This window comes from Uliginosibacterium flavum (assembly GCF_040566545.1).
Classification (GTDB): Bacteria; Pseudomonadota; Gammaproteobacteria; order Burkholderiales; family Rhodocyclaceae; genus Uliginosibacterium; species Uliginosibacterium flavum.
The window spans coordinates 55,653-113,323 of the sequence record NZ_JBEWZI010000008.1 but is presented as its reverse complement, the minus strand read 5'-3'; the positions used below and the strand labels follow the sequence as shown (position 1 = coordinate 113,323).

Genomic DNA, 57,671 nt, shown 5'->3' with positions numbered 1-57,671 from the left:
AAGACGCCCTCGGGCGGCAGTGAAGTGGTGGCGCCGGTTGCCGTGGCCCCTCACGCAGCCCAGAGTGAAGCGGAGGCGCCGCTCGACAACCCGGCGATTACCGGTGAAGCGGACAGTGCCCAGGTGCGGCGTTTGCGGGATCGCGTCAATCTGGGCGAGCTCGAAAATGGGCCCAAGGTCGATTTGTTCTCGGCGCAAGGAAGCAACCCGAATCCGGTTCAGGTTGCGGCGCCCCCACCCCCTCCGCCGCCTCCAACGCAGCCCTTCGTGCTGATCGGGCGGATGTATGACCGGGATCACTGGCTGGCGTTTCTTGAGAATCAGGGCAAGACGCACGTCGTGCAAGCCGGCGAGGTAGTGGATGGATTCAGGGTTGATGCGGTAAGCGGGCAAGAAATCCGGCTGACGCAGTTGGTGGATAAATCAAAATTTGTCATCCCGATTGATGGCGAGAAGAAAGACTTTGCTCATGACTAGAATTCATTCGCTTGGGGCCGCTTTGCTGGCCACCGCCTTGCTGTGCAGCTGTTCCGATGCTGTGCGCCGAGATCTGGAGCAGGGGCGTGCGCTGTCCGCATCCGGCCGCCTGGCGGATGCGTATCAGACCCTGCAACAATCCAGTGAGGCCAATCCGGGCAATAGCAAGTTGCGCGATGCGGCGACTGAGGCGGGCGAGCGTTACGGCAATTTTCTGGCGCAGCGCGCTGAAGGGATGCTGACGGATCAGCGCTTTGATGAAGCCGCCGTCTTGTTCAGGCAACTCGCGACGGTGAAGGGCTTTGAGGCCAAGGCTCAGGATGGCCTTGCCCGTGCGGCACAAGGGCCAGTGCTCGCCAGGCCGCTGCCAGTTCCGTCGCGTGTTGTGTCGGTCCCCGCGCCCGCCCCTTTTGCGCCTGTTGTCGAAGCCAAACCGGCGCCTGCGCCTGCGCCCGCTCCGGTGCTTGTTGAAACGAAGCCTGCGCCTGCACTTGTGCCCGCGCTCGTTGAGGCCAAGCCAGAGCCCGCTCCGATGCCAGCCCCGGTGCTTGTGGAGACAAAGCCTGCGTCTGCTCCGGCTGTCGTCGAAGCCAGGCCAGCGCCCGTTGTGGCTGCCGTGGAAGTGCCGCCCGTGGTGAGCCCGGCCAGGGCTGAGCCCGTCAGGGTAATTGCCGCGAAGAAAGTGGAGCCGCCGCCGGCAAGTCCGGTGCTGAAGGAAGATCCACTGCTCAAGCGCGTAACGCTGGAATTCCGTGATGCCTCGGTGCGTTCGCTGTTTGATGCGATTACCCGTGCCTCGGGCCTCAACGTCATTTTCGACCGCGACGTTTCACAGGATCTGAAGACCACGGTTTATCTGCGTAACACGACGGTCAAGGCCGCGCTCGACAAAGTCGTGCTGACTAGCGGCTTGGCCTGGCGCACGCTCGACGAAAACACTTTGCTGGTTTATACCGACGACACTAATAAACAGCATGACTATCAGGCCTTGACGGTGCGCAGCTTTCAGCTTGCCAATGCAGACGTCAAAATGGTCGCCAATAGTTTGAAGACCGTGCTGAAGTTCCGCGATCTGGTCGTTGATGAAAAACTCAACATGATCATTGTGCGCGACACGCCTGCAGCGATTGCCATGGCCGAAAAGCTGATCGCCATGCACGACGTGGCCGAACCGGAAGTGATGCTGGAGGTGACGATTCTCGAGGTCAGCAAGGGCAAACTGCAGAATCTGGGCGTTGCCTGGCCGGGTTCGATGAGCCTGACGCCACTGGCGCGAACAGTGAGTTCGACCGCCAGCACGACCGATACAACATCGGGTACGGTGAGCAGTTCTACTGCCAACACGCTTACCCTGCGCGATCTGTGGAATCTGACGCCGGGGAGTTTGGCGATGGGGCTGGGCGCGACCACCCTGAATTTCAACGAGACCGACAACGACGTCAATATGCTGGCCAACCCGCGCATTCGTACGCGCAACAAGGAGAAGGCCAAGATCATGATCGGCGAACGCGTGCCGCAGTTGGCGTCCAACACAACGTCGACGGGCGTCGTCAGCCAGAACGTGACCTACATCGACGTAGGCATCAAGCTGGATGTCGAACCGCAGATTTATCCGGGCAATGAGGTCGGGCTGAAGATCAACCTTGAGGTCAGCTCCATCAATGGCACCGAGAAAAATGGTACGACGGTGGCGTACCGGATCGGCACGCGCAATGCCTCGACCATGCTGCGCCTGAAGGATGGCGAGAATCAGATCCTTGCCGGCCTGATTCAGGACAGTGACAAGAAGAGCGTGAGCAAGGTCCCGCTACTCGGCGATATCCCGCTCCTTGGCCGCCTGTTCCGTTCCGATACCGACGACAAGGGCAAAACCGAACTGGTGCTGTCGATCACGCCCCGCCTGATTCGCGGCAACCACTTCCTCAAGCCCGAGGCGGCTGGCTTCGATGGTGGCACCTATAGTGGCGTGCGTGGCCGGCGTGGCGAGGGTTCCGATGCTAGCTCGATCGAGCCAATGACCCAGCAGCAGCCGGTGCAGGCGCCTCAGAGTAACGGCGATCCCTTGCGTCAGGCTGGCGAAAGCGGTTCGCGCATGTTTGGTGGTTCGCGTGATTGAGTCTCGCCCGGGCCGCGCAGGTCGCGGCTTCACGCTGATCGAGATGCTGGTGGCAATGGCCATTCTGGCCTTGCTGCTGTCGCTGGTCGTGCCCCGTTATTTCGACAGCCTGGATAGGTCCAAGGACGCCGTGCTGATGGAGAACCTGAAGACCACGCGTGACGTGATCGACAAGTTCTACGGCGATCAGGGGCGTTATCCGGATTCGCTCGCCGAACTGGTCGAGAAGCGCTATCTGCGCAGCCTGCCGCTGGACCCGATTACCCAGAGCAATCGCACCTGGATCATCGTCGCGCCGGATTCGCCGATCCGTGGTCAGGTGTACGACCTGCGCAGTGGCGCCAAAGGCCAAACCAAAGACGGCCGTCCCTACGGAGCGCTATAAGGTCTGCTGAAGAGCCGCTCCGGGCGGACTTTTCTGGCATGCTTGCTTCAAGATCCTCTACCCACTTGCCTGTACAGCAAGCCTGCCTGAAGATGCCCGCTGCGCGCGGGTCTTCAAGTAGGCTTGTTTCTATAAGCTTGGTTTCAGTTTGGTTTATGAAAGCTGATCACGCCGTTTAGCGCATCCACCACCACAGTATCCTTTGGCCCGAAAAGGCCTTCCAGAATCTGTCTGGCCAGCGGATTTTCGATGTGCTCCTGAATCGCGCGCTTGAGTGGCCGTGCGCCGAAAACTGCGTCGAAGCCGGCTTTGGCCACTTCGGCAAGCGCCGCTTCGGTCACGGTCAGGCCAATCTCCAGCTTGCCCAGACGTTTCTGCAGATTGCCCAGTTGGATGCGCGCAATCGACTTGATGTGCGCCTCGCCCAGCGCGTGGAAGACCACCACTTCGTCGATGCGGTTGATGAACTCCGGCCGGAAGAAGCCTTTCACCTCGGCCATCACCGCTGACTTGATCGCCGCATACGGCTCGCCGGCCATCTGCTGGATCATCTGGCTGCCCAGATTCGAGGTCATCACGATCACCGTGTTCTTGAAGTCCACGGTGCGGCCTTGACCATCGGTCATGCGGCCTTCGTCGAGCATCTGCAGCAGCACGTTGAACACATCCGGGTGGGCTTTTTCCACCTCGTCAAACAGCAATACCGAATACGGTTTGCGCCGCACCTGCTCGGTCAGGTAGCCGCCTTCCTCGTAACCGACGTAGCCGGGCGGCGCGCCGATCATGCGGGCGACGGAATGTTTCTCCATGAACTCGCTCATGTCGATGCGGATCAGGTGCTCCTCGCTATCGAACAGGAAGCCGGCCAGAGTCTTGCACAGCTCGGTCTTGCCCACGCCCGTGGGGCCGAGGAACAGGAAGCTGCCATACGGCCGGCCCTCTTCGGACAGGCCCGCACGCGAGCGGCGGATCGCATCGCTGACCAGACGCACAGCCTCATCCTGGCCGATCACGCGCTCGTGCAACTTCTCTTCCATCTTCAAGAGTTTTTCACGCTCGCCCTGCATCATCTTGCTGACCGGAATACCGGTGGCACGCGAGACGACTTCGGCGATTTCCTCGGCACCGACCTGGGTGCGCAGCAGCTTGTTGGCCGGCCGGCTGCCTTCGGCGCCTTCTGCGGTGTGCAGTTGCGCCTCCAGCTTGGGCAGCTCGCCGTACTGCAGTTCGCTCATCTTCTGCCAGTCGCCGGCGCGGCGCGCCTCTTCCATTTGCTGGCGAATCTTGTCGATGGCTTCCTTGATGTGTTGCGAGCCAACGACGACAGATTTTTCAGCCTTCCAGATTTCTTCCAGATCGGCGTATTCGCGTTCGAGCTTTTCGATTTCCTCTTCGATCAGGTGCATGCGTTTCTTCGAGGCCTGATCCTTTTCCCGGCGCACGGCTTCGCGCTCGATCTTCAGCTGGATGATGCGGCGCTCCAGCTTGTCCATCACCTCCGGCTTGGAGTCGATTTCCATGCGGATACGTGCGGCCGCTTCGTCGATCAGGTCGATGGCCTTGTCCGGCAGGAAACGGTCGGTGATGTAGCGATGACTCAGCTCGGCGGCCGCCACGATGGCCGGGTCGGTGATGTCCACGCCGTGGTGCAGTTCGTATCTTTCCTGCAGGCCGCGCAGGATCGCGATGGTCGACTCCACCGACGGTTCATCGACCAGCACCTTCTGGAAGCGGCGCTCCAGCGCAGCATCTTTTTCGATGTATTTGCGGTATTCGTCCAGCGTGGTCGCGCCGATGCAGTGCAGCTCGCCGCGCGCCAACGCCGGTTTCAGCATGTTGCCGGCGTCCATCGCGCCTTCGGCCTTGCCCGCGCCGACCATGGTGTGCAGCTCGTCGATGAAGACGATGATCTGGCCTTCTTCCTTGGCGATGTCGTTGAGCACGGCCTTCAGACGCTCCTCGAACTCGCCGCGATACTTTGCTCCCGCCAGCAAGGCAGCCATGTCCAGCGACAGCACGCGCTTGCCCTTCAGCGTTTCCGGCACCTCGCCATTGATGATGCGCTGGGCCAGGCCTTCGACGATGGCGGTCTTGCCCACGCCGGGTTCGCCGATCAGCACCGGGTTGTTCTTGGTGCGGCGCTGCAGGATCTGGATCGCCCGGCGGATCTCGTCATCGCGCCCGATCACCGGATCCAGCTTGCCCTGACGGGCACGATCCGTCAGGTCCAGGCAGTATTTCTTCAATGATTCACGTTGTGACTCGGCATCTGCATCGCCGACGCTGGCGCCACCGCGCACGGCTTCGATGGCCGCTTCCAGCGCTTTGCGGTTGGCGCCATGCTCTTTGAAAAGCTTTCCGGTCTCGCCTTTGTCATTAGCCAGGGCGAGCAGATACATCTCGCTGGCGATGAATTGGTCGCCGCGATTCTGGGCTTCTCGGTCGGTAACGTTGAGCAGATTGGACAGGTCACGACCAATCTGCACCTCGCCAGAATGGCCCTGCACCTGGGGTTGGCGGTCGATGGCGTGGTCCAGTGCAGTCTTCAGCGCCGCTACATTCACGCCGGCGCGGGTGAGCAGTGAAACGGTGCCGCCATCCTCCTGCAGCAGCATTGCGGCGAGCAGGTGAGGCGGCTCAATGTACTGGCAGTCGTGGCCCACGGCGATGCTTTGCGCATCCGCCAAGGCTTGCTGGAATTTGGTTGTGAGCTTGTCGAGACGCATGATCTGGCTCCTGAAGGGTTCTTCTATGCAGATGGGGCTGAAATTGCGGGCTTTCAAGTCTGGCTTGAAAGTGCCGTAAGAGGTGTGAGTGACGTGTGCTTCGCTGCTGTCTGTTTTTCATGGGCAGCAGCGAGGGTCGGAAAATTCGCTTTTCTGTTGTAGCACTCCTGAGGAGAACGGTATGGCAACGAAACCCGAGCAGACAGTGGCTGATCTGCAAAAAAAGAACCTCGCATCCGCGATGAAGCTGGCACAGCTCTCGATCGAGAATTCCCAGCGAATTTTGCAGTTGCAGGTCGAAGTGGCGCGCGACATTTTTGAAGATGGCGTCAGTGGCGCCAAATCCATGGCCCAGGTCAAATCACCGCAGGATGCAATGGAGATGCGCTCGCGCTATGCCCAGCAGGCTGCCGAAAAGATGTTCGAATGCAGCCGCACCATCGCCGAAATCACCGCCGAAATGCAGGCCGAAATGAGCAAGCTGGTCAGCGATCAGCTCAACAGTGGCGGGCAGGAAATGTTCGGTGCCATGCAGGACATGCTCAAAGGCATGCCAATGAACAGCCACGCCGCCGCCGAAGCCCTGCAGCACACCTTCGACAGCGCTCGCAAGACACTGGAGCAAGTTTCCAAGGCTTCTACCGACGCCTTCGCCTCCTTCGCCCAGATGCCGGGCAAGAAGGGCTGAGCGTCGTTTTACGGTTTTTTTGCCAGAGACGCCACCCCGCGTGAGTGAGGGTGGCGTCTGGCGTTTCGCTGCGCTGGCGGGGCTGCGATCAGCAGCTTGTCGCTAAACCAGTACCCCCACCCCCGCCAGCTGTGCCACGATCTCGGCATGTAGCGGTACGCCCTGCACGAGGTTGGCATCGCGCTCGGCCCAGCCTCGCTCGCCCGGCCAGGTGAAGGGCGCGGCGACTTCGCCGAGGTAGCCGAGGTAATCCGCCACGCGCTGGGTCAGTACATCCAGTCCGCCGAAGGCTTCCGGATTCAGGGCGATGAAGAGCTTGCACGCGTCAGGGTCGAGGCCGCTGCGGTCGCCCGCGATGATTTCATTGCCGAAGGCGCCGCCAGCCAGCGCGGCAGTGAGCAGTTCCATCATCAGTGCGAGGCCCGCGCCCTTGTGCCCGCCGAAAGGCAGGACGGCACCGCCAAGAATGGCCTTGGCATCGGTGCTGGGCTTGCCCTCGGCATCCAGCCCCCAGCCTTGCGGTACTTCATGGCCTTCGCGCAGCCAGGTGCCGACCTTGCCGACGGCGGCCTGGCTCATGGCCATGTCCAATACCAGCGGCGCGTCGACTTCGGCGCGCGGAATGGCGATGGCCAGCGGATTGTTGCCGATGATCTTGCCCTTGCCGCCCCACACGGCCATGGTGGGCATGGCGTTGGTGCTGCAGATGCCGACCATGCCCTGTTTCGCGGCACGGCTCGCGTAGGCGTGGGCGCGGCCCCAATGGGTGGTGCGCAGGGCCAGACAGGCGCCGATGCCGAACTGGCGGGCGCGTGCCACCGCGTCATCCATGGCGCGGCAGGATGAGCTGCGCCCCGGGCCATTGTCGCCATCGAGCAGGCTGGTGGCGCCAAATTCGCGCTTGAAGTGAATGTTTGGCGTGGCAGTGACGCGACCGTCTTTCAGCGCGGTGAGTAGCGGCGGCAGCATGCGCACCCCGTGCGAGGGCACGCCGAGCAGATCGGCCTCGGCCATGATTTCGGCCTCCAGCGCAGCTATGTCAGTGGGCACACCAGCGGCCACAAGGGCTGCGGCGACCTTGGCGCTGAGCTGCGAAAAGGGGATGCGAAGGGCTTCGCTCATGCTGCTATCTCCAGTGGGCTTGAGGGTTTCAGGCAAAGGCTCAGTGTATACCCGCGGGATGTGCGCGCCTCTCGGGACGAATGCCTACGGGGCGCTACGTAGTCATACGGACTCAAGCACCGGGGGGCGCTGTCGTTAGATCACTTGCAGGATCTCACTTCTGTGAATTGTTCTGTTTGGGCCAGCTCTGGATTGCTGGCCTTTTCTTGTCACGCAATTTGCTGCCCTTTTTGCCAGCCATTCGAGGCTTGTACTGTCAGGGCGGGGACATAAAATCACATTTCCGGCAAACGTTTTCCGGGAGGGGCTGAGCATGAATGCTGTGTCGACGGATCTGAGCGCCCACCAGTTGCAGCTGTTGGCGATCAATGCCTTGTTCGAGCAGGCTCGGCGCGGCGTGCGGGGTGGTGAATCGTGTGCCTCGGGCTTGCAGCGGATTGTCGATCTGGGTGCGCAGGTGGCTGTTGATCCGCTCGCGGTGTCGCATCACGAGATGGACGATGCTCACGCTGCTTTGTTGTATCACGCCCTGTTGTCCTGAGCGCAACGCGCTCGGGGCACCCCGCCAGGCCACGCAAATAGCGTGGCTTTTTCATGCCTGTTCCGGGCGGCAAATTTTGCCCTGTCGGCAAATAATGCCTCTAATTCCTTTGCCAACCCCACCCGCTCTGTGTTGACTTCGTCTTGCCGTGCTTTGAGCACTGTCTGCGACTCGTCTTCGTGACCGGATGGCTTTGGCAAAGGAATAAACCAGAGGTAGGCCATGGCCGAAGAAAGTGATCTCGAAAAGACTGAACCCGCATCGCAGCGCCGGATAGATCAGGCGCGCGAGGACGGGCAGGTGCCGCAGTCGCGGGAACTGTCGACTTTTCTGGTGTTGTTCGTTGGTGTGCTGGCGATGTGGGTCAGCTCGGGCTGGCTGACGCAGCGCATGACCAGCTTGATGCGCGACGGTTTGTCCTTTGGGCATGCCCAGGCTTTCAATCAGGGCGCCATGTACGAAATGCTGACGCGCCTGAGTTCGGATGCACTGATTGCGCTTGCGCCTTTCTTTGTGGTGATGCTGATCGCCGCCGTGGCCTCGCCGATCCTGTTGGGCGGACTGGTATTTTCTTCAAAGGCCTTCACTATGGATCTGACGCGCTTGAGCCCGCTCAGCGGCATCAAGCGGATCATTTCCCTGCACGGCCTGGCGGAGCTGGTTAAAGGTTTCATGAAGTCTGCGTTGATCGGCGCGGTCGCCTTCTGGGTGCTGCGCGGCTATCGCCACGAGATTCTCGGCTTGATGAGTTCCTCGCTGGAGGTGGGCCTCGCGCAGTTCGGCCACATGTTGCTGGTGGCAAGCCTGACTGTGGTGGCCAGTCTGGCGATTGTGGCGGGAGTCGATGTGCCCTTCCAGCTTTGGCAATACTACGATCGCCTGAAGATGACCAAGCAGGATCTGAAGCAGGAAAACAAGGAGCAGGAAGGCGATCCGCAGATCAAGGGGCAGATCCGGGCGCGTCAGCGCGAGATGGCCAAGCGCCGCATGATGTCAGCCGTGCCCAAGGCGGATGTGGTGGTGACCAATCCTACCCACTATGCCGTGGCGCTCAAGTACGAAGCCGGCAACATGGGCGCCCCCACCGTGGTGGCCAAGGGTGCGGATCTGGTGGCTCAAGTGATCCGCGAACTTGCGCGTGAGCACAATGTGCCGCTGCTGGAAGCGCCCCCGCTGGCCCGCGCGCTGTTCCATCACACAAAAGAAGGCGATCAGATTCCCGCTGCGCTCTACACCGCTGTCGCCGAGGTGATGGCCTATGTGTATCAATTGAATCATTTCATGAGTCAGGGCGGTCTGCCGCCGGAAGTGCCGAGCGAATTGCCCGTGCCGGAAGCTATGGATCCGGGCGCGAAGCGCGTTGTTGAACCCGATTTGAGCTGGTAAATATCATGGCCACCAATCAGAACCTGGTCGATCTGGGAAACCTGTTCTCGCCCTCCAATATCCGCCAGTTGGCCGCGCCGATCCTGCTGCTGCTGATCTTGTCGATGATGGTGCTGCCGCTGCCAGCCTTCGTGCTGGACGTGTCCTTCACCTTCAACATTGCGCTGTCGATGATGGTGATGCTGGTGGCAATGTATACGCGCAAACCACTGGATTTCTCGGTCTTCCCGATCGTGCTGCTGGTCACCACCTTGTTGCGCCTGTCATTGAATGTGGCTTCGACGCGGGTTGTGTTACTGCACGGACATACCGGGCCTGACGCGGCGGGCAAGGTGATTGAGGCTTTCGGTCACTTCCTGGTCGGTGGCAATACGGCGGTGGGGATCGTGGTCTTCATCATCCTGACCGTGATCAACTTCGTGGTGATCACCAAGGGCGCCGGGCGTATCGCTGAGGTGGGTGCACGCTTCACCCTGGACGCCATGCCCGGCAAGCAGATGGCCATCGATGCTGATCTGAATGCCGGCTTGATTGACGACAAGACGGCCAAGCGGCGCCGCGCCGAAGTTTCACAGGAAGCGGATTTCTACGGCGCCATGGACGGTGCCTCGAAATTCGTGCGTGGCGATGCCGTCGCCGGCATCCTGATTCTGGTCATCAACATTGTTGGCGGCCTGATCGTCGGTGTGATGCAGCACAACATGGATTTTGGCCGCGCCGCCAATCTCTATGTCCTGCTTGCAATTGGCGATGGCCTGGTGGCACAGCTGCCAGCCTTGATTATCTCGGTCGCGGCCGGCATGGTCGTGTCGCGGGTTGGTGATGACGGCGATGTGGGTATGCAGTTTGTAAATCAGCTCTTCAATAATCCCACCGTAATGATCCTGACGGCCGCCATTCTGGCGGTTATGGGAATGATTCCGGGCATGCCGAATCTGGTCTTTCTGTCCTTGGCAGGTTTGCTGGGTTGGGGTGCCTGGTATATGAGCAAGAAGGCGGCTGAACCGGAGGAGACGGAGGCCGCCTTGCCAGCGGCTGCCCAAGTGGCACAGGCAGTTGAAAATCTGGAAGCGAGCTGGGCCGATGTGACGCCGGTCGACGTGCTGGGGTTGGAGGTCGGTTACCGCCTGATTCCGATGGTGGACAAAGGTCAGGATGGCGAGCTGCTCAAACGCATCCGCGGCCTGCGCAAGAAATTCGCCCAGGACATCGGCTTTCTCGGCTCACCGGTGCACATCCGTGACAATCTGGAGCTGCGTCCGAATGCCTATCGCATCACCCTGAAAGGCGTCGAAATCGGCTCGGGCGAAGCCTATCCGGGCCAGTTCATGGCCATCAATCCGGGGCGCGTGTCCGGCACTTTGCCGGGCAATCAGACCAAGGATCCGGCTTTCGGCCTGCCCGCCGTTTGGGTGGAAAACAGTCGGCGCGAACAGGCGCATGTGCTGGGTTACACCGTGGTGGACGCCAGCACGGTGGTCGCCACGCATCTGAATCACGTGATCATGAGTCACGCCGCCGATCTGCTCGGCCGGCAGGAAACGCAGGCGCTACTCGATCACATCGCCAAGGATTCGCCCAAGCTGGTCGACGATCTGGTGCCCAAGGTGTTGCCGTTGCATGTGCTGCAGCGTGTGCTGCAATATCTGCTGGAGGAAGGCATCAACATCCGCGACATGCGCAGCATTGTTGAAACCCTGGCTGAGCACGCGCCGCGTACGCAGGATCCGGTCGAACTGGCTTCGCGCGTGCGCATGGGGCTGGGCCGGGCGATCATCCAGCAGCTCTTCCCGGGCTCGGCCGAGATCGACGTGATTGCCCTCGATCCGAGCCTGGAGCGCGTGCTCTCGCAGGCCATGGCGAACAGCGGGGGCGATGGCGGCGTGATCGAACCGGGCCTGGCAGACTCCCTGCTGCGCGAAACGGCCGCTGCCGCACAGCGTCAGGAAGATCTGGGCATGCCGGCGGTGTTGCTGGTGCCGAACAATCTGCGCTGGCTGCTCGCCCGCTTCCTGCGCCGTGCCGTACCCACGCTCAAAGTCATCGCGCATTCCGAAGTGCCGGAATCACGCAATATCCGGGTGGCGGGGGTGGTAGGGGGCTGAGTGGGGCGCGAGTCGCAAGTCGCAAGTCGCAAGTCGCAAGTCGCAAGTCGCAAAAAACCGGGCCCGGCCGGCCCCCTCTCCCTGGCAGGGAGAGGGTTGGGGAGAGGGTCGGCTGCTACGCACTGGCCTGCCCGTAGACCCGCTTCTGGTATTGATCTTCAGTGTGCATGCCCGCTTAGCTAATACTGGCAATGCTCTTCAGGCATGCCACGTATAGATCAAGGTGCAGTGCGGCTCTACAGCCTTTTCTTGTCAGGAACTGATTTCGTCCCGGCTGTCTGCCAGATGCGCTTTTTCATCCCAGACACGCAAATTCCAGCGCGCGTCCTGATAGTCAATCCAGTTCAGCGTGGCATTGCCCAGCGGGAAATCGCGCGGCTCGGTCAGCGGTTTGCCGGTGACGACGCGATACATGATGTCCATGCAGCCGCCGTGGCTGACGATCAACACGTTTTTCCCGGCATGGCGCACCGCAATGGCGTGCAGGGCGTTGCTGATGCGCTGGGCGAAGCTGTCCAGCGACTCGCCGCCACCGGGTGGGGCGATGTGTGGATTACGGGTGCGGATTTCGGTGTAGAGACCGGGGAATTGCTGTTCGGATTCCTCCCGGCTCAGCCCTTGCAGGATGCCGAAGTGGCGCTCGCGCAGGGCGGGCTCGACAATCATCGGCAGCCCGCGTGCGGCGCCGATGGCGCGGGCGGTGGCGGTGGCTCGTTGCAGGTCGGAATGATGGATCGCGGCAAAGTCTTGGCCCTGCAGGGCGGCGGCCACGGCACGCGCTTGCGCCTGGCCCCGCTCGTTGAGGGCGATGTCTTCGTGGCCTTGCTGGCGATGCTGGGCATTCCAGGCAGTTTCGCCGTGGCGGACGAGGCAGATTCGGGTGATGGGCATTGAGCTGGCTAATTGATGTCTCGCAGAGGCTGCTGCGTCTGGCCGCCATGATTGCGAGTTTTCACTTATTCTACCGGGCGAGTTATTTTTGACCAATCCGGGCGCAAGCGCGGCTTGGAAAATGTCTGTTCGGGGGTGGAATGAAAGTCTTGTTGGGGGTGTCGCGCGCGATTGACGCGTTGAACGCGTGGGTTGCCAAGCTGGCAATCTGGCTGGTGCTGATCCTGGTGCTGGAAACGGCTGCCAGCGCGATCGTGCTGAAGGTGCTGGACGTGGGCTCGAATGCATTTCTGGAGATCCGCTGGTATCTGTTCTCGGCGATTTTCCTGCTCGGCGCCGGTTATGCGTTGCAGAAAAATGCGCATGTGCGCATCGATGTGCTGACCAGTCGCTTCAGCCGCCGCACGCAGGCGGGGATCGATATTTTCGGCACCCTGTTTTTCCTCTTCCCGGTGTGTGCGCTGATCATCTGGCTGTCCTGGCAGGTGTTTGCGAACAACTTCGCCAGCGGCGAGGATCTGGGCAGCAGCGGCAGCCTGATTCTGTGGCCGGTACGTTTGCTGGTGCCGGCTGGCTTCGGCCTGCTGTTGCTGCAGGGGCTTTCCGAGTTGATCAAACGCATCGCCTTTCTGGCCGGGCATGGCCCTGATCCGCTGGACGCCGACAAGAAAATGTCTGCCGAAGAGGAGCTGATCCAGGAAATCCGGCGTCAGCGCGAAGCCGGCGGGGAGGGCGCGCGATGATGGCTTTCGTGATCGAAAATTTTGCGCCGCTGATGTTTGGCGCGATGGTGGTGTTCCTGCTGCTGGGCTATCCCGTGGCTTTTTCGCTGGCCGCATGTGGCCTGGTCTTCGGGCTGATCGGGATTGCCTCCGGGCAGATCCAGCCGCAATTGTTCCAGGCCTTGCCTGACCGGATTCTGGGGGTGATGAGCAATGACACCATGCTCGCCTTGCCCTTCTTTACCTTCATGGGCCTGATTCTGGAGCGCAGCGGCATGGCCGAGGAGCTGCTGGAAACCATTGGCCAGCTCTTCGGCCCGGTGCGTGGTGGTCTGGCCTTTGCGGTGGTGTTTGTCGGCGCGATGCTGGCGGCAACGACGGGCGTGGTGGCGGCTTCGGTCATCTCGATGGGCCTGATCTCGCTGCCGATCATGCTGCGCTATGGCTATAACAAACAGCTGGCGACCGGCGTGATCGCCGCGTCCGGCACGCTGGCGCAGATCATTCCACCCTCGCTGGTGTTGATCGTGCTGGCCGATCAGCTGGGCAAGCCGGTGGGCGACATGTACCGCGCGGCCTTTGTACCGGGCCTGATATTGACGGGCTTGTATGTGTCCTACGTGGCGGCTATCGCACTGTTCAGGCCAGCCTGGGCGCCGGCGATTCCGCTCGAAGCGCGGATCTTTCGCGAGGGTAACGGCCGCAGCGGCATCCTCTCCATGCTGGCTTTGTCGGCGATGGCAGGGGTGGCAACGTATATCTTCACGCAGAGCAGCTGGCCGCTGAGCCTGATCGTGACGCTCTCCAAGGGCACGGTCACCGAAGTGGCCACCGATGCGCTGGTGGTGCTGAGTCTGTGTGCCTGGATGGTTTCCGCTTTTGCCGTGGCCGGTTTGCACCGCTTGCTGAAATTGCGTCTGCTATCGCGCATGGCCGAGCAATTCACCTTTGTGCTGGTGCCACCGCTGGGTCTGATCTTCCTCGTGCTGGGGACGATTTTCCTCGGCATCGCGACGCCCACCGAAGGCGGGGCGATGGGCGCAACGGCCGCGCTGGGAATGGCGCTGATCCGCAAACGCCTGAGCCTCAGCCTGCTCAAACAGGCCATGGAATCCACCGCGCGCCTGACTTCGTTCGCGGTGTTCATTCTGCTTGGCTCGCGCGTCTTCAGTCTGGTGTTCTACGGCGTGGATGGCCACGTCTGGGTCGAACATCTGCTGACCGGCTTGCCTGGCGGGCAGCTCGGCTTCCTGATCGTGGTGAATCTGCTGGTTTTTGTGCTCGCCTTTTTCCTCGATTATTTCGAGCTGGCTTTCATCATCATTCCGCTGTTGGCGCCGGTCGCGCAGAAGCTGGGGATCGATCTGGTCTGGTTCGGCGTGTTGCTGGCGGTGAATATGCAGACATCGTTCATGCATCCGCCCTTTGGCTTTGCGCTGTTTTTCCTGCGCTCTGTGGCGCCCACGTCGGTGCGCACCTCGGAGATTTATCTGGGAGCGATTCCCTTTGTGCTGATCCAGATGCTGATGGTCGGCCTGATCATCGGTTTTCCGCAGCTGGCCAGTGTGGGCGGGAGCAAGGCGGTCGACGTGAATCAGGTGCAGATCGACATCCCGATGGAGGAGTCGCCCTCGCTGGAGCAAGCCGTGCCCGAGCCGGGCAGCAGTCAGCCAGCGCCCGCCGAATCCTCCGGCGACCCTCTGGAGGACGAAATTCAGCGTCAGCTGATGCAGGAGTCCGGCAAATAGCAGGCTTTGAGGCTATACGCACCTTTGGACATTAGGGGTATTGACAAGTATCAAAGTACTTGACGATTGACTAGCATGTGGTCACCAATAAAAAGGAGACCACAGAGATGAATGCTATCAACTCAGTTATGCAGGAATTGCGCGTGTTTCAACCGTCCGCAGAGACGGTGGCACGCGCCACGATTTCCGGCATGGCAGCGTATGAAGCGCTGTGCAAGGAAGCCGAGACCGATTACGCCGGCTACTGGGCGCGTCTGGCCCGCGAACATGTCAGCTGGAAGACACCCTTCACCCAGTCGCTGGATGAATCCGAGGCGCCGTTCTATCACTGGTTTGCCGACGGCACGCTGAACGTCTCCTACAACTGCCTGGATCGCAATCTTGAAAACGGCAATGCCGACAAGGTGGCGATCATCTTCGAGGCCGACGACGGCAAGGCCACCAAAGTTACCTATCGCGAGCTGCATACGCTGGTCTGCAAATTCGCCAATGGCTTGAAAGCGCGCGGCATCAAGAAGGGCGACCGCGTCATCATCTACATGCCGATGTCGGTCGAAGGCGTTGCCGCGATGCAGGCCTGTGCGCGCATCGGCGCGATCCACTCGGTGGTGTTCGGTGGCTTCTCGGCCAAGAGCGTGCATGAACGCATCATCGATGCCGGCGCCATCGCCGTGATCACCGCCGACGAGCAATGCCGCAGCGGCAAGAATCTGGGCCTCAAGAGCGTGATCGACGAGGCGCTGTCCATGGGCGGCTGCGAGCACGTGCATAGCCAGATCGTCTATCGCCGCACTGGCGCCGCGATCCCGATGCAGGAAGGTCGCGACATCTATCTGCACGATCTGATCGCCAACCAGCCCGCCACCTGCGAGCCGGAATGGGTCGGCGCCGAACATCCGCTGTTCCTGCTCTACACCTCCGGCTCCACCGGCAAGCCCAAGGGGGTACAGCACTCCACCGGCGGCTATCTGCTGCATGCCATCCTGACCATGAAGTGGACCTTCGACATCAAGCCCGAAGACACCTTCTGGTGCACCGCCGACATCGGCTGGGTCACCGGCCACACCTATATTGCCTACGGCCCGCTGGCTTGCGGTGCGACCCAGATCGTGTTCGAAGGCGTGCCGACCTATCCGGATGCCGGGCGTTTCTGGCAGACCATCGAGAAGCATTCGGTCAGCGTGTTCTACACCGCGCCCACCGCCATCCGCGCCCTGATCAAGGCCTCGGACGTCGACCCCAAGGTCGCCCCGAAAAACTACAAACTCGATTCCCTGCGCTTGCTTGGCTCGGTTGGCGAGCCGATCAATCCGGAAGCCTGGATGTGGTACTACGAGCAGATCGGCGGCACGCGCTGCCCCATCGTGGATACCTTCTGGCAAACCGAAACCGGCGGTCACATGATTACCCCGCTGCCGGGCGTCACGCCGCTGGTGCCGGGCTCCTGTACCTTGCCATTCCCCGGCATTGCAGCCGCCATCGTGGATGAAACCGGCAACGATGTGGAATGGGGCAAGGGCGGCTTCCTCGTCGTCAAGAAGCCCTGGCCCTCGATGATCCGCAATATCTACGGCGACCCGGATCGCTTCAGGAAGAGCTATTACCCCGAAGACCTCGGCGGGCGTCTGTATCTGGCCGGCGACGGCGCGATGCGCGATGCGACGACGGGCAACTTCACTATCATGGGTCGCATCGATGATGTGCTGAACGTCTCCGGTCACCGCATGGGCACCATGGAAATCGAATCCGCACTGGTCGCCAATCCGCTGGTCGCCGAGGCCGCCGTCGTCGGCCGGCCGGACGATCTGACCGGCGAAGCCATCTGCGCCTTCGTTGTGCTCAAGCAGACGCGCCCCACGGGCGACGCCGCCAAGGCCATGACCAAGCAATTGCAGGACTGGGTAGCAAAAGAGATCGGCCCGATTGCCAAGCCCAAGGACATCCGTTTCGGCGACAACCTGCCTAAAACGCGCTCCGGCAAGATCATGCGCCGCCTGCTGCGTTCGCTGGCCAAGGGCGAGGAAATCACCCAGGACGTCTCCACCCTGGAAAATCCCGGCATCCTGGAGCAACTCAGGCACTCCGCCTGACGTGATTCCGGCTTGATACGCGGGGCAGGGGCGAAAGTCCTTGCCCCGTTTTCATTGCCGGAATTCAGGCGTGACCGATGCATGCCTGAAGAGCCGCTCCCGGCGGGCTTCCTGGGCCTGCATGCCTGCACAGCCAGGCCAGGTGGGGCTCTTCAGCCATGAGGCGGTTCGGTATTTGATGTATTACAATGAAAACATCGTAATGCGTTGCACGAAGGAGTGGGTCATGGGAATGATGTCGATGCGTTTGCCGGATGAATTGTCCGAGCAGTTGAGTGCGCTGGCGGATGCCACGGGGCGCAGCAAATCCTTTCTGGCTGGGCAGGCGATCCGCGATTTCATCGAGCGCGAATCCTGGCAGATCAGCGAAATCACCCAAGCCGTGCGCGAAGCCGATGCAGGCGATTTCGCCAGTGACGCTGAGGTGAGTGAAATCAGTGCGAAGTGGCAAACGCATGCGGGTTAGGTGGCTGCGCAAGGCACTCCAGAATCTTGACGAGCAGGCCGGCTACATCGCGCAAGAAAGCCCGAAAGCCGCCGCCGAGATGTTTGCTTTCGTCAAAGCCCAAGTAGATGCCCTGGCAGATTTTCCGGCCGTGGGCCGGCCTGGCCGGGTGCCGGGGACGCGAGAACTGGTCATTGATCGCTATCCATTGCTGATCCCCTACCGCGTGCAGAACGAAGAAGTGCATGTGCTCCGGGTCTTTCACACCCGGCGAAAGCCGCCGAAGGCCTGGTGAACAAGAACGGGGCAAGGGCGAGAGTCCTTGCCCCGTTTTCATTTGCCGCGATTCAGGCCTCCCAGAGGCATGCCTGAAGAGCCGCGCCCGGCGAGCTTCTTCAGCTTGCATGCCTGCACAGCCAAGCCAGATGCGGTTCTCCGGATAAGGTGTCCGCTCAAGTCCGCCCTGCGCGCCTGCGCAGCGTGATGCAATTCACGTTTCTGCGCATTTATCCGGCATTCTTGATCTGGATCCGGATTAATCCTCCCGGCAAGGCATTTGTCGCCCTAGAATCCCATGCAGATACGCAACTGCAGCAACCGCTGCGCGTTGGCGATCAAGCGGCCGAAGAACGCGGAACAGCAGCACAAGGCGATAAACCATGGGAATCCTGTCTGGCCTGCTCGGCAATGCCGGCGTCGTGTCACCTGAAAAGCTCGCTGCCGACTACGGCCGCCTGCTGGTCGAAAATGAAAGCATCGAAATCGGCTTCGTCGTGCTGCGCGACACCTTCGTGTTCACCAGCAAACGCCTGATTCTCGTGGATATCCAGAACTTCACCGGCAGCAAGATCGACTACCTGTCCGTGCCCTACAGCAAGATCACCAAATTCAGCATCGAAACCGCCGGCACCTTTGAACTGGATGCCGAGCTGAAGATCTGGGTCGGCAGCGATCCCGTGCCGATCTCGAAGAAATTCAGCAGGGCGGTGAGTATTTACGATTTGCAGCAGGTGCTGGCGACGCATGTGCTGGGGTGAGGTAAAAGGCAAGAATTACCCCTGTTTTCGTTTTCGCGAAAATCCGAAGTCATAGAGGATGATGAAATGTCCTTCGCACCCTACATGAGTGAGCAAGACAAGTTGGATCGCTTTGTCAATTCGTTCGGTACGCAGTCGTTCCGAGATCAGGCAGACCGGGATTATGTTGCTGCTCGGTTAGCCTGCCGCTATGAACTATTTCCACAGTTCCTTTGGGCTTCACATCAAGCGATAGAGAAGTACCTAAAGGCAATCCTTCTCTACAACCGCGTGAAGGCTACCAAAGTCGGTCACGATTTAGCTCTCTCGCTGTCGCTCACAGAAACCCTGCCGTTCAAGATCCAACTTTCGTCTAGAAGCCGCAAGTTCATTGCTCACCTCGCGAAGGTCGGTGAGTTCCGATACATCGATATCCCTTTCCATGTCGACGGCCACATATTGGTCGACCTTGATCTGGCTGTTTGGGAGATTCGTCGCTATTGCCAAGTTCTCTATGTCTTTGGGAAGGAGCTTCCGCTTGCAGAGCAGAGACTACTTGATGCAGCGTGGTCAGACTTGGTGGATAGCGAGACTGAACCTCGGCATAAATTTCGGTTACAGAACGGACTTTTGGAGAAGTTCCTCGAGGACAGAAAGCATCCAAGTCGCTCAGCGCTGCTCTGGCATAACCCTTGTTTTGGAGTTCGAAAGCGAGCCACGGTACGGGCAAAGAATCATTTAAGTGCACAGAATCCACTTCTGTACCTCTATCCAGAGATGCTGGACGAGTTGGTGAAGTACGTTTTCATTCCAAAGAAGCTGGTTGCCGACTATCGACAGCATCTATTGGAGATAAAGACTGGAGTTAAGGTCAGGCCGTAACCTGAAACCTTCAATCGAGAGGATGTGCCCAGTCAAGTAGGGGGCGCTCCGCGCACGCAGCCACTGAAGACCCGCCACCATCCTTCCTCTACAGCTACCCTCTTCGAATAGCCTCATCAAGAAAGGATCTGCAAGCAGGCCGTCCGCACAGTCATGCTGTATGCGGCTCTCCGGATGCCTTGCTTGTCCGCCTAATTCGTTCATCAGCAGGTCCTGCGCGTAGCGGCGCACGCTGCCGCTGCGGGGCGTGCCGCGTTTGCAGTCGCCGTTTTCGTCCATCTCTCAGGCTTGGACCTTGTCGGTCAGATAAGGATTGAGGCCCTTTTGGGATCATTTCCATCCTCCAGGTGGGAGGCTTGTCTGTGATGCATTGTGAGGTCTGCGTTGTAAGGACAGGATGCGGCGTCTCATTTGAACGGATCGCAGTGAAATCGGGACTTTCGTGATGTGCTTCACGCTGTGCATCAATGAGATGCCAGGCGGGTATGTACCTAAGTACAAATCCCAGGCTGGTGGCAAAGTTGATTCCTAGGCTGGTCTGGCTGCCTGTGCAGCAGAGTTCCAAACCCAACCAAGGATAGTCACCATGAAGATACTTTTAGCCGGGGTCGCAAGCCTCTTGTTTTCTGTACCAGGCTTTGCAACGACAGTCTCACAATCGCAAGATATCACCCAGTCAGCCCAGACTTTTACGATGGGCTTTATCGGTCTTCCAGCCAATACCGGCAGTTTCGGCACCTTTACGCTGAAGGCCAGCGGAGATTTTTCTGACAACTTCGGCACAAGCGAGGGGTTTTCGCTTGATTTTGATGGACTGGGCTCGCTATTCATCAATGAAAGCGGTGTCTTGAGCAATTCGGTGTCTGGCTTGAGTTTGCTCAGTTTCAGTTCCGTCAACATTGTCGATTTCTACGACGAAACCATTACCGCAACGTTCAGCTTGGGGTCCTCATTGCTCAGCAGTATGCTTGCTGACAATCAGGCGGTATTCAATATCCAGAACGCCTCGCAAACCGACGCCTACTATGTTCAGGCATATCCTGGGACCGATCCTGACTATGTCAGCATGTCTCTGCAATACAACGTTGCAGCAGTCCCTGAACCTGCCACGACTGCCATGCTGATGGCTGGCTTGGGGATTCTCGGGATGATGGTTCGCCGCCGCACCTGATTCGTTGTAGTGTGGCTTGTGGGAGCGAATGAGGGCTAAGTTCGTTCCATCAGGCGTTCAGCAGTAAAAATGGCGTATCGATCCGGGTGCGCTATTTTTTTTGGTTAGTCATGCCCCAAGACCGGCCACCAGAAAGTGTCTACCGCTACCCTGCGCGGATAGCCTTATCCGCTAAGGCTGTGCAAGCAGGCCGTCCGCACAGCCATGCTGCATGCGGCTCTCCGGATGCCTTGCTTATCCGCCGAATTCGTTCAGCGGGGCCGACGCCGGGTCTGAGTGAAATGAAACCCTGCATTGAGGCGCGCTGCCGCTCGCTTTAGACGCATGGCTTGAACATAGCAAGATCCGGGTCGCGGATGCGCGGCTGATCCTCCATATTCCTTAAACCGTGCCGGGGCGTGTGCCTGTCAGGACGGATTTAACGCGTGAGAGGATTCGCCAAATGTCTGTTCTGTCCAATAAGGTCGCGATTATTACCGGGGCCAGTTCCGGGATCGGTTGTGCAACGGCAAAGCTGTTCGCCCGTGAAGGCGCCTGCGTGGTGCTGGCCGCGCGACGCAAGCCGGAGCTGGATGCGCTGGTGGATGAAATCACCCGCGCAGGGGGCTGTGCCGTGGCCTTGGCGGGCGACGTCCGGGAGGAGGCGTTCGCGCAAGCGCTGGTCGAACTGGCGGTTGGGCACTTCGGCGGGCTCGATATCGCCTTCAATAACGCTGGCACGGTGGGCGAGATGGGCGCTACGCCTGAGCTGCCGCTTGCGGCCTGGGAGGAGACCCTCAGGACGAATCTGAGCAGCGCTTTCCTCGGCGCGAAGTATCAGCTTCCGGCGATGCTTGAACGAAACGGCGGCTCGCTGATTTTTACGTCGACATTTGTCGGCTATACCGTAGGCCTGCCGGGCATGGCGGCTTATGCTGCAAGCAAGGCGGGGTTGATCGGCCTGACGCAGTCGCTCGCGGCGGAATTCGGGGCCAGGGGAGTCCGGGTGAATGCCCTTTTGCCGGGCGGCACGGATACGCCGCTGGGCCGGGCTTTCGCCAGCACGCCGGAGGCGCTGGCTTTTGTGCAGGGCCTGCACGCGCTGAAGCGCATGGCATCACCGGAGGAGATTGCGAAGTCGGCGCTGTACCTTGCCTCGGACGCGTCGAGTTTCACCACGGGGACGGCGCTGCTGGCGGACGGCGGGGTTTCGATCAGCCGTAGCTGATAGGCATGTTCAACAGATTCACGGAGGCCTGAATGTCTGACTATGAGCGCATCGCCGACGCAATTTCCTTCATTGCCAGCCGGGTCAATAGCCAGCCGGGTCTGGATGAAATTGCGGCGCACGTGCATTTGAGCCCCTTCCATTTTCAGCGCCTGTTCAGCCGCTGGGCAGGCGTCACGCCCAAAAGATTCCTGCAAGTGCTGACGCTGGAGCGTGCCAAGCTGCTGCTGAGCGAATCGCTGCCGCTGCTGGAGGTTTCGGACGCGTTGGGCTTGAGCAGCGGTTCGCGTCTGTACGACCATTTCGTCCATCTGGAAGCGGTTACGCCGGGGGAGTACAAGTTGGGGGGCGCGGGTTTGACGATTGAGTACGCCGCTCATGACACGCCCTTTGGCAGTGCCTTCATTGCCACGACGCCCCGAGGGATCTGCAGCTTTGAATTTCACGAGCACGCGGAAATTGACGGGCATCTGAGGGCCTTGAAACTGAAATGGCCGCATGCAGATTTTCGTGAAAATCAGGAGGGAACGCGTGCCGTGATTCAGGCCATGTTCAGCGCAGAAAAGAAGCTGGACCGCCCGGTGTCTTTACATGTTTCCGGCACAAACTTTCAGATCAGTGTATGGAAAGCCTTGTTGCAGATACCGCCGGCCCGGCTCGTAAGCTATTCGCAAGTGGCCAGCGCCATCGGTCATCCAGGTGCCGCGAGAGCCGTGGGGCAGGCGGTCGGCGCCAACCCTGTCGTCTTCCTGATTCCCTGCCATCGCGTGATTCAGCAAAGCGGAAAACTGGGTGGCTACCATTGGGGTGAAACCCGGAAGCACGCGATCCATGCGTGGGAATCGGCAAGGGATGAAGCTGCGCCGGGAGGCTGAACCTCCTGCCGACACGCCAAGCCTTTTCTGACGCTCCTTGCGGATTTCAGCAGGAAAAATGGCGCATCCAGATCGATGCGCCATTTTCATTATTGGCCATGCCCGAAGAGCCGCGTCCAGCGGACCTGTGCGGCGTGCCTGCTTGTACAGCCATGCTGCGTGCGGCTCTGCAGGCGGGCCGTGGTTGTAAAATTGCTGCTCCGGCCTGAAGTCAATATCGTGCTTGCGGCGTGGCTATGTATAATCGCCTCGGGTGTCTGCGCAGCGTAAGGCTGATTTGCAGGCAGGTTTTCGTGCTGGTCGGGCCGCCGCACGCTGAAAGAGAACCGCCGTGCACCCATATTGCGCCCGCCCGCCGCCAGCGTCGCTCGACCTGTGCTGCCATACCTCCCTACTTCTCAAAGCTTTGTTGGCTGTCTCAAGTCGCGCTTGCGCGCTGGGCGCTGACGAGTCATCTATTCAACGTCACCAAGGATCATCGGAATGCTGACCGCGCTTGTCATCGTTTTTGTCATTGCCTACGCCGCGATTGCGCTGGAACATCCCCTCAAGGTCAACAAGTCGGCCTCTGCCTTGCTGGGCGCCGGTCTGTTGTGGACCATCTACGCCATGTCTGTCAGCGATCCTCATGTGCTGAGCGAACAGCTCGGCGAATCACTGATGAGCACCGCCCAGATCGTGTTCTTCCTGATGGGGGCGATGACGATCGTGGAGGTTGTGGATGCGCACAACGGTTTCGAAGTCATTACCCGGCGGATCAAGACCACCAAGCTGTCGTCCCTGATGTGGCTTGTCGGTTTCGTCACCTTCTTTCTCAGCGCAATCCTCGACAACCTGACGACGACCATCGTCATGGTCTCGCTGATGCGCAAGCTGCTGGCGCAGAAAGAGGACCGGATTTTCTTTGCCGGGATGATTGTGATTGCCGCCAATTCAGGCGGCGCCTGGTCGCCGATTGGTGATGTCACCACCACCATGCTGTGGATTGGCGGGCAGATCACTGCGTTGGCCATCATCAAGTCGGTGTTTCTGCCGTCTCTGGTCAGCCTGATCGTGCCCCTGGCAATTACCGCGTATGCCCTGCGTGGGCGCGACGTCATCGTCAGGGATGTCGTTGAAACGGATCACGGCCTGCGCACCACCGAGTTCGAACGCAATCTCATGTTCTTCCTCGGGCTCGGCATTCTGGTGGCTGTTCCGGCCTTCAAAACGGTGACGCATCTGCCGCCATTCATGGGCGTGCTGTTCGGCCTGGGGCTGCTCTGGCTGGTGGGTGATCTGGTTCATCGCCACAAGGAAGATGAATTCAAGCAGCACCTCACGCTCGTCCACGCCCTGAGCAAGATCGATATGAGCTCGCTGGTGTTCTTCATCGGCATTCTGCTGGCCGTCGCCACGCTGGAGCACACACACATCCTGACGGCCCTGGCCCAGTGGCTGAACCAAACCGTCGGCAGGCTGGACGTCATCGTGCTGCTGATCGGCATCGCCAGCGCCATTGTGGATAACGTGCCGCTGGTGGCCGCCTCGATGGGGATGTATGACATGGCGAGCTTCCCGCCGGATCATTTCCTGTGGGAGTTCCTCGCCTATTGCGCAGGAACGGGTGGCTCCATTCTCATCATTGGCTCCGCCGCGGGCGTGGCCGCCATGGGCCTCGAAAAGATCCACTTCTTCTGGTACGTCAAGAAAATCAGCGGGCTGGCGCTGGTGGGCTATCTCGCCGGGGCCGGCGTCTATCTGTTGCAGTACCAATTGCTGCATTGACGGCTTGGCGCTGTTCTCGAGTTCGGCGGGAAGACTTATGGCTTCCTGTCGTTCAGCCTGGGGTTCTTTTCCGGTTCACCAGGTTGTTTCACCAGAGGGGGCTTCCCTCTCCCTCTGCATTGCAAAGCGAAGAGTGATTCGGGGCGGCAGCCGCCGCCCCTCTTTTTCATGAGGGGATAAATGATGACACCAACAATCAAGTATCTGATTCTCGGCGCAGTTGTTTTCGTAGTTCTCTGGCTGGGCTCACATTTGCACATCGCCCTGGCGGTGGTTGGCGGCCCGGCAATCGGAATCCTATTCGGCGCGATATACGAGCGAATTTTTCCGCATGCTTACGATTCGAAAGTGAAGGATCGCTCCGACTCCTGATAGGTCTTGGAATTTTTGATCGTTCCCGCGTTCTACGCGGGAACCTTGCTTGTGACGCTCTGCGTGGCCAGGAGGGAAGACCGGGCGTCCAGGTCCGTGCGTCAAATGCCCCAGATCCGCTATCTGCTTGTTTCCGCAGTCATCCTGCCCGGATTGCCGCATCAGGCGTGGCTATGCAAGGTGCTAGGCTGAAGAGCATTGCTGCATGCGCCTCCCCGGATACCGTTTAATCCGCAGAGTTGCATGGGGAAGGCGATTCGATGTGGCAAAAGAAGCTGCGATCCATCCAGCCGCCACTAGACAGCTGGACTTCCTCTTAACCGCAGCCATGCTCGCCCCGACTTGCGACTTGCGACTTGCGACTTGCGACTTGCGACTTGCGACTTGCGACTTGCGACTTGCGACTTGCGACTTGCTAAATCCCCGCCCCTTGGTGCAGTCAAGTTTGACCCCCGGGCTCCGTAAATGAGCTGATGGGCTGCAGTGCAGGAAGTCGATCTCCCGCGCGCGACGCCGCAGATACACACGCTTTGCGGGCAAGGGGAACTCTGATGGGCAAGAAAATCCTGGTGGTGGACGATTCTGTGTCGATCCGGCAGATGGTGAGTTTCACGCTCAAGACGGCGGGTTACGAACCGGACGAGGCTCCGGATGGGCAGGCCGCTCTGAACAAGGCCAAGGCCACGAAGTACGACATGGTCTTCACCGATCAGAACATGCCGATCATGGATGGCCTGACGCTGATCCGCTCGCTGCGCGCGATGTCCAATTACGCACGCACGCCGATCCTGATGCTCACCACCGAAGCCGGTGATGACATGAAAAACAAGGGGCGCGAGGCGGGGGCGACCGGCTGGCTGGTGAAGCCTTTTGATCCGCAGAAGCTGCTCGCGGTGGTTAGCAAGGTCCTGGTCTGAGCGCGCCGCGAGCGGGATAGGGCGCCATGTCCATCGACCTTTCGCAATTTTTCCAGACCTTCTTCGAGGAGGCGACGGATCACCTCGCCGAAATGGAACGGCTGCTGCTGCACATCGACGTGCAGGCGCCGGTGGCCGATGATCTGGATAGCGTGTTTCGCTGCGCCCACTCGATCAAGGGCGGCGCTGGCATCTTTGGTTTCAACAAGCTTTCCGAGCTGACGCATGTGCTCGAATCCCACCTCGATCTGGTGCGCTCCGGCAAGGCGCGGCTGACCGACGCCGTTTCGGATGAATTGCTGCATGCGGTGGATTATCTGCGCGAGGTGCTGCAGTCCTATCGCGATGGCAGCGAGCTGGATGAAACCCGCTTCGTCGCCATGCACGCACGGTTCCAGCGCATCGGCGCTATCGAGAGCAACGCCCCGGCGCAGCCGGTGGTGGGGGTGATCGAGGCGATTGAAGATGATTCTTTCGGTTTCTTTGAGCCGCTTGTGGCGAGCGACGTGGATGAAGGCTTCGGCCTGTTCGAGCCGCTTGAAACGGCGCCTGTGGCGAGCGACGACAATGAAGGCTTCGGTTTCTTCGAGCCGCAGTCTGCACCTGCCGCCACGAACAGCCCGTTCGATGAAGGTTTTGGCCTGTTTGAGCCCTTGCCTGTGCCATCCCCGGAGAACCGCACGCAGCCTGAACCTTCAGGCCTTGTGCCTGCACAGGCAAGCGCAGCGCCGGTCTCCAGAGAGGCTGCTGCGAAAGCCAATCCCGATGCGGCTTCCATTCGGGTCAGTGTTGAACGCGTCGATCAGCTGATCAATCTGATGGGTGAACTGGTGATTACCCAGGCCATGCTGGACGAGACCGGCAAAGGGCTGGAAGGCCCGCAGGCCGAGCGTTTGCAGCACGCCTTGGGGCTGCTGGAACGCAACACGCGGGATCTGCAGGAGGCGGTGATGTCGATCCGCATGCTGCCGATCAGTTTCGTCTTCAATCGCTTCCCGCGCGTGGTGCGCGATCTGTCGCAAAAGCTGAATAAACAAGTTGATTTGCTGATTCACGGCGAAGGCACGGAGCTGGATCGCGGGCTGATCGAAAAGCTCGTCGATCCGCTGACCCACCTGGTGCGCAACAGCATCGATCACGGCATCGAATCGCCCGAGAAACGACTCGCCGTTGGCAAGTCGGCGCGCGGCACGGTCACCCTGCGCGCCTCGCAGCAGGGCGGCAATATCGTGGTCGAAGTTAGCGACGATGGCGGCGGGCTGAACCGCGAACGCATCCTCGCCAAGGCTGCCGAAAACGGCCTGCCAGTGCATGAAGGCATGAGCGATGCGGACGTGTGGCTGCTGATTTTTGCGCCGGGATTTTCGACTGCGGCCGAGGTCACTGATGTGTCCGGTCGGGGCGTGGGCATGGATGTGGTCAAACGCAATATCGCGGATCTGGGCGGGCGCGTGGAGATTCAATCAACGCCGGGCCTGGGCTCCAACTTCATCATCCGCCTGCCGCTGACCCTGGCGATTCTGGACGGCATGTCGGTCGCCGTGGGGCAGGAAACTTTCATCATTCCGCTCACCTACATCCTTGAATCCCTGCAGCCCGCGCCCGGCGATATTCGTTGCGTGGCCGGGCAGGGTGAGGTGGTGCATGTGCGCGGTGACTACCTGCCACTGATCTCGCTCTTCGATGTGCTCGGCCTGCGTGGCGTGCATGCCGTGGACAGCAAGATTCTGGTGCTGGTGCAGGCCGGCGATCGCAAGGCGGCGCTGCGCGTCGACGATCTGCTGGGCCAGCATCAGGTGGTGATCAAGAGTCTGGAATCGAACTACCGGCGTGTGCCTGGCGTATCCGGCGCGACGGTAATGGGCGACGGGCGTGTGGCCCTGATCCTGGATGTGGCCGATCTGGTCAATGGTCGTCAGGCTGCGCAGGCGGCCTGAGTACAGCAAGCAAGGAGTCGGCATGAACGCACCCATCAGTAGCGCCACGAATGGCCCGGCCGCCGGCGCAGTGGAATATCTGAGCTTCTCGCTGGGCGCAGAGGAATATGCCGTCGATATCCTCAAGGTGCAGGAGATTCGCGGTTACGACGCGGTCACCACCATCGTCAATGCGCCGGAATTCATCAAGGGCGTGATCAACCTGCGCGGCACGATCGTGCCGATTGTGGATATGCGCATCAAGTTCGCGCTGGGCGAGGTGACATACAACGAATTTACCGTGGTGATCGTGCTCAATCTGGCTGGTGGCCGTGTGGTGGGTGTGGTCGTGGATGGCGTGTCGGAGGTGATGACTCTGCCGCCAGCGGACATCCGTGCCGTGCCGCCGATGGGGTCGGTGGTGACTACCGAATACCTCACCGGCCTGGCTGCGGTGGGGGAAAGAATGATCATCCTGATTGATATCGAAAAACTGATGAACAGCCCGGAAATGGGGCTGGTTGAAATAGCGGTTTGAGTCAGCTCGAACAAACGTCCTGAGTGCTCCAGAGAAAACACAGTCGAGGTAAGCCATGAAACTCAATATGCCGGTCACAGGCCACGAGATCCAGCTCGAAGATGACACGCTGATTGTGTCGCGCACCGATCTCAAGGGGATCATCCTCTCGGTCAATCGAGATTTTCTGCGCTACTCGGGCTTTACCGAACAGGAGTTGATCGGCAAACCGCACAACATGGTGCGTCATCCGGACATGCCCCCGGCGGCTTTCGAGGATATGTGGAACACGCTCAAGGCCGGCAAGCCCTGGGTCGGGATGGTCAAGAATCGTCACAAATCTGGCGACCACTACTGGGTTGAAGCCAATGCCACGCCGGTGATGGAGGGCGGTCAGGTCACTGGCTACCTGTCGATGCGCGTCAAGCCCTCGCGCAGCAAGGTCGAGGCGGCTGAGGAGCTTTACAAAGCCATGCGCGAAGGCCGTGCTGGTAAGGTGGCAATCCGTGAAGGGCGAGTGGTCAGCACTGGCTTGCTGGCCAAACTGAACTTGTTCCGGCGTGTGCATGAGGGGGCGAGTCTTGCCACCAAGTTTGCGCTGATCGGTGCCTTGCTGCTGGCGCCCTTGGTGTTGGCGTTGAGCTTGCTCGGCCTGCAACTCAAGGAGGGAATCGATAGCGCCAAACTGGAGCGCGAGGGCGTTGCGCTGCATGTCCAGTTACGCCAGTTGCTGCCAGAGATGCAGAAGCATCGAGGTCTGACGGGGCTGGCCAATGCCGGCAATGCCGATGCCAAACGCTCTCTGGGCTCTATCGATAGCCGCATTGCCAATCTGAGCAAGGCGCTGGACGACAATGCCAAGCGGTTCTCTGACCTGAAAGTCGATAAGGAGTGGCTGGCGATCCGCTCTGATTGGGCGAACCTGATGGCCGAGACCGGCAAACTCAGCGCCGATCAGAATTTTTCACGGCACACAGAGGTCATTGAAAAAGTTGTGCGCTTGATGAGCGAAGCGGCCGATCATTCTGGCTTGGTGCTTGACCCGGAAGGTCCCTCTTTCCACCTCATGAATGCGGCCATCGTCAATGCGCCGGAGTTGATGGAGCATCTTGCTTTCAGCCGGGGCTACGGTTCGCAGATGATTGCGCGCAACCAGCTGGACGTGGACAGCCGCTACAAGATGACCGAAATGATCGTAGGCGGAAATGCGCATCGCGAGATCATCGAATCGGCGGTAGCGCATGTGGTGGACGACCGGCCTGAGTTCGATGCCTCGCTGGGAAAGCTGGTCGCCAGCCTTGGCGATACGGCGCAGAAGTTCAGCAGTATGGCTTCACTGAAATTGCTGATCCCGGCCAAGCCCGAGATTGCCGGTCCAGAGTTTTTTGCAGCCGGTACGGTGGCCGTGGATGCCGTGTATGCCTTCTATGACAAGGCCGTGGTCGATCTGGATGGCTTGCTGGTAGAGCGTATCAACCGACTTTACACACGTGGTATTGAGGTTTTCGGCGCGGCGATCTTTGTCTTCGTGCTTGGCGTGGTCATCGCCATCTGGTTTGTGCGTAACACGTGCTCTTCCCTGCAACTGGCGATTGACAGGTTCTGGGAGGTTTCTTCCGGTAACTTCAAGGGTCAGGTGCAGGCGACCACACAAGACGAGGTTGGTCAGTTGCTGCGTGGCCTGAAATCCATGCAGACCAAGTTGGGCTTTGAGCTGAATGATTCTCGAGAAAAGACTGAAGCGGCCCTGCGCCTGAAAATCGGTCTGGACAGCGTGACCACCAATGTGATGATTGCCGACCCGGATCGCAACATCATCTACATGAACCCGTCGGTGGTGAAGATGATGCGCGACGCGCAGAGCGACATCCGCAGGGACTTGCCGCATTTCGATGCTGATCGCCTGCAGGGGCAGAAGATCGACGTGTTCCACAAGAATCCCGAGCACCAGGCCCGCCTGCTGGCAACCTTCACCAGCACTTATCAGGCCACCGCCAGGGTTGGCGGGCGCACCTTCCTGCTCACCGCCAATCCGGTGATCAACGAGCGCGGCGAGCGGCTGGGCAGCGTGGTGGAATGGATCGACCGGACCATCGAAGTGGCGGTGGAGCAGGAGGTCAATAACATCGTCTCCGCGGCAGCTGCCGGCGATTTCACCAGCCGTATCGATCTGGCTGGCAAGGATGGCTTCTTCAAGACTCTGGCTGAAGGGATCAACAAGGTGGTGGCGACTTCGGACGCCGGTCTCAAGGACATTGCCCGCGTGCTGAGCGCACTGGCCAAGGGCGATCTGACCGAGAAAATCACCGCCGACTATCAGGGCACCTTTGCTGATCTGAAGGATTACACCAACGAGACGGTGCGCAGCCTGGAGCAGATGCTGCGGCATATCCGCGAGGCCTCGGAAACCATCCATACGGCATCCGGTGAAATCGCCAGCGGCAATCTGGATCTGTCTTCGCGCACGGAAGAACAGGCGGCTTCGCTGGAAGAAACCGCCGCCAGCATGGAGGAGCTGACCTCGACGGTGAAGCAGAACGCGCAGAACGCACGGCAAGCCAACAAGCTGGCTGAAGGCGCTTCGGAAGTGGCGAGTCGTGGCGGCGATGTGGTGGGCCGGGTGGTGATGACCATGGGCGAGATCAACGAGAGCGCGCGCAAGATCGTGGACATCATCGGCGTGATCGACGGCATCGCCTTCCAGACCAACATCCTCGCGCTGAATGCGGCGGTGGAAGCCGCACGGGCTGGCGAACAGGGTCGTGGCTTCGCCGTGGTGGCGGGCGAGGTGCGCAATCTGGCGCAACGCTCGGCGGCGGCAGCCAAGGAAATCAAATCCCTGATCAGCGACTCGGTGGAGAAGGCCGAGGGCGGCAATCGCCTCGCCGAGCAGGCCGGTAAAACTATGGAGGAGGTGGTGACCTCGATCAAGCGCGTCACCGACATCATGAACGAGATCTCGGCGGCTTCACTGGAGCAGAGCAACGGCATTGAGCAGGTCGGTACGGCGGTCACCCAGATGGACGAAACCACCCAGCAGAACGCCGCGCTGGTCGAGCAGGCCGCGGCTTCGGCCGAAGCTCTGTCGGGTCAGGCGGCAAGCATGCTGCAGATCGTACGACGTTTCCGTCTGGATGATTCGAGCGCACATGATGTGAGCGGCAGCGTGGCGCTGGAAGCACCGGCAGCGGTGCGCAGTACACACGCCTTGTCCAAACCAAAGAAGCCCGCTGCGCGGATTGCCGCACCACGCAAGGTCGTGGCGCCGCCAGCAGCTAAGGCAGGTGAGGAGGATGACTGGAGTGAGTTCTGATTGCTTGTACAGGAGCGATGCCTGAAGAGCCGCGCGTGGCGGACTTCTTCAGGCATGGTGGCTGAAGAATAAGGCAGGGTGGGGGTGCAGGAGCGGCCTTGGCCGCGAATTGCAAGCATCCTTCGCGGCTAAAGCCACTCCTGCGGGGGCATCGCGTTGATGATTCACTGGTCGTCCAAAGACTGACGCAATGAGCACGAAGCCTGATCCTGATGACGCAGACAGCCCTGGTCGGGAGCGCGAATTTGCGTTCAACGAGCGGGATTTTCAGCGCGTTTGTGAATTGATCTACATCCGCGCCGGGATTTCGCTGTCCGACAGCAAACACGACCTGGTGTATGGCCGTCTGGCGCGCCGACTGCGTGCGCTGCAGGCGCATTCTTTTGCGAGCTATCTTGATCTGCTCGACGATCCGGACTCTTCCGAATGGGAGCACTTTACCAATGCCCTCACCACCAATCTGACTTCGTTTTTCCGCGAGAAGCATCATTTCGAGATGCTCGCCGAATACCTGCAGACGCATGCGGGGAAAGGTGATTTGCGTTTGTGGAGCGCGGCGGCCTCGACCGGTGAAGAGGCCTATTCGATGGCCATGACCGTTGCGCAAACCCTGCGCCGTGCGGGGGATGAGGTGCGTATTCTGGCGACCGACATTGACACGCATGTGCTCGCGAAAGGCCGCTCCGGGGTGTATCCCGTCGAGCGGGTGGAGAGTTTGTCAGAGTCCTTGTGCAAACGGTTTTTCCAGCGTGGGCGTGGCGCGCACGCCGGGCAGGTGCGCGTGGCGGAGAGCCTGCGCAACATGATCGTGTTTCGTCAGCTTAATCTGCTGGCCGAGCAGTGGCCGATGAAGCAGCGCTTTGATGTGGTGTTCTGCCGCAATGTGCTGATCTATTTCGATAAGCCGACCCAGCACGCTCTGATGCAGCACCTGGCTCGGATGATCAAACCTGGCGGCTTGTTATTCATCGGACATTCCGAAAGTCCGACGGTGGACCGCAAGGTGTATGAGCCGCTGGGGCGCACGGCTTATCGGGTGCTGGGAGGAGGAAGGCATGACTGATTTCGGCTCCGCGCCCAATCGCTATCATGATCGTCACTTCAATATGGAGGCGATCAAGATTTTACCCGGCGAGTATTACGTTACCAGCCGCAACGTCGTGATCGTCACCGTGCTCGGCTCCTGTGTGTCGGTGTGTCTGCATGACCGGCTGGCGCAGATTGGTGGCATGAATCATTTCATGCTGCCGGAGCATCGCGACAGTGGCGGGATGCTCAGTGATTCTGCGCGTTATGGCGCGTTTGCAATGGAAGTGCTGGTGAATAATCTGCTCAAGGCGGGGGCGTCACGCAGTCGTCTGGAAGCCAAGGTTTTCGGTGCGGGGCGGGTGTTGTCGGGGATTTCTCACGCCGATGTGGGCGCCCATAATGCCGCTTTTGCCCTGCATTATCTGGAGGATGAGGGAATCAAGGTGAAGGGCAGCGATTTGCTCGGTATCTATCCGCGCAAAGTGTATTTTTTCCCCACCGAAGGACGTGTGCTGGTCAAGAAGCTCAAGACCCAGCATAACGACACCATCATTCGCCGCGAACTCGAGTACGAGAGCATGCTGGAGAAGGTCAAGGTGGAAGGCAGTGTGGATCTGTTTTAAGTTCAGTGAGGGGTGAGGAGTAAAACCATGCCGGAGCCAAGCGTCGTGGCCGGATGTGTGTGTGGGTTTGTATCCTTGCATTAACGCCTCACTCCTCACTGCGAGAGCGACAGCGAAAGCTCATGGAGCACAAAGCATGATCAAAGTACTCATCGTTGACGACTCTGCCCTGGTTCGCCAGATCCTGAGTACGATCATTGCACGCGAATCCGATCTGGAAGTGGTTGGTACGGCAGTTGATCCGATCGTCGCACGTGAGATGATCAAGGCGCTCAACCCGGACGTGCTGACGCTGGATATCGAGATGCCGCGCATGGATGGGCTGGAGTTTCTCGAAAAACTCATGCGGCTGCGGCCCATGCCGGTGGTGATGATTTCCAGCCTGACCGAACGCGGCGCAGATGCGACGCTGCGTGCGCTGGAACTCGGTGCCGTGGATTTCGTGACCAAGCCCAAGCTGGGCGTGGCCGAAGGCCTGGATGAGTACGCACAGGAAATCGTGGCGAAGATCCGCACTGCGGCCAGTAGCCGGATTCTGCGCAAGTCGCCGCCGCGCGCGCCGCTGGTGGTGCCGTCCGGCATCAAGGGAGCGGGCGAGAAGCTGATCTTGCTAGGGGCTTCCACGGGCGGCACTGAAGCAATCAAGGAGTTCCTTCTCGACATGCCGCCCACCTGCCCGCCGATTCTGATCGTGCAGCACATGCCACCGGGCTTTACCGCATCCTTCGCCAAGCGTCTGGACGGGTTGTGCCGGGTGACGGTGAAAGAGGCGGTCGATGGTGAGCGCGTCTTGCCCGGGCATGTCTACATCGCACCAGGGGGCAAGCACATGGTGCTCAAGCGCAGTGGCGCTTTTTACCAGACGGCCATCAATGACGATGCGCCACTCAGTCTGCATCGCCCTTCGGTGGACAAGTTGTTTCTCTCTGCTGTGCCGAATGTCGGTGCGAATACCGTGGCGGTGCTGATGACGGGAATGGGCAAGGATGGCGCGCAAGGCATGCTCGCTCTCCGTCAGGCCAAGGTTTATACGGTGACCCAGTCCGAAGCAAGCTGTGTGGTGTATGGGATGCCGCGTGAGGCTGTGCAGATAGGTGCATCTGACTCTGTGGTGGATTTGCCGGACATCGCTGCGCACGTGCTCGCCAAGTTTGGCGTGCGCTGAAAGAATCTTGCCATGACATGCTGAAGAGCCGCGCAGAGATTGGCTTTCAGAGGTGTCTGCCCTAAGAATACCGTCAGTCGGACTTCTATGGCTAGGCGTGCTGTAGACGCATATGCGGCGAGGCTAAGCGGGCAGAGGAAATTCGAGGCCGTCGCTCAAGCCGGGATGCGCGGGGCGCGGGCCAGCCGGATCGCCAGCATGAAACTCGCCGCAATCAACAGCACCAGACTAGCGCCGAAATACAGTTCCTTGCCCTCGCTCCATGTTCCGATGGCAGGCGAGGCTAGCTTCATGATGCCGAACGCGCTCACCAGCAGACTCAGGCTCGAAACCACCAGCCCCATGACGCGCGAAGCCACGCGTGCCACGTGATCGGCACGTGCGATCAATCGCGCGATCCACAGACCATTCACGCCATCTGTCACCAGCATGCCCAGCACGAACAGCAGTGCCAGCAGCAAGGCATGCTGCCAGCCGCCGAAGCGCGTTGCGGTCAGGGCGAAGAAGGCCGCCTGCGACAGCGTATCGAAGGACAGCGCAAACAGCGCTCCGACCAGTGCGATCAGAAAGGGGTTCGAGATATGGCGCAGGCTGCCCAGCAGGCGACCTTTCAGGCCAACCGGCTGCACCACTTCGTCGGGCGCGGCGCGCAGCACGGCAAGCAGATTCAGGGTGCCGAGCGCAGCCAGAAACGCAATCGAGATCAGGGCGCCGAGCAAGTCAAACCATTCTGGAATGCGGAACTGTCCGGCAATCACCGAGGCGCTCAGCGCAATCAGCATCACCACCGCACCATGCCCCAGCGAAAACAGCGTGCCGCAAAGGCGTGCAGTGCGTGGCCGCGTGCGCAGGTTGTAACGCGTCAGGCCATCAATCGTCGCCAGATGGTCGGCATCGAAACCATGCTTCAAACCCAGCACGAAGGTCAGGAGCAGCAGTGAAAGCCAATCTGCCGGAAGCGATTGCATGCATCAATCCAGTCTGCGGGGGAAGGTTTCGCCACGCACGGCGTGGCGTACGACTATCTGCGAGCGATTGTAAGGGGTTTTGGGTGCGTGCATTTGATCTGGCGCGGGCTTGATCTCAGAGGGAATGAATTCTTCCCGGCGCAGGGGCTCAGACCGCAGGCATCTCTTTCGGATATTCCACAAAACCGTTCGTACGGCAAAAACTCAGCAGGCGGATGCCTGCAGCGTGGGCGATGCGAATGGCCAAGGCTGTGGGCGCGGAGATCGTGGCCAGCACAGGGATATTCAGGCGCGCGGCTTTTCTGACCAGCTCGTAGCTGGCGCGGCTGGTCAGGAAGATCAGTCCGTCCTGCGGCTGGATCGCCTGGGTCGCCATCCAGCCCAGCAATTTATCCAGCGCGTTGTGGCGCCCGACATCCTCGAACACCCGCAGGATTTCGCCTTCTGCCGTGCACCAGGCTGCCGCGTGGGCACAGCCGGTGGTTTGCGTGAGCGGCTGATGTCGCGGCAATTCAGCGAGGATGCGCAGGAGCGCAGCGTGATTGACGGCAATGCTTGGTGCGGCCGTCACTTTTTCCGGCTGCAGATCCAGCAGCGCCAGACTTTCGGTGCCGCACACGCCGCAGCCGGTTCGCCCGGTCAGGCTGCGGCGATGTTCCTTGAGTTTGACGAAAGCCGCTTGGGCGATGCTGAGCTGAATTTCCGCGCTATCTGCATGGAAGGTGATTTCCATGTCGTGAATGTCGCGCCGGTTTTCGATGATGCCTTCGGAGAGCGCAAAACCCAGCGCGAACTCTTCCAGATCGGTCGGTGTGGCCATCATCACGGCATGTGAGATGCCGTTGAAAACCAGCGCGACCGGACATTCTTCAGCTACCTGATCAGTGCAAGTTTTCGTGCCTTCCGGGCTGTGACGCAAGGCGCGCACGGTAGCTTGGGGATCCGGTCGATTTTCGTTTGATGAATCAGGCATTTTTGCTCAGCCTCCGGTCTGCGACATGAAACGCACGATGTGCTCTGGCGCCTGTTCGAATTCATGCTGGTGCGGCTTGAGTTCGATGGCGCTGCGGATCGCGCCTTCCAGTTCGGCATCACTGGCACCATCACGCAGCAATGGGCGCAGCTCGAAACGTTCATTCTGCCCCAGACACAGGTAGAGCGTGCCATCCACGGCCAGCCGGACACGATTGCAGGTGGCGCAGAAGTGTTGCGTGATCGGCGTGATGAAGCCGATCTGGCTGCGGCCATCGCGGGTCTGCCAGTAGCGCGCCGGGCCACCGCCAAGTTCCGATGCGCAGGGCATAAGATCGAAGCGGCTGATGAGCTGCTGGCGTACCGGGTCGAGCGGCAGGAAATGGGTCTGGCGACCGGCTTCGCCGACCGGCATGGCTTCGATCAGGCGCAGGATGAAGCCGTGTTCGATGCAGAACGCCGCCATGCGTTCGATCTCATGATCGTTCACGCCTTGCATCGCGACCATGTTGAGTTTGATCGGCGTGATGCCGGCCTCTTTCGCAGCCATGATGCCGGCGAGGATGACGCCGAGACTGTCGCGCCCGTACACGCGGGTGATGCAGTCGCGATCCAGCGAATCGAGGCTGATATTGATGCGCGCCAGCCCAGCCTCCTTCAGTGCGTGGGCATGCCGGGTCAGTTGTGTGGCGTTGGTGGACAGCGACAGGTCATGTACGCCCGGCAATAGGGCGATGTCGCTGACCAGATCGACGAGATTGCGGCGCAGCAGTGGCTCGCCTCCAGTCAGCCGGATGCGCCCGACACCCAGACGCGCAAAGGCGGCCACGACGCGGCTGATTTCGGCAAAGCTCAGCCAGTTGGCCGGTTCTGCGTAACCGTCAAAATCCTTCGGTCGACAGTAGCTGCAGCGCAGGTCGCAGCGATCCGTGACGGATACGCGCACATAGTCGATGCGGCGACCGAAGCGGTCTTGCAGGCTGGGTGTGGGGATTGGGGACTGGTGTTTCACAAGGGGCAGAAACAGGTGAGCCAACAATCGGCACCTGGCCTGAGCCGGGCGCCGATGGATGGCTTCACGATCAGGCCAGCGCCGCCTTGCGCATGTCGGCCTTCATCTTGCTGTACTCGGTCTGGACGTAGTTCTCGGCCCAGGATTGGTCCGCAATGGCTTCGACCTTCACGGCGCAGTATTTGTACTCCGGCGTCTTGGAGATCGGGTCCAGATGATCCACGGTCAGTTCGTTACAGGCGCCGATCCACCACTGGTAGGTCATGTAGACCGCCCCTTGGTTGACGCGATTATTGAGGTTGGCACGCGTGATGACCTTGCCGCGACGCGAGGACACCCAGACCAGCGACTGATCCTTGATGCCGAATTTCTTGGCGTCTTCCGGATGGACCTGCACGAAGCCCGGCTCGTCGGCCAGCGTCTGCAGCGCGCTGCAGTTGCCCGTCATCGAGCGGCAGGAGTAGTGACCGACTTCACGCACGGTGCACAGCCCCAGCGGATAGTCTGCGTCGACTTTTTCCAGCGGTGCGCGCCATTCGGCGGCGAACAGCAAGGCTTTGCCGGTCGGCGTGTCGAACTTCTTGCCTTCGTACAGCCACGGTGTGCCGGGGTGATCTTCGGTCGGGCAGGGCCACTGCACATAGCCCAGATCGGCCATTTTTTCGTAGGTGGCACCTGCGTACAGATCGCACAGGCCGCGCAACTCGTCCCAGATTTCCTGAGCGTTGTTGTACTTCATCGGATAGCCCATGGCGCGGGCCATCATGCTGTGGATTTCCCAGTCATCCTTGACGTTGTGATCGGCGGGCGGGTCAATCGCTTTGTAACAACGCTGGAAGCCACGGTCGGCGCTGGAGAAGACGTTTTCGTGCTCGCCCCATGAGGTGGCCGGGAAGATCACGTCGGCGATCATCGCGGTCTTGGTCATGAAGATGTCTTGCACGATGATGAGTTCGAGTTCGGCGAAAGCCTTGCGCACCAGGCTCAGTTCAGGCTCGGTTTGCAGCGGATCTTCACCGAAGACGTAGTTGGCCTTGATTTTGCCTTCCAGAATCTTGTGCGGCACATCGGTCAGGCCGTAACCCTTTTCCGACGGGATGCTGGCCACGCCCCAGGCCTTGGCGAATTTCTCGCGCGCGGCGGCGTCGGTCACATAGTAGTAACCCGGCAGCGTGTTCGGCAGCGTGCCCATGTCGCAGGCGCCTTGAACGTTGTTCTGGCCGCGAACCGGGCCAACGCCGACGTTCGGCTTGCCGAGGTTGCCGGTGATGGTGGCCAGGCTCGACAGGCCCTTGACCACGTCGACGGCCTGACCCCATTGCGTGACGCCCATGCCCCACAGAATCGTGGCCGTTTCGGCACCCGCGTACATGCGGATGGCCTGGCGTACCAGTTCCGGATCGAGGCCGGTGATTTCGGCGGTGTATTCCGGGGTGTACTTGGCGACCATCGCCTTGTATTCCTCGAAGCCTTCCGAGTAATTGGCAACGAATTCCTTGTCGAACAGGCCTTCCTGAATCAGCACGTTGGCAAACGCGTTGACGAGTGCCATGTTTGAGCCGTTCTTGAGCGGCAGGAAGATGTCGGCAAGGCGTGCAGTTTCGATATAGCGCGGATCGCAGACGATGATCTTGGCGCCCTTTTCCTTGGCCTTGAGGATGCGGCGGGCCACGATGGGATGCGAGTCGGCGGCGTTGTAGCCGAATACCAGAATGCACTTGGTATCTTCGATCTCGCAGATCGAATTGCTCATGGCGCCGTTGCCCAGCGTGGTCATCAGGCCGGCCACCGATGGGCCGTGGCAGACGCGGGCGCAACAGTCGATGTTGTTGGTGCCGATCACGGCGCGGGCGAATTTCTGGGCGACGTAGTTGGATTCGTTGCCGGTGCCGCGCGAGGAGCCGGTCAGCATGATCGAATCCGGACCGTATTTTTCCTTGATGGCTTTCAGGCGCGAACTGGCAAATTCGATGGCTTCATCCCAGGACACGGCTTCAAGATCGCCGCCGCGCTGGCGCCGGATCATCGGCTGTTTCAGGCGCGGGGTCAGCAGCTTGGTATCGTTCAGGAAGTCCCAGCCGTAGTAGCCCTTCAGGCACAGTTCGCCCTGATTGGTGACGCCATTGGCACCTTCTGCGCCGACGACCTTGTTGTCTTTGACCAGCAGATTGATCTTGCAGCCCGAGCCGCAGTAGGGACATACCGTGATGACTTTTTTCATGTCACAAATCCTTTCCGGATAATTCGAATTCGATTCAAAACTGCAGGTTGGTGGCGAGATTCAGGGCGGCTTGTTCCTGACGTTTGCGCAAGCTCGCGGCCATCGCTTCCTTGTCCACCAGGTGCAAAGCCTTGGTCGGGCAGGACGGAATACAGGCCGGGCCCTCGGCGCGATCACTGCACAAGTCGCACTTCTGCGCTTCGGATTTCATTTTTTGCGACACCAGCATCGAGCCGGCCTGGCCTGCGGCAGGTACGCTGACCACGGTCATCGCGCCGTAGGGGCAAGCCACCACACAGGTTTTGCAGCCGACGCAGCGTTCTTGTAACACCTGTACGCTGTCCTGGCCGTAAATAATGGCGCCGCTTGGGCAGGCACGCACACAGGGCGCGTCATCGCACTGACGGCACAGGATGGGGGTGGTGATCGTGCCTGCGCGGACGATCGTCAGGCGCGGCGAAAAATTCTGTGGCGACAGCATGTCCGCCCCCTTGCCCACAGGGTGCGCCATGGCACAGGCGATCTCGCACGTGCGACAGCCGATGCATTTGCTGGCTTCCGCGATAACAAACCGGTTCATTCATTGCCTCCTTGTGTGGATCTGGGCGGCTTCGATGCCTTACAAAATTGGCCGTCCTCTAGAACTTGCGATCTTTCGCATAAGTCGTCTGTGGCGACTAGACGAGGATCAAGCTTTGCGCACACAGCGCGATTTTTCGCTTAATAACGTCAGGTTTGTGTCTTTGAAGCTTCGGTGGTTTATTTGCTTTGACTTGCTGCAGTGCGATACAGCTCGGGATCTTGCTGACGACTGTTCATTGTTTGACGCGCATCGTCGCCAGCATGAGGCGAGGCGTGACATGCTTCGCGCTAGCATCTAGAAAGTAAGGGACTGTGCATGCATGAACTGACGCTGGCGGAACGCGCCATCGGAATCGTTGAAGCTGCCGCGCGCAAGGCCGAGGCCCGGCGCGTTACGCGGATCAGATTGTCGATTGGCGCGCTGGCGCACGTCGACCCGGATACCATGCAGTATTGCTGCGAGGTGGTGAGCCGGGACACTCTGGCCGCAGGCGCGCAGATCGAAGTCGTGCGTGCACCGGGCCTGGCCTGGTGTGCCACCTGCAGTGCGGAGGTCGCGCTGAAGCAGATTGGCGAGCCCTGTCCGCAATGCGGCGGCTACCAGCTGAACATTACGGATGGAGACCAGATGCAGGTGGTCGACATCAGCATAGAGTGAGTCAGGAGTGAAGCAATGTGCGTGACCTGTGGTTGTGGCGGCGGCAACGCCAGCATTGACGGACATGATTTGCGCTACGCGCCGCGTCAGCGCAAGGAAGCCATTGCGCCCAAAGCCGGCAGCTTCCGGCCCGTGGGTCACAGCCATGCGCCGCTGGAGGCTAATCACGCGCCGCAGATGACGGCTGAACGCGTGCTGCGCATCGAGCAGGACATCCTCTCCGGCAACGATGCGCAGGCCGAGGCGAACCGGCAGGCTTTCGCCGCGCGCGGGCTCTTTGTCCTCAATTTCGTTTCCAGTCCCGGTTCGGGCAAGACCACGCTGCTGGTCGATACCATCCAGCGCTGGGCCGGCCGCACGTCGCTGGCCGTGATCGAGGGCGACCAGCAGACGGCTAACGATGCCGAGCGCATCCGCGCCACCGGCGCGCCGGCCGTGCAGATCAATACCGGCAAGGGCTGCCATCTGGACGCGCACATGGTGGCGCAGGCTGCCGCGCAACTGACCGCGCAGGCGCAGCTGCCGCAGAACGGCCTGCTGCTGATCGAGAACGTCGGCAACCTCGTCTGCCCGGCCGCCTTCGATCTGGGCGAGGCGCACAAGGTGGTGATTCTTTCGGTGACCGAAGGCGAGGACAAGCCGCTGAAATACCCGGACATGTTCCGCGCCGCCGATCTGCTGCTGATCAGCAAGACCGATCTGCTGCCCTATCTGGATTTCGATGTTGAACTGGCGATCCGCTATGCGCGTCAGGTGCGCCCGGATTTGCCGGTGATTCAGCTCTCCTCGAAGACTGGTGCGGGTTGCGACGCATGGCAGGCATGGCTGGAGAGCGGCGTACAGCGGGCTTCTTCGAGCATGCTGGCTTGAGAGCAAGGCTGCGTCTGCGTCTTCGCGGCATCGTCCAGGGGGTCGGCTTCCGGCCCTTCGTGCATCGCCTGGCGCATGAACTCGACTTGCTCGGCTGGGTGCGCAACGATGCAGGCGGCGTGACGCTGGAAGTGCAGGGCGCCGACGCGGCCTTGGCCGTTTTCGCCGAGCGTTTGCGCCGTGATGCACCAGCGGCCGCGCGCATCGATGCTGTTGAAACGGAAACACTTGCGCCGGAAGCTGACGCGGCCGGTTTCACCATTCTTGCCAGCGAAGCCGGCGGCGCCAATCAGGCCGTGATCGGCCCGGATCTGTGCGTATGCCCGGGCTGCTTGGCCGAACTCTGCGATCCGGCCAATCGCCGCTATCGCTACGCCTTCATCAATTGCACCGACTGCGGCCCGCGCTACACCATCGCCGCCCGTTTGCCGTATGACCGCGCCCACACTAGCATGGCTAGCTTCACGCAATGCCCGGCTTGTCTCGCCGAATACACCGATCCGTTCAATCGCCGTTTCCATGCCGAACCGAATGCCTGCCCGGTCTGCGGGCCTCAACTGACGCTGCTCGACGCGAGCGGGCAGGCCATTGCCGGTGATCCGATTGCCGAGACCCTGGCGCGTATCCGGCGCGGTGAGATCGTTGGGCTGAAAGGTCTCGGCGGCTTCCACTTGGCCTGCGATGCGCGCAACGCGGCGGCGGTGGCCGAGCTGCGTCGACGCAAGGACCGTGAGGAAAAGCCGCTGGCGATCATGGTGGCGAATCGCGCTTCGCTGGCCGGGCTGGCGGAGCTTGGCCTGGAAGAAGCGACGGAGCTTGAAAGCCGCGCGCGGCCCATCGTGCTATTGAGAAAGCTTCCGGGCGCTGATGCGGCCTTGCCCGGCGTGGCGCCGGATCTCGCCTGGCTGGGCGTGATGTTGCCTTACACGCCGCTCCACTATCTGCTGTACCACGAGTCTGTTGGCCGTTCTCCGAGCGCATCGTGGCTGAATGAAGCGCAGCCGCTAGCGCTGGTTATGACCAGCGCCAATCCGCACGGCGAGCCGCTTGTCACGGATAACGCCGAGGCGCTGACTGGTCTGCAGGGCATCGCCGATGCATATCTCCTGCATGACCGGGGCATCCTGATCCGTACTGACGACAGCGTGCTGCGCCGCCAGCCGGGCAGCGGCAGCCCACAGTTCATCCGGCGCGCGCGCGGCTTCACGCCGACGGCGATTCTGCTAAGCCGCAGTGGCCCGCCAGTGCTGGCACTGGGCGGTTTCTTCAAGAATGCGCTGTGCTTCACGCGGGACGAAGAAGCCTTCCTTTCGCAGCACATCGGCGATCTGGATCGTGTCGCCAATTGCCGCGCGCTCGAAGCTGCGGTCGAGCATCTGCAAGGCTTGCTGCAGGTCCAGCCACAGGCTGTCGCCCACGATCTGCATCCGGATTTCTTCAGCACCCAGCTCGCCTTGCGTCTGGCCGAACGTTGGCAAGTGCCGGCCATCGGCGTGCAGCATCACCACGCCCACATCGCTGCCGTGCTTGCCGAACATCGCATCGCCGAACCAGTGCTGGGCCTCGCGCTCGATGGTGTCGGGCTCGGAACGGATGGCACGGCTTGGGGCGGCGAATTGCTGCGTGTCGAGGGCGCAGGCTTCGAGCGCCTCGGCCATCTGCGGCCCATCGGTTTGCCCGGTGGCGACCGTGCTGCCCGCGAACCCTGGCGCATGGGCGCGGCGGGGCTGGATTTGCTCGGGCGTGGCGACGAAATTGCCACACGCTTCTCGGCTGAGCCGGGTGCTGCGCAGCTGGCGCAGATGCTGGCGCGTGGTGTGCCGCAGACCACCAGCATAGGACGCTGGTTCGATGCCGCCGCCGGCCTGCTCGGCGTGCAGGCGCGCATGAGCTTCGAGGGGCAGGCCGCGATGCGGCTGGAAGGGCTGGCCGAGGCTTACGGCGAACTGCGCCTGAACGAGGCTTTGCATGTTTTGAGCGCGCAGCCCAGCGGCTTGATGCTGGATCTCGCTCCGTTGCTGCTGGATCTACTGAACGAGCCCGATACCGGGCGCGGCGCGGCCCTGTTTCACGCCGCCTTGATCCAGGCACTGGTCGAGTGGGTGGGCGCTGCGGCAGAATCCAGCGGAATCCGCACCGTGGCCTGTGCCGGTGGCTGTTTCCTGAATGCGATACTGGCGCGTGGCTTGCGTCGGGGGCTGGCTGAACGTGGTTTGCAGATGCTGGAGGCGCGTGCCGCGCCGCCCGGCGATGGTGGGCTGGCGCTGGGGCAGGCGTGGGTGGTCCGGCAGCAGATACGCTGAAGATCCGCGTCTGGCAGACTTCTTCAGGCATGGTGTTCTGACAATCAGGTCTGCTCTGCCTGAGCGGATAGGCAGGCTGTAGAGCAAGACTGCGTGTGGCTCTTCGGGATGTTGTGGTTCCGGATCAAAATCCGGTTTGTGGTGAATTGATAAAGGAAGCAAGCCATGTGTCTGGCCATTCCAGCAAGAGTGATTGAACTGTTTGGCGACGATCGCGCGCGCATCGAGCTGTCGGGCGTGCAGAAGGAAATCTCGCTGTCGCTGGTCGAGGACGTCGCGGTCGGCGATTACGTGATCGTCCACGTCGGCTTTGCCATCGGCAAGCTGGACCCGGAAGAGGCGGCACTGACGCTGGCGACTTTTGCTGCGATGTACGCCACGCATGGCGATGAGTTGCCGCTGACTCCGCCCCTGGCTTGAACATGAAATACATCGACGAATTTCGGAATGGGAACGTTGCGCGCGGCCTGGCTGCCGCGATTGCGGCGGAAGTGCAGCCGGGCCGCAGCTATCGCCTGATGGAGTTCTGCGGTGGCCACACCCACGCAATCTCGCGCTACGGCCTGCTTGATCTCTTGCCACCTGCCGTGCAGATGATCCATGGCCCCGGCTGCCCGGTGTGCGTGCTGCCGATCGGGCGTATCGACAGCGCCATTGATCTGGCGCGCGAGCAGGGCGTGATCCTGTGTACTTATGCCGATACGCTGCGCGTGCCGGCCTCCGGCGGTTTGTCGCTGTTGCGCGCCAAGGCGCAGGGCGCGGATGTGCGCATGGTGTATTCCTGTGACGACGCGCTGCGCATCGCACAGGACAATCCGGCGCGCGAAGTCGTTTTCTTCGCCATCGGTTTCGAAACCACCACGCCGATGACTGCCGCCATCATCAAGCAGGCGGCCGCGCTCGATCTGAAGAATTTTTCCGTGTTCTGCAACCATGTGCTCACGCCTGCAGCGATGGTGCATATCATGGAATCCGAAGGCGACCCGGCCGCCGTGGCGCTGGATGGCTTCGTCGGCCCGGCCCACGTCAGCACGGTGATCGGCTCCGGACCTTACGAAGGCTTCGCACAGCATTACAAGAAGCCGGTTGTCATTTCAGGTTTCGAACCGCTGGATGTGCTGCAGTCCGTTCTGATGCTGGTGCGCCAGATCAACGAAGGCCGTGCGCTGGTGGAAAACCAGTTCACGCGGGCAGTGACGCGCGAAGGCAACCGCAAGGCGCAGGCGCTGGTCGCCGAAGTCTTCGAGCTGCGCGAGATGTTCGACTGGCGCGGCCTCGGCGAAGTGCCGCTGAGCGCCTTGAAGATCAAAGAAGCCTTCGTAGCTTTTGATGCGGAGACGCGCTACAGCATTGCCTATCGCCAGGTGCCGGATGCGAAAGCCTGCGAATGCGCGGCAATCCTGCGCGGCCATAAGCATCCGCGCGACTGCAAGGTCTTCGGTACGGCTTGCACGCCGGATCAGCCGATTGGCGCGTGCATGGTTTCGTCGGAGGGCGCGTGTGCGGCGCACTACACCTACGGGCGCCATAAGGAAGCTTCTGCCAGCGAGGTCAAGGCATGAGCTATTCCCGCCCCATCGATTTCAAGAACGGTCGCGTCGACCTGAGCCACGGCAGCGGTGGCCGCGCCATGGCGCAGCTGATCCGCGAGCTCTTCGTTCGCCATTTCGACAACGACTATCTGCGCGCGCAGAACGATGGCGCCTGTTTCCCCTTGCCCGCTGGTGCCGGGCGCATGGTGATGGCGACTGACAGTCACGTGGTCTCGCCGCTGTTCTTTCCCGGCGGCGACATCGGCTGTCTGTCGGTGCACGGCACGGTCAATGACGTGGCGATGACGGGCGGGCAGCCGCTGTACTTGGCGGCGGGTTTCATTCTGGAAGAGGGCTTTCCGCTGGCTGACTTGCAACGCATCGTGATTTCGATGGCGGCGGCGGCGAAAGAGGCGGGCGTGCCCATCGTGACCGGCGACACCAAGGTGGTGGAGCAGGGTAAGGGCGACGGGGTGTTCATCACCACGACCGGTGTAGGCGTCGTGGCGCCGGGCATCGAGCTCGCGCCGCAGCGCATCCGCCCGGGCGACAAGTTGCTGGTCTCGGGTTATCTGGGCGATCACGGCGTGGCGATCATGTCGCTGCGCGAAAACCTGAGTTTCGAGACGGCGATCGAATCCGATACGGCGGCGCTGCATGGGCTGGTGGCGGCCATGCTGGACGCGGTGCCGGGCATCCGCAGCCTTCGCGACCCCACGCGTGGCGGGTTGGCGGCGGTGCTCAACGAATTTGCCGAAGCGGCCGGCTGCGGCATGCTGATTCATGAGAAAGCGATTCCGGTGCGCGGCGCGGTGGCGGCAGCCTGCGAGTTGCTGGGGCTCGATCCGCTCTACGTAGCGAACGAAGGCAAGCTGGTGGCGGTATGTCCGGCCGAGGATGCTGAGCGTTTGCTGGCGGTGATGCGCGCACATCCGCAGGGGCGTGACGCGGCGATCATTGGCGAGGCGATTGTGGATGCCAATGGTTTCGTGCAGATGGAGACGGTGTTTGGCGGGCGGCGGATGGTGGATTGGCTTAGCGGGGAGCAACTGCCGCGGATTTGCTGATTCCGCGCAGAAGCCGCCCTACCTTTGTAGACTTCGGCTTGCCGTACTGCTTGTACTGTCTGCGCCTCGTCTTCGCGGCAGAGCGGCTTCTGCGCGGAATTGGGTGGTGCTGCCAGACGTGATACATCATCTGCCTGAAAAGCCGCGCCCCGCCTGAGTCTGCAGCATGCCTTGCTGCAGACTCAGGCGGGGCGCGGCTCTTCGAGGGTACTGCTTAAAGCTGCGAGCCGTCTTCGACCGGGTTGATGTAGGCGAAGGGCAGGCCGACGAAGACGACGCCGCCGACAATATTGCCCAGCGTGCTGAATACCAGGTTGTAGAGGGCGTCGTTCAGGGCGAGCTGACCGTTGCCGAGCAGGGACATGGAGAAAGTGCCCATGTTGGCGATCGAGTGCTCGAAGCCCAGATACAGGAAGATGAAGACGACCAGGATCAGCACCATGATCTTGGCGATGTCGTCCTTGCAGCGCAGTGCGAGACGCACGGCCAGACACACCACCCAGTTGGCCAGGATGCCCTTGAAGAAAATCACCGAGGCCGCCTGATGTGCCTTGTGCATGGCGCCTTCATACAGCGCATGGTCGGCGGGCAGGCTGCCGAGGGTGCCGGCGCCGTAGAGCAGGCCGGCGACGATCAGGGCACCGATGAAGTTGCCCAGATAGCAAGCGATCCAAAGAACGGCGGATTGTCCCCAGCTGGTTTGTCCCTCGGCCGAGGAGACGGCGAGATACATGTTGTTGCTGGTGAACAGCTCGGCATTGGTGAATACGATGATGGTCAGGCCGACACCGAAGAAGGCCGAGGCGATGACCTTGCCGAAGCTGACGTCGTGCAGGTTCTGGATCAGTGACCAGTAGGTGAACAGCACGATGGACAGATACATGCCGGCGAGGATCGAGCGGGTCAGGTAACGGCCGGGATCGTGCTGCAGCAGGGAGAATTTGCGAACACCGCTTTCTGCGGCCTTTTCGACATAGGAACGATCAATCATTGTGATTTTCTCCGGGGGTGTTGGTACTGACGGGGGCGATTCAAGCACATGCACAGGCGCTGCTCCAGCGCAGGTGTCGGACAGGATTTGCTAATCAACGTTGCTTTGATGCGGTGCAAACCTCTGTTGCGTGATGACGATGAAGCACACAAGTTGTTTTTATCGGCGAATTTTCTGTCTTTATTAGCCAAGGTTGACGGGAACCAAATACTAGCGTGACAAGGCACGTTGTAATGCACGGCGCTTTTGTTCCGTGCCGCGCAAAAAAAGACGAATTTCTGGCACGGGAGCAGGGCGAGGTCGGCGCAGACCGGATGCCGGCAAAGCCCTATCGCACAAGGAGGAAGGCTGGATGAACCGCTTCGTGATCGCGGAACCTGCGCGTTGCAATGGCTGCAATACGTGCATGGCCGCCTGTTCCGTGGTGCACAAGGCTGCGGGTTTGCAGAGTTTTCCGCGCCTGACGGTGGTGCGGCATGGCGACAGGACTGCGCCCGTACTGTGTCGTCACTGTGACGATGCGCCGTGTGCCCAGGTTTGTCCGGTTAATGCCATTACGCAAACCGGTGATGCCGTGGTGCTCAACGAGACTCTGTGCATCGGCTGCAAATTGTGCGCAATTGTCTGTCCCTTTGGCGCGATTACACCCGCCGGCACGCCGAGCAGCGGTGTGGTGTCGATGGGGCAAAGTTATATCTCTCCGAATATGCTGACCGTGACGGAGCCTGGTGCTGCAGGTACCGACAGCTCGGCGACATTGCATCCCATTCTGGTGTCGTCGATTGGCGTGCGCAGCATTGCAGTCAAATGTGATCTGTGTGACTTCCGTGCCGAAGGGCCGGAGTGCGTGCGCGTCTGTCCGACCAGCGCCCTGTTTGCCGTGGATGATCAGACTTTGAACCAGACCAGCGATACCAAGCGTCAGCAAGCGGCCGTGGCGCTGGCTTCTCCTCTGACGTTCATCGCCCCGCAGGAGCAAAAATGAATACCACTCCACTCGGCTTCTTGTTGATTTCGGTGGCCTTGTATCTGGCGGGGGCCTTGGCATCGGTGCTGATGTCGCGGCGCGAGCAATTGGCTATCCTGATTTCAGGCGTGGCAGGGATCCTCGGCGGCGCGGCAGGGATTGCGGCGGCATTGCCGATCCTGCTGGGCGGCGCGACACAATTGTTCGCCGCCGCAGGCCCATTTCCATTTGCGCACTTCGTGTTGCGGCTCGATCCGCTGGCGGCCTTGATGGTGTTCGTGATCTCGCTGCTGGTGCTGGTGTGTTCGCTGTATTCGCTGGCCTATGTGCGCGAATACGCCGGGCGTGGTGCTTGGGCGATGGGCTTCTTCATGAATGTCTTCGTCGCCTCAATGGTGGCGCTGATGGTCGTCGATAACGCCTTCTATTTCCTGATCTTCTTCGAGATGATGTCGCTGGCCTCCTATTTCCTGGTGATCTTCGATCAGGATAAAGAGGCTGTGAGCGCAGGTTTCCTGTATTTCCTGATCGCGCATGCCGGCTCGGTGCTGATCATGGCGGCCTTCTTCCTTCTCTATGGCCGCAGTGGCAGTCTCGATTTCGAGAGTTTCCGCGCGCTGCACCTGACCGGCCCGCTGGCCTCAGTGGTGTTCCTGCTGGCCTTCTTCGGTTTCGGCGCCAAGGCCGGTATGGTGCCGCTGCACAGCTGGCTGCCACGCGCTCACCCGGCCGCGCCTTCGCATGCATCGGCGCTGATGTCGGGCGTGATGGTGAAGATTGGCGTGTTCGGGATCATCAAGGTGGGTATCGATCTGCTGGGCGCGAACACGAGCTGGTGGGGCATGCTGGTGTTGGCCATTGGCGGCATATCGGCCGTGCTGGGCGTGCTCTACGCGCTGGCTGAAAAGGATCTCAAACGCTTGCTGGCTTATTCCACCGTCGAGAACGTCGGCATTATCCTGATGGGCGTCGGTGCTGGCATGATCGGGCTGGCCACGCACAACACGGCGCTTGCGGTGGTGGGCTTGCTGGCTGGCTTCTATCATCTGCTCAATCACGCGGTTTTCAAGGGCTTGTTGTTCCTGGGCGCAGGCTCCATCCTGTATCGCACGCATACCAAGGACATGGACAAACTGGGCGGACTGGCGACGCGCATGCCCTGGACGGCAGGCGCTTTCCTGGTCGGCGCGATGGCAATCTCGGCCTTGCCGCCGCTGAATGGTTTCGTCAGCGAGTGGTTTACCTATCAGGCCTTGTTCTCGATGGGTTCTTCGGGCTCTGACGTCGCCGTGCGCATGGCCGGGCCGGTGGGCATGGTGATGCTGGCGATTACCGGTGCGCTGGCGGCGATGTGTTTCGTCAAGGCTTATGGTCTGAGTTTCTCCGGTCTGCCGCGCAGCGAGCATGCTGATCACGCGAAAGAAGCTCCGCTACCGATGGTGGCGGCCATGGCCTTGCTGGCGCTGCTGATTGTGGCGCTCGGTGTCGGTGCGCCGCTGGTGGCTCCGGTGATGGCGGGCGTGGCGAATTCTTTGATAAATGGAGTTGTGCCAGTCGTCGCACAAGGCGTCTCGGTGTTCCCCGGCAATCCGCAGCAAGCGCTGTTGTCCACGCCGCTGCTGGCCTTGCTGCTGCTCGCGATTCCGGTCTTGCCGTTGTTGCTGGTGGCCGGGCTCAAGGGCGCACGTCTGGCACGTCGGCATGGCGGCGATGCCTGGGCTTGCGGCTATGCGCAGGAACAGATCATGACGGCGTCTTCACATGGCTTTACCCAGCCGATGGGTGTGATGTTTGCGCCGCTGTATCGCCTGCGTGAAATCCTTGATCCCTCACGTGCTGCGCAGCGTTCGCTGCAATGGACGATTGATGCGGCGACGCGTCTTGAGCCGGTCTGGGATGCAAGGGTGGTCAATCGCATCGTGGATCTGGTGCAGTGGATCGGGGGCAAGGTGCAGTGGCTGCAGCATGGCGACTTCCGCATCTACTGCCTCTATGTCGTCGTGACGCTGGTCGTCCTTCTTCTCATTGCGGTCTAGGAGCCAGTCATGCCGAGTTTCGATATGTTGTTCCTCGCCATCCTGCAAGCACTGGTGCTGCTGGCCATCGCGCCGCTGATGACCGGTGTTTCGCGGATGATTCGCGCCCGCATGCATTCCCGCCGTGGTCCCGGCGTGCTGCAGGATTATCGCGACATCATCAAGCTGCTGAAGCGTCAGGACGTGGCGCCTGCGTCAGCCGGATTTGTGTTTCAGGTGACGCCTTATGTCGTGATCAGTTCCATGTTGCTGTTGGCGATGGCCTTGCCGGTATTCACGCGTCACTCGCCGGTGGGTGCGATCGCCGATCTGATTACCTTCGCGTATGTCTTTGCTCTGGCGCGGTTTTTCTTTGCGCTCTCGGGCCTGGATTCCGGCAGCTCGTTTGCCGGCATTGGCGCGAGCCGCGAGCTGACGATGGGCGTGCTGGTCGAGCCGACCATGATCCTGTCGCTGGTGGTGGTGGCGCTGGTCGAAGGCAGTACCAATCTGGGCAGTATCAGTGCTTCGATTGCCGGCGGCTATCTGCAGGCACCGATGGCGATCCTGCTGGCGCTGGCGGCGTTTGCCTTCAGTGTGTTCATCGAGATGGGCAAGCTGCCTTTCGACATGGCCGAAGCCGAGCAGGAGCTTCAGGAAGGACCGCTGACGGAGTATTCGGGGTCGTCGCTGGCGGTGCTGAAACTTGGCTTGGGCCTCAAGAAGATCGTGCTGGCGCAGTTCCTGATTGGCGTATTCCTGCCCTTCGGCATTCTGGAAACGCTGAGCGGCCTGTCGTTTCTGATGGCGGCAGTGATCCTGCCGCTGAAGCTGCTGGTCATTTTCGTGGCGGCCGGACTGATCGAGAACAGCATGGCGCGTGGGCGCTTCCTGCTGACTTCACGTGTGACCTGGATCGGCTTCGGCTTTGCCGTGCTGGCGTTTATGTTCTATCTCACGGGGCTCTGACAAGATCATGGAGAACATTGCACTCGCGATCATCCTGTTGCCCTTTGCTGGCGCGGCCATCACGGCGCTCTGCCCGCAACGGGTAGCGAAGTGGGTCGCCTTGCTGTTTGGCGCGCTGGCATCGGCTTGCGTAATCAAGCTGGCTATCGATTTCAATCAAGCCGACAAGCTGGCCAGTTCATTCGACTTGCTGTCTTACGGTAGTACGCTGCTGATGGGGCTGACTGTCGACCGGATCAGCGTGCTGGTGGCGCTTGCCGTGGTCGTGCTGGGGCTTCTGGTTCTCGTGTATTCCACGGCCTATCTCAGCTCGGGCAATCGCGAGCATCCTCACGAGGGGCGGCCGCGTTATTACGCCTTCCTGCTGTTGTTCATCGGCGCGATGGCCGGCCTGGTGTTGTCATCGACCATCGTCGGGCAATTGATATTCTTTGAAATCACAGGCGCCTGCTCCTGGGGGCTGATCGGTTATTACGAGAAACCCAAGGCGCTGAAGTCGGCCCTCAAGGCGTTGCTGATCACTCACATCGCCTCGATCGGGCTCTACTTCGCGGCGGCCTGGCTGTTCATGGAGACAGGCACCTTCGCGCTGAGCTCGCTGGCCAATCTGGGCGAGGGCGCCAAGATTGCCGTGTTCCTCGGTATTCTGGTTGCGGCTTGGGGTAAGTCGGCGCAATTGCCCTTGCACGCCTGGCTGCCTGATGCGATGGAAGCCCCGACACCGATCTCCGCGTATCTGCATGCCGCTTCGATGGTCAAGGTGGGCGTCTATATCTTCGCTCGCGCCATTTTCTCGGCCGGGACGGTACCCGAAGTGATCGGCTGGATCGGCACGATCATGGCCGTGATCACGATGATCTATGGTTTCCTGATGTATCTGCCGCAGAAAGACATGAAGCGTCTGCTGGCGTATTCGACGATGACGCAGTTGTCGCTGATTTTCATGGCCTTATCGCTGTCGATCTTTGGTTCGAAGATGGCCTTCAACGGCGGCGTCGCGCACATTTTCAATCATGCCTTTGCCAAGAGCCTGTTCTTCCTTGTGGCAGGTGCGCTCAGCTATTCCTGCGGCACCCGCATGTTGCCTTCGGTGCGTGGCTTGCTGCGTCACATGCCTTTGCTGGGAATCGGTTTCTGCATCGCGGCGCTCTCCATTACCGGGGTGCCGCCCTTCAACGGGTTTTTCAGCAAGTTCCCGATTTTTACGGCGGGCTTCCAGTTGTCCAGTGAGCATCTGCTGCTCTTGCCTTTCGTAGTGCTGGCCTTGCTGGAATCGGTGGCAAGTTTCGCCTGGTTCCTGCGCTGGTTCGGTGAAACAACTCCCGGTGAGGCGTCTGAGGCGGTGGCAAATGCCGCACCGGTTCCGCTGGCAATCCAGCTTGTGTTGAGCGTGCTGATCGTCATGTGCGTCGCCTCAAGCTTCATTGCTGCTTCCTGGCTCGGATAAGGGATTCGTCATGAATGGAACGTTGATAGTCAATTCGCTGGCGGGCTTGCTGATCGTTACCTCGCTGCTGGTGACCGGTGCCCGCAGCACGCGGCAGGCCGCCAAGTTGTATGCCTTGCAGTCCATGGTGCTGGTGCTGATTTTCCTGGCGCTGGCGGTCTCGCACGGTGCGCACGAGCTTTACTGGTGGGGTGCCTCGGCGTTCATCACCAAGGTGGTGCTGGTGCCACTGATCATGCTGCGCGCATTGGGCTCATTGCCGGAAACCGAAGACTTGCCGGGGGTGTTGAGTCCGGCCTGGCTGGTCATGGTCGCGGCGGTGATTGTGGGCTTGTCCTGCTATGCCGTTTCCTCGGTGCAGCTGGCGGTGGTGGCGCAACTCAAACCCGCGTTGGGCGTGTCGCTGGGGCACTTCATGCTCGGGCTGGTCTGCATCGTGAGTCAGCGCAACATCCTCAAGCAGATCTTCGGTTACTGCCTGATGGAGAACGGCGCGCACCTGACTCTGGCCTTGCTCGCCTACAAGGCGCCGGAGCTGGTCGAGGTCGGCATCGCGACGGATGCGGTCTTTGCGGTGCTCATCATGGTCGTGCTGGCCAGAAAAATTCACCATACGCTGCACACGCTTGACGTGAGGCAACTCACGGCCTTGAAGGGCTGACAACATGATTCCCATGGAACTTCTTTCCACTCTTCTGCTGATTCCCTTTGTGACCGCGCTGCTGGCGTTCGCCGCGCGCTGGACTGGATCCGCTGCGCGCCCTCTGGTGACTCTGATTCATGGCGTCGGGATTGCCTTGTTGCTGCTGCTCTCGCTGTTTGTCGTGGGGCAGGTGCTGACGCAAGGGTCCTTGTCGGCGCTGCACGACTGGGTCTATGTGGATGCGCTGGGGGCGGTCTTTCTGGCTTTGATCGGTATCGTCGGTTTCCTGACCGGGCTGTACTCGATTGGCTACATGAACCACGAGTTCGAGCACGGTGAGCTGGACGCCAAAAAGCTGTGTAGCTACTACGGCATTTTCAATCTGTTCATTTTCACCATGTTGCTGGCTGCGACGGCCAACAACATCATCATGATGTGGGTGGCAATTGAGGCGACGACGCTGGGCTCGGTATTTCTGGTCGGTTTCTACGGCAAGCCTTCGTCGCTGGAAGCGGCTTGGAAATACGTCATTATCTGTACGGTTGGCGTGGCTTTCGGCCTGTATGGCGTGGTGCTGGTGTACTCCAACGCGGTCAGCATTCTGCCGCAAAGCGGCGATGCGGCTTACTGGACGGTACTGCTGGCGCAGGCCAAGTCTCTTGATCCTACGCTCATGAAGCTGGCCTTCGTGTTCGTGTTGATCGGCTTCGGCACCAAGGCGGGCCTGTTCCCGATGCATGCCTGGCTGCCGGATGCTCACTCCGAAGCGCCCAGTCCGGTCAGCGCGCTGCTGTCGGCTGTGTTGCTCAACTGCGCAATGCTGATCGTGGTGCGCTTCTACATGATCGTGTCCAAAACCATTGGCCCGGCGTTTCCGCAGATGTTGCTGTTGGTGTTTGGTCTGATGTCGATCACGGTGGCGGCTTTTTTCATCATCGTGCAGCGCGACATGAAGCGTCTGCTGGCCTACTCCAGCGTCGAAAACATGGGGCTGATCGCGCTGGCGTTCGGCATCGGCGGCCCGCTCGGCGTGTTGGCTGCTCTATTCCATACGGTGAATCACAGCCTTGCCAAGGCTTTGTTGTTCTGTGGCTCGGGCAACGTGCTGCTGAAGTACGGCACGCCAAACATGGATACCGTGAAGGGCGTGCTCAAGACGGCTCCGCTGACCGGCGTGATGCTGACGGCCGGTGCTCTGGCGCTAGGCGGCGTGCCACCCTTCAATGTGTTTGTCAGCGAATTCATGGTGATTACAGCCGGCATCAAGGGCGGCCATGTGCTGCTCATGGTGGTCTTGCTGTTGCTGCTGACTGTGGTGCTGGCGGGGCTGGTGCGCATGGTGGCGAGTACGGTATTCGGCCCGGCACCTGACAACGTGAAGAAGGGCGAAGCCGGGGTGCTGACCTTGGCACCAATGGTCATCCTGTTGGCACTGATGCTGGTCATGGGGATTCGCGCGCCGGAGCCCGTTGTGAGATTGCTCGATAGTGCGGCCAAAGTGGTACTGATTGGCAGCGATGAAATGAAACCAGAAATGCCGGTCCAGGCGCTTGCGCCGGAAGCCGTGCTGCCCGCAGCGGCTAATTGATTAGCGCCATCGCAGGCGAGGAGACGACAAGAAATGTTCGTATCGGATCAATCCAGAATTGGGCGAAATTACATCGCCGGACTGAGAGAAAAGTTTCCCTCGGCGGTCATTGATGAAGAATGGCAAACCGCTGACCAGGTGACGGTCACGGTTAAACCCAATTCCCTGCCGGATGTGGTGGCGTGGCTGTATTACGATCAGGGTGGCTGGCTGTCAGTACTGTTCGGCAATGACGAACGTCCTTTGAATGGTCACTTCGCGGTCTATTACGTGCTTTCGATGGAAGGCATCGTCAAGAGCTGGGTGATCGTGAAAGTGCTGGTCGATGCCGTCGCGCAGGAGTATCCCTCGGTTACGCCGAAGGTGCCGGCGGCGGTCTGGGGCGAGCGCGAAGTGCGCGACATGTATGGCCTGCGTGCGGTCGGCTTGCCGGACGAGCGCCGCCTTGTGCTGCCGGATGACTGGCCTGAGGATTTGCATCCGCTGCGCAAGGATACGATGGCCTATAACCAGCGTCCTGCGCCGACGTCCGATACCGAGACCTACCAGTTCGTCAATGATGGTGGCGAGAGCCGCGTGGTGCCTCTGGGGCCGCTGCACATCACATCTGACGAGCCGGGCCATTTCCGTCTCTTCGTGGATGGTGAAGATATTGTCGATGCCGATTACCGCATGTTCTACGTGCACCGCGGCATGGAAAAGCTCGCCGAGACCCGCATGGGCTACGACGAAGTCACTTTCTTGGCCGACCGTGTGTGCGGCATCTGCGGCTTCACCCACAGCGTGGCCTACGCCACTTCTGTTGAAAATGCGCTTGGAATTGTCGTGCCGCCGCGCGCGCAGGCGATCCGAAGTGTTTTCCTTGAAGTCGAACGTCTGCATAGCCATCTGCTGAACATTGGGTTGGCCAGTCATTTCGTGGGCTTCGACACGGGCTTCATGCAGTTCTTCCGGATACGCGAAAAGGCCATGACCATGGCCGAATTGCTGACCGGTGCGCGCAAGACCTACGGCATGAATCTGATCGGAGGCGTGCGCCGCGACATCCTCAAGGATCAGCGTACCAAGACACTGAAACTGATTGCCGAGCTGCGTGCAGAAGTGACTCCGCTGGTCGAGATGCTGCTGGAAACCCCGAATCTGAAGCAGCGCACGCAAGGCGTCGGTCGTCTCGACCCCAAGATTGCGCGCGATTTCAGCCCGGTCGGCCCCCTGATTCGTGCCAGTGGTTTTGCCCGCGATATTCGCCGGGATCACCCCTACGCCGCCTACGCAGATCTGCCCTTCGATCTGCACGTGATGGATGGCTGTGACGTGCTCTCGCGGGTTCTGATTCGCGTGAAAGAGTTCTACGATTCGCTGAACATTATCGAGCACGTGCTGAACAACATGCCGGAAGGTCCAATTCTGGTCGAAGGTTTTGCCTATCGCCCGCACGCCTTTGCTCTGGGTTATGCCGAAGCGCCGCGCGGCGAAGACATCCACTGGAGCATGATCGGCGACAACCAGAAACTGTACCGTTGGCGCTGTCGTGCGCCGACCTATGCCAACTGGCCGCCATTGCGCTACATGCTCCGTGGTAACACGATTTCTGACGCTCCGCTGATCGTGGCTAGTATCGACCCCTGCTATTCCTGTACCGACCGCGTCACGCTGGTCGACGTGAATAAAGGGAAATCCATGACCGTTCCGTACAAGGAAATTGAAAGGTACGGTCGCGAACGCAAGAACTCGCCGCTCAAGTAAGGGGCCGATTGATGTTCAAGCTACTCAAGATCATTAGCAAGGCAGGCGAGGCAACGGAGAAGTATCCGTTCGCACCGATGCCGATCAGTCCGGGTTTTCGTGGGAAGCCCGAATACAAGGCCGAGCAGTGCATCGCCTGTGCGGCGTGTGTGACGGCTTGTCCGCCGAATGCGCTGTCGATGCGCACCAATACGGCGGAAGGCAAGCGAACCTGGCAATTGAACCTCGGTCGCTGTATCTTCTGTGGCCGCTGTGAGGAAGTTTGCCCGACTCACGCCATTGTCCTGTCGCCAGACTTCGAGCTGGCGGTGGGCAACAAGCAGGATCTGTTGCAGACAGCCTGCTTCTCGCTGACGGATTGCGCAGCCTGCGGCACGCCTTTCGCACCGACCAAGGAAATCGATTATGCCGTGGCGCTGATGGTTCAGAGCGGCTTGTCCGCGTCTGAAGCCGTCGCCATGCGTGCGCATTTTGAAACTTGCCCGGACTGCAAGCGCAAGCTGGCGCTCGCCAGTGTTGAACCGGGACAGTATTTGAGAAGAGGGAATCCGTGACATGAATGCTCCCGTCCAGTTCGCTCCCAAGAATAGCCAGGGCATGCCCGTTCCGATCAGCGAGAGCGAGCATATTGCCCAGCTCAAGCAGACCTTGTTGGGCGATATCCAGCGCTCGGCCTATGTGTATCGGGTCGATTGTGGTGGCTGCAATGGCTGTGAGATCGAGATTTTTTCGGCCATCACGCCGGTCTTTGATGCCGAGCGCTTCGGTATCAAGGTGGTGGCGTCGCCACGCCATGCCGACATCCTGTTGTTTACCGGGGCGGTGACGCGTTCGATGCGCATGCCGGCCATCCGGGCTTATCGTGCGGCGCCAGATCCGAAGATCGTGGTGTCGTATGGCGCCTGTGG

The 57,671-nt window shown here is 60.4% G+C and carries 50 protein-coding genes (2 of these 50 cut by a window edge); 41 read left to right on the top strand and 9 right to left on the bottom strand.

Features of this window, described 5'->3' with window-relative positions:
• The 3 genes in view from ABXR19_RS09275 to ABXR19_RS09265 are tightly spaced (each overlapping or abutting the next) and all read left to right on the top strand, a layout consistent with a single transcriptional unit that may run on beyond the window.
• Window positions 1–477: the 3' portion of a hypothetical protein gene (locus tag ABXR19_RS09275; protein WP_354600841.1), read on the top strand. Its footprint begins 72 nt before the window's first position; 477 of the gene's 549 nt are visible here — the last part of the coding sequence; the start codon falls outside the window, past its left edge; its stop codon occupies window positions 475–477.
• Window positions 470–2,593 carry a secretin GspD/PilQ domain-containing protein gene (locus tag ABXR19_RS09270; RefSeq protein WP_354600840.1) on the top strand — a complete coding sequence of 708 codons (2,124 nt, stop codon included), beginning with the start codon at window positions 470–472 and terminating at the stop codon, window positions 2,591–2,593. Before ABXR19_RS09275 ends, ABXR19_RS09270 begins: the two co-directional genes overlap by 8 nt.
• A complete protein-coding gene (locus ABXR19_RS09265) occupies window positions 2,586–2,978 on the top strand; it encodes a type II secretion system protein (protein WP_354600839.1) in 393 nt (130 codons plus the stop codon). The genes ABXR19_RS09270 and ABXR19_RS09265 overlap by 8 nt, the downstream gene beginning before the upstream one ends.
• Before the next feature lie 143 nt (window positions 2,979–3,121).
• Here the strand turns inward: ABXR19_RS09265 and clpB are convergent, their stop codons facing one another.
• Entirely contained in the window at window positions 3,122–5,704 is a 2,583-nt protein-coding gene (clpB, locus tag ABXR19_RS09260; protein ID WP_354600838.1) for an ATP-dependent chaperone ClpB, read from the bottom strand.
• Between the two features lie 181 nt (window positions 5,705–5,885).
• On the opposite strand from clpB, the gene ABXR19_RS09255 reads away from it, so the two are divergent.
• On the top strand, window positions 5,886–6,392 hold the full coding sequence (locus ABXR19_RS09255; RefSeq protein ID WP_354600837.1) for a phasin family protein: 507 nt from the start codon (window positions 5,886–5,888) through the stop codon (window positions 6,390–6,392).
• A gap of 102 nt (window positions 6,393–6,494) precedes the next feature.
• Here ABXR19_RS09255 and ABXR19_RS09250 read toward each other — a convergent pair whose 3' ends face one another.
• Window positions 6,495–7,514, bottom strand: coding sequence for an Ldh family oxidoreductase (locus ABXR19_RS09250; RefSeq protein ID WP_354600836.1), 1,020 nt, complete (start codon window positions 7,512–7,514; stop codon window positions 6,495–6,497).
• Window positions 7,515–7,827: 313 nt separating this feature from the next.
• Here ABXR19_RS09250 and ABXR19_RS09245 point away from each other — a divergent pair, with 313 nt between their 5' ends.
• The 3 genes from ABXR19_RS09245 to flhA all read left to right on the top strand — a co-directional run bounded on the left by ABXR19_RS09245 (window position 7,828) and on the right by flhA (window position 11,546).
• A complete protein-coding gene (locus ABXR19_RS09245; RefSeq protein WP_354600835.1) occupies window positions 7,828–8,055 on the top strand; it encodes a hypothetical protein in 228 nt (75 codons plus the stop codon).
• A 222-nt stretch (window positions 8,056–8,277) separates the two neighbouring features.
• Window positions 8,278–9,441 (top strand): flagellar biosynthesis protein FlhB, encoded by a 1,164-nt coding sequence (gene flhB, locus ABXR19_RS09240; protein ID WP_354600834.1) that lies wholly within the window; start codon window positions 8,278–8,280, stop codon window positions 9,439–9,441.
• A gap of 5 nt (window positions 9,442–9,446) precedes the next feature.
• A complete protein-coding gene (gene flhA, locus ABXR19_RS09235) occupies window positions 9,447–11,546 on the top strand; it encodes a flagellar biosynthesis protein FlhA (RefSeq protein ID WP_354600833.1) in 2,100 nt (699 codons plus the stop codon).
• A 252-nt stretch (window positions 11,547–11,798) separates the two neighbouring features.
• Here flhA and ABXR19_RS09230 read toward each other — a convergent pair whose 3' ends face one another.
• Window positions 11,799–12,437: a histidine phosphatase family protein gene (locus ABXR19_RS09230; RefSeq protein ID WP_354600832.1), complete on the bottom strand. Its 639-nt coding sequence runs from the start codon at window positions 12,435–12,437 to the stop codon at window positions 11,799–11,801.
• Between the two features lie 140 nt (window positions 12,438–12,577).
• On the opposite strand from ABXR19_RS09230, the gene ABXR19_RS09225 reads away from it, so the two are divergent.
• From ABXR19_RS09225 to ABXR19_RS09135, 19 genes are all read left to right on the top strand, one after another.
• Window positions 12,578–13,180, top strand: coding sequence for a TRAP transporter small permease subunit (locus tag ABXR19_RS09225; RefSeq protein ID WP_354600831.1), 603 nt, complete (start codon window positions 12,578–12,580; stop codon window positions 13,178–13,180).
• Complete coding sequence (locus ABXR19_RS09220) at window positions 13,177–14,907, top strand: TRAP transporter large permease (protein WP_354600830.1); 1,731 nt, start codon at window positions 13,177–13,179, stop codon at window positions 14,905–14,907. Before ABXR19_RS09225 ends, ABXR19_RS09220 begins: the two co-directional genes overlap by 4 nt.
• A gap of 107 nt (window positions 14,908–15,014) precedes the next feature.
• Window positions 15,015–16,997: an acetate--CoA ligase gene (acs, locus tag ABXR19_RS09215; RefSeq protein WP_354600829.1), complete on the top strand. Its 1,983-nt coding sequence runs from the start codon at window positions 15,015–15,017 to the stop codon at window positions 16,995–16,997.
• 226 nt (window positions 16,998–17,223) lie between these two features.
• A complete protein-coding gene (locus tag ABXR19_RS09210; protein ID WP_354600828.1) occupies window positions 17,224–17,463 on the top strand; it encodes a CopG family ribbon-helix-helix protein in 240 nt (79 codons plus the stop codon).
• Entirely contained in the window at window positions 17,453–17,737 is a 285-nt protein-coding gene (locus tag ABXR19_RS09205; protein ID WP_354600827.1) for a type II toxin-antitoxin system RelE/ParE family toxin, read from the top strand. The genes ABXR19_RS09210 and ABXR19_RS09205 overlap by 11 nt, the downstream gene beginning before the upstream one ends.
• Window positions 17,738–18,101: 364 nt before the next feature.
• On the top strand, window positions 18,102–18,479 hold the full coding sequence (locus tag ABXR19_RS09200) for a PH domain-containing protein (protein WP_354600826.1): 378 nt from the start codon (window positions 18,102–18,104) through the stop codon (window positions 18,477–18,479).
• A 66-nt stretch (window positions 18,480–18,545) separates the two neighbouring features.
• Complete coding sequence (locus ABXR19_RS09195; protein ID WP_354600825.1) at window positions 18,546–19,340, top strand: HEPN domain-containing protein; 795 nt, start codon at window positions 18,546–18,548, stop codon at window positions 19,338–19,340.
• Between the two features lie 586 nt (window positions 19,341–19,926).
• Window positions 19,927–20,511, top strand: a complete 585-nt coding sequence (locus tag ABXR19_RS09190) for an FxDxF family PEP-CTERM protein (protein WP_354600824.1) — start codon at window positions 19,927–19,929, stop codon at window positions 20,509–20,511.
• A gap of 442 nt (window positions 20,512–20,953) precedes the next feature.
• On the top strand, window positions 20,954–21,718 hold the full coding sequence (locus ABXR19_RS09185; protein WP_354600823.1) for an SDR family oxidoreductase: 765 nt from the start codon (window positions 20,954–20,956) through the stop codon (window positions 21,716–21,718).
• A gap of 32 nt (window positions 21,719–21,750) precedes the next feature.
• Window positions 21,751–22,593 (top strand): methylated-DNA--[protein]-cysteine S-methyltransferase, encoded by an 843-nt coding sequence (locus ABXR19_RS09180; protein WP_354600822.1) that lies wholly within the window; start codon window positions 21,751–21,753, stop codon window positions 22,591–22,593.
• Between the two features lie 483 nt (window positions 22,594–23,076).
• Window positions 23,077–24,360 (top strand): sodium:proton antiporter NhaD, encoded by a 1,284-nt coding sequence (gene nhaD, locus ABXR19_RS09175; protein WP_354600821.1) that lies wholly within the window; start codon window positions 23,077–23,079, stop codon window positions 24,358–24,360.
• Between the two features lie 180 nt (window positions 24,361–24,540).
• Window positions 24,541–24,732 carry a hypothetical protein gene (locus ABXR19_RS09170; RefSeq protein ID WP_354600820.1) on the top strand — a complete coding sequence of 64 codons (192 nt, stop codon included), beginning with the start codon at window positions 24,541–24,543 and terminating at the stop codon, window positions 24,730–24,732.
• Window positions 24,733–25,283: 551 nt separating this feature from the next.
• Entirely contained in the window at window positions 25,284–25,649 is a 366-nt protein-coding gene (locus ABXR19_RS09165; RefSeq protein WP_354600819.1) for a response regulator, read from the top strand.
• Window positions 25,650–25,675: 26 nt separating this feature from the next.
• Window positions 25,676–27,586, top strand: coding sequence for a chemotaxis protein CheA (locus ABXR19_RS09160; RefSeq protein WP_354600818.1), 1,911 nt, complete (start codon window positions 25,676–25,678; stop codon window positions 27,584–27,586).
• 22 nt (window positions 27,587–27,608) lie between these two features.
• Window positions 27,609–28,103 carry a chemotaxis protein CheW gene (locus ABXR19_RS09155; RefSeq protein WP_354600817.1) on the top strand — a complete coding sequence of 165 codons (495 nt, stop codon included), beginning with the start codon at window positions 27,609–27,611 and terminating at the stop codon, window positions 28,101–28,103.
• A 55-nt stretch (window positions 28,104–28,158) separates the two neighbouring features.
• The gene (locus tag ABXR19_RS09150; protein ID WP_354600816.1) at window positions 28,159–31,395 is read left to right on the top strand and encodes a methyl-accepting chemotaxis protein; all 3,237 of its coding nucleotides are present in this window, start codon (window positions 28,159–28,161) and stop codon (window positions 31,393–31,395) included.
• 190 nt (window positions 31,396–31,585) lie between these two features.
• On the top strand, window positions 31,586–32,458 hold the full coding sequence (locus tag ABXR19_RS09145) for a CheR family methyltransferase (protein ID WP_354600815.1): 873 nt from the start codon (window positions 31,586–31,588) through the stop codon (window positions 32,456–32,458).
• The gene (cheD, locus tag ABXR19_RS09140; protein WP_354600814.1) at window positions 32,451–33,047 is read left to right on the top strand and encodes a chemoreceptor glutamine deamidase CheD; all 597 of its coding nucleotides are present in this window, start codon (window positions 32,451–32,453) and stop codon (window positions 33,045–33,047) included. Before ABXR19_RS09145 ends, cheD begins: the two co-directional genes overlap by 8 nt.
• Before the next feature lie 136 nt (window positions 33,048–33,183).
• Window positions 33,184–34,212, top strand: a complete 1,029-nt coding sequence (locus ABXR19_RS09135; RefSeq protein WP_354600813.1) for a protein-glutamate methylesterase/protein-glutamine glutaminase — start codon at window positions 33,184–33,186, stop codon at window positions 34,210–34,212.
• A 155-nt stretch (window positions 34,213–34,367) separates the two neighbouring features.
• On the opposite strand, the gene ABXR19_RS09130 is transcribed toward ABXR19_RS09135, so the two are convergent.
• The 5 genes from ABXR19_RS09130 to ABXR19_RS09110 form a co-directional block, all read right to left on the bottom strand.
• Complete coding sequence (locus ABXR19_RS09130; protein WP_354600812.1) at window positions 34,368–35,180, bottom strand: HoxN/HupN/NixA family nickel/cobalt transporter; 813 nt, start codon at window positions 35,178–35,180, stop codon at window positions 34,368–34,370.
• Between the two features lie 148 nt (window positions 35,181–35,328).
• Window positions 35,329–36,153 (bottom strand): formate dehydrogenase accessory sulfurtransferase FdhD, encoded by an 825-nt coding sequence (gene fdhD / locus ABXR19_RS09125; RefSeq protein WP_354600811.1) that lies wholly within the window; start codon window positions 36,151–36,153, stop codon window positions 35,329–35,331.
• Between the two features lie 6 nt (window positions 36,154–36,159).
• Window positions 36,160–37,188, bottom strand: coding sequence for a GTP 3',8-cyclase MoaA (moaA, locus tag ABXR19_RS09120; protein ID WP_354600810.1), 1,029 nt, complete (start codon window positions 37,186–37,188; stop codon window positions 36,160–36,162).
• Window positions 37,189–37,234: 46 nt separating this feature from the next.
• A complete protein-coding gene (fdhF, locus tag ABXR19_RS09115; protein ID WP_354600809.1) occupies window positions 37,235–39,385 on the bottom strand; it encodes a formate dehydrogenase subunit alpha in 2,151 nt (716 codons plus the stop codon).
• A 34-nt stretch (window positions 39,386–39,419) separates the two neighbouring features.
• Complete coding sequence (locus ABXR19_RS09110; protein WP_354600808.1) at window positions 39,420–39,965, bottom strand: 4Fe-4S dicluster domain-containing protein; 546 nt, start codon at window positions 39,963–39,965, stop codon at window positions 39,420–39,422.
• Between the two features lie 318 nt (window positions 39,966–40,283).
• On the opposite strand from ABXR19_RS09110, the gene hypA reads away from it, so the two are divergent.
• The 6 genes from hypA (at window position 40,284) to hypE (ending at window position 46,397) form a co-directional block, all read left to right on the top strand.
• The gene (gene hypA, locus ABXR19_RS09105; protein WP_354600807.1) at window positions 40,284–40,625 is read left to right on the top strand and encodes a hydrogenase maturation nickel metallochaperone HypA; all 342 of its coding nucleotides are present in this window, start codon (window positions 40,284–40,286) and stop codon (window positions 40,623–40,625) included.
• A gap of 15 nt (window positions 40,626–40,640) precedes the next feature.
• Window positions 40,641–41,495 carry a hydrogenase nickel incorporation protein HypB gene (hypB, locus tag ABXR19_RS09100; protein ID WP_354600806.1) on the top strand — a complete coding sequence of 285 codons (855 nt, stop codon included), beginning with the start codon at window positions 40,641–40,643 and terminating at the stop codon, window positions 41,493–41,495.
• Entirely contained in the window at window positions 41,447–43,798 is a 2,352-nt protein-coding gene (hypF, locus tag ABXR19_RS09095; RefSeq protein ID WP_354600805.1) for a carbamoyltransferase HypF, read from the top strand. Before hypB ends, hypF begins: the two co-directional genes overlap by 49 nt.
• 165 nt (window positions 43,799–43,963) lie before the next feature.
• Entirely contained in the window at window positions 43,964–44,218 is a 255-nt protein-coding gene (locus tag ABXR19_RS09090) for a HypC/HybG/HupF family hydrogenase formation chaperone (protein WP_354600804.1), read from the top strand.
• A 2-nt stretch (window positions 44,219–44,220) separates the two neighbouring features.
• Window positions 44,221–45,360, top strand: a complete 1,140-nt coding sequence (gene hypD / locus ABXR19_RS09085; RefSeq protein ID WP_354600803.1) for a hydrogenase formation protein HypD — start codon at window positions 44,221–44,223, stop codon at window positions 45,358–45,360.
• Window positions 45,357–46,397, top strand: coding sequence for a hydrogenase expression/formation protein HypE (hypE, locus tag ABXR19_RS09080; RefSeq protein WP_354600802.1), 1,041 nt, complete (start codon window positions 45,357–45,359; stop codon window positions 46,395–46,397). The genes hypD and hypE overlap by 4 nt, the downstream gene beginning before the upstream one ends.
• 214 nt (window positions 46,398–46,611) lie before the next feature.
• Here the strand turns inward: hypE and ABXR19_RS09075 are convergent, their stop codons facing one another.
• Complete coding sequence (locus ABXR19_RS09075) at window positions 46,612–47,388, bottom strand: formate/nitrite transporter family protein (RefSeq protein WP_354600801.1); 777 nt, start codon at window positions 47,386–47,388, stop codon at window positions 46,612–46,614.
• A 352-nt stretch (window positions 47,389–47,740) separates the two neighbouring features.
• Here ABXR19_RS09075 and ABXR19_RS09070 point away from each other — a divergent pair, with 352 nt between their 5' ends.
• The 9 genes in view from ABXR19_RS09070 to ABXR19_RS09030 are tightly spaced (at most 43 nt apart) and all read left to right on the top strand, a layout consistent with a single transcriptional unit that may run on beyond the window.
• Window positions 47,741–48,373 (top strand): 4Fe-4S dicluster domain-containing protein, encoded by a 633-nt coding sequence (locus tag ABXR19_RS09070; RefSeq protein WP_354600800.1) that lies wholly within the window; start codon window positions 47,741–47,743, stop codon window positions 48,371–48,373.
• A complete protein-coding gene (hyfB, locus tag ABXR19_RS09065; RefSeq protein WP_354600799.1) occupies window positions 48,370–50,391 on the top strand; it encodes a hydrogenase 4 subunit B in 2,022 nt (673 codons plus the stop codon). Before ABXR19_RS09070 ends, hyfB begins: the two co-directional genes overlap by 4 nt.
• Window positions 50,392–50,400: 9 nt before the next feature.
• Window positions 50,401–51,339 carry a respiratory chain complex I subunit 1 family protein gene (locus ABXR19_RS09060; RefSeq protein WP_354600798.1) on the top strand — a complete coding sequence of 313 codons (939 nt, stop codon included), beginning with the start codon at window positions 50,401–50,403 and terminating at the stop codon, window positions 51,337–51,339.
• Between the two features lie 7 nt (window positions 51,340–51,346).
• On the top strand, window positions 51,347–52,786 hold the full coding sequence (locus ABXR19_RS09055; protein WP_354600797.1) for a hydrogenase 4 subunit D: 1,440 nt from the start codon (window positions 51,347–51,349) through the stop codon (window positions 52,784–52,786).
• A 10-nt stretch (window positions 52,787–52,796) separates the two neighbouring features.
• Complete coding sequence (gene hyfE / locus ABXR19_RS09050; protein ID WP_354600796.1) at window positions 52,797–53,447, top strand: hydrogenase 4 membrane subunit; 651 nt, start codon at window positions 52,797–52,799, stop codon at window positions 53,445–53,447.
• A 13-nt stretch (window positions 53,448–53,460) separates the two neighbouring features.
• Window positions 53,461–55,017, top strand: coding sequence for a hydrogenase 4 subunit F (locus tag ABXR19_RS09045; RefSeq protein WP_354600795.1), 1,557 nt, complete (start codon window positions 53,461–53,463; stop codon window positions 55,015–55,017).
• 33 nt (window positions 55,018–55,050) lie between these two features.
• On the top strand, window positions 55,051–56,763 hold the full coding sequence (locus tag ABXR19_RS09040; protein ID WP_354600794.1) for a hydrogenase large subunit: 1,713 nt from the start codon (window positions 55,051–55,053) through the stop codon (window positions 56,761–56,763).
• An 11-nt stretch (window positions 56,764–56,774) separates the two neighbouring features.
• Window positions 56,775–57,317 (top strand): formate hydrogenlyase complex iron-sulfur subunit, encoded by a 543-nt coding sequence (locus ABXR19_RS09035; RefSeq protein ID WP_354600793.1) that lies wholly within the window; start codon window positions 56,775–56,777, stop codon window positions 57,315–57,317.
• Window positions 57,318–57,360: 43 nt separating this feature from the next.
• Window positions 57,361–57,671 carry the 5' portion of an NADH-quinone oxidoreductase subunit B family protein gene (locus tag ABXR19_RS09030; RefSeq protein ID WP_435594312.1) on the top strand. 448 nt of this gene lie beyond the right edge of the window, so the window shows 311 of its 759 coding nt (coding positions 1–311); it begins with the start codon at window positions 57,361–57,363; the stop codon falls past the right edge of the window.

Coding starts and splice junctions, on each gene's coding strand:
- ABXR19_RS09200 (WP_354600826.1), top strand. CDS start 18,102: ATGGGAATCCTGTCTGGCCTGCTCGGCAATGCCGGCGTCGTGTCACCT.
- ABXR19_RS09210 (WP_354600828.1), top strand. CDS start 17,224: ATGGGAATGATGTCGATGCGTTTGCCGGATGAATTGTCCGAGCAGTTG.
- fdhF (WP_354600809.1), bottom strand. CDS start 39,385: ATGAAAAAAGTCATCACGGTATGTCCCTACTGCGGCTCGGGCTGCAAG.
- hypF (WP_354600805.1), top strand. CDS start 41,447: ATGGCTGGAGAGCGGCGTACAGCGGGCTTCTTCGAGCATGCTGGCTTG.
- cheD (WP_354600814.1), top strand. CDS start 32,451: ATGACTGATTTCGGCTCCGCGCCCAATCGCTATCATGATCGTCACTTC.
- hyfE (WP_354600796.1), top strand. CDS start 52,797: ATGAATGGAACGTTGATAGTCAATTCGCTGGCGGGCTTGCTGATCGTT.
- ABXR19_RS09045 (WP_354600795.1), top strand. CDS start 53,461: ATGGAACTTCTTTCCACTCTTCTGCTGATTCCCTTTGTGACCGCGCTG.
- ABXR19_RS09155 (WP_354600817.1), top strand. CDS start 27,609: ATGAACGCACCCATCAGTAGCGCCACGAATGGCCCGGCCGCCGGCGCA.
- ABXR19_RS09135 (WP_354600813.1), top strand. CDS start 33,184: ATGATCAAAGTACTCATCGTTGACGACTCTGCCCTGGTTCGCCAGATC.
- ABXR19_RS09195 (WP_354600825.1), top strand. CDS start 18,546: ATGTCCTTCGCACCCTACATGAGTGAGCAAGACAAGTTGGATCGCTTT.
- ABXR19_RS09075 (WP_354600801.1), bottom strand. CDS start 47,388: ATGATTGATCGTTCCTATGTCGAAAAGGCCGCAGAAAGCGGTGTTCGC.
- hypD (WP_354600803.1), top strand. CDS start 44,221: ATGAAATACATCGACGAATTTCGGAATGGGAACGTTGCGCGCGGCCTG.
- ABXR19_RS09160 (WP_354600818.1), top strand. CDS start 25,676: ATGTCCATCGACCTTTCGCAATTTTTCCAGACCTTCTTCGAGGAGGCG.
- nhaD (WP_354600821.1), top strand. CDS start 23,077: ATGCTGACCGCGCTTGTCATCGTTTTTGTCATTGCCTACGCCGCGATT.
- ABXR19_RS09180 (WP_354600822.1), top strand. CDS start 21,751: ATGTCTGACTATGAGCGCATCGCCGACGCAATTTCCTTCATTGCCAGC.
- flhA (WP_354600833.1), top strand. CDS start 9,447: ATGGCCACCAATCAGAACCTGGTCGATCTGGGAAACCTGTTCTCGCCC.
- flhB (WP_354600834.1), top strand. CDS start 8,278: ATGGCCGAAGAAAGTGATCTCGAAAAGACTGAACCCGCATCGCAGCGC.
- fdhD (WP_354600811.1), bottom strand. CDS start 36,153: ATGCCTGATTCATCAAACGAAAATCGACCGGATCCCCAAGCTACCGTG.
- hypB (WP_354600806.1), top strand. CDS start 40,641: ATGTGCGTGACCTGTGGTTGTGGCGGCGGCAACGCCAGCATTGACGGA.
- ABXR19_RS09150 (WP_354600816.1), top strand. CDS start 28,159: ATGAAACTCAATATGCCGGTCACAGGCCACGAGATCCAGCTCGAAGAT.
- ABXR19_RS09185 (WP_354600823.1), top strand. CDS start 20,954: ATGTCTGTTCTGTCCAATAAGGTCGCGATTATTACCGGGGCCAGTTCC.
- ABXR19_RS09225 (WP_354600831.1), top strand. CDS start 12,578: ATGAAAGTCTTGTTGGGGGTGTCGCGCGCGATTGACGCGTTGAACGCG.
- ABXR19_RS09110 (WP_354600808.1), bottom strand. CDS start 39,965: ATGAACCGGTTTGTTATCGCGGAAGCCAGCAAATGCATCGGCTGTCGC.
- ABXR19_RS09070 (WP_354600800.1), top strand. CDS start 47,741: ATGAACCGCTTCGTGATCGCGGAACCTGCGCGTTGCAATGGCTGCAAT.
- ABXR19_RS09230 (WP_354600832.1), bottom strand. CDS start 12,437: ATGCCCATCACCCGAATCTGCCTCGTCCGCCACGGCGAAACTGCCTGG.
- ABXR19_RS09035 (WP_354600793.1), top strand. CDS start 56,775: ATGTTCAAGCTACTCAAGATCATTAGCAAGGCAGGCGAGGCAACGGAG.
- ABXR19_RS09190 (WP_354600824.1), top strand. CDS start 19,927: ATGAAGATACTTTTAGCCGGGGTCGCAAGCCTCTTGTTTTCTGTACCA.
- ABXR19_RS09270 (WP_354600840.1), top strand. CDS start 470: ATGACTAGAATTCATTCGCTTGGGGCCGCTTTGCTGGCCACCGCCTTG.
- ABXR19_RS09040 (WP_354600794.1), top strand. CDS start 55,051: ATGTTCGTATCGGATCAATCCAGAATTGGGCGAAATTACATCGCCGGA.
- clpB (WP_354600838.1), bottom strand. CDS start 5,704: ATGCGTCTCGACAAGCTCACAACCAAATTCCAGCAAGCCTTGGCGGAT.
- ABXR19_RS09255 (WP_354600837.1), top strand. CDS start 5,886: ATGGCAACGAAACCCGAGCAGACAGTGGCTGATCTGCAAAAAAAGAAC.
- hypA (WP_354600807.1), top strand. CDS start 40,284: ATGCATGAACTGACGCTGGCGGAACGCGCCATCGGAATCGTTGAAGCT.
- ABXR19_RS09055 (WP_354600797.1), top strand. CDS start 51,347: ATGGAGAACATTGCACTCGCGATCATCCTGTTGCCCTTTGCTGGCGCG.
- ABXR19_RS09220 (WP_354600830.1), top strand. CDS start 13,177: ATGATGGCTTTCGTGATCGAAAATTTTGCGCCGCTGATGTTTGGCGCG.
- ABXR19_RS09170 (WP_354600820.1), top strand. CDS start 24,541: ATGATGACACCAACAATCAAGTATCTGATTCTCGGCGCAGTTGTTTTC.
- ABXR19_RS09165 (WP_354600819.1), top strand. CDS start 25,284: ATGGGCAAGAAAATCCTGGTGGTGGACGATTCTGTGTCGATCCGGCAG.
- hyfB (WP_354600799.1), top strand. CDS start 48,370: ATGAATACCACTCCACTCGGCTTCTTGTTGATTTCGGTGGCCTTGTAT.
- ABXR19_RS09205 (WP_354600827.1), top strand. CDS start 17,453: ATGCGGGTTAGGTGGCTGCGCAAGGCACTCCAGAATCTTGACGAGCAG.
- hypE (WP_354600802.1), top strand. CDS start 45,357: ATGAGCTATTCCCGCCCCATCGATTTCAAGAACGGTCGCGTCGACCTG.
- ABXR19_RS09060 (WP_354600798.1), top strand. CDS start 50,401: ATGCCGAGTTTCGATATGTTGTTCCTCGCCATCCTGCAAGCACTGGTG.
- ABXR19_RS09250 (WP_354600836.1), bottom strand. CDS start 7,514: ATGAGCGAAGCCCTTCGCATCCCCTTTTCGCAGCTCAGCGCCAAGGTC.
- ABXR19_RS09245 (WP_354600835.1), top strand. CDS start 7,828: ATGAATGCTGTGTCGACGGATCTGAGCGCCCACCAGTTGCAGCTGTTG.
- ABXR19_RS09145 (WP_354600815.1), top strand. CDS start 31,586: ATGAGCACGAAGCCTGATCCTGATGACGCAGACAGCCCTGGTCGGGAG.
- acs (WP_354600829.1), top strand. CDS start 15,015: ATGAATGCTATCAACTCAGTTATGCAGGAATTGCGCGTGTTTCAACCG.
- ABXR19_RS09090 (WP_354600804.1), top strand. CDS start 43,964: ATGTGTCTGGCCATTCCAGCAAGAGTGATTGAACTGTTTGGCGACGAT.
- ABXR19_RS09130 (WP_354600812.1), bottom strand. CDS start 35,180: ATGCAATCGCTTCCGGCAGATTGGCTTTCACTGCTGCTCCTGACCTTC.